The sequence below is a fragment of the Oryzobacter faecalis genome (assembly GCF_046764005.1).
GTDB classification, from domain to species: Bacteria; Actinomycetota; Actinomycetes; order Actinomycetales; family Dermatophilaceae; genus Oryzobacter; species Oryzobacter faecalis.
The window spans coordinates 280,943-338,613 of sequence record NZ_JBKOFW010000002.1 but is presented as its reverse complement, the minus strand read 5'-3'; the positions used below and the strand labels follow the sequence as shown (position 1 = coordinate 338,613).

Here is a 57,671-nt window from a genome sequence, read left to right as displayed (position 1 = left end):
GTCGGCGGTGTCGAGGGCGGCGTAGGCCGTACGCTCCTGCGCCCGTGTCGGCAGGCGCTCCTTCTCGTCGTCGGTGAGGGCCCAGCGGGCGAAGACGGACGCGGCGTCCTCCACCCCGGCCCGGGTCTCGAGCAGGTCCAGCCAGCGCGCCCACGTCGTGCGGCCACCGTCGGGGTCGCGCGTCCCGGCGGCGTCGTAGGCCCGTTCCCCGCGGATGGCAGCCCGCACGACCTCGGCGAACGCCGCGTCGTCCAGGCCCTTGGTCACGGCGGCGGTCGCCCGGTAGGCGGCCGGGTAGGCGTACGCGTCGACGTCGCCGGAGCGCTCGGCGCTGCCCCACTCGTTGAGGGGCAGGTTGTCCTTGCTCGTCGGGCTCACCGTCGGGTGGGTGCGCACCTCACCGCCGGTCACCCGGATCGCGCGTTCGGCGACGACCTGGGCCAGGCCCTCGGACACCCACCGCTCGTCGAACCGGTCGCCCTGGAGCCACGCGTGCGAGAGCTCGTGGAAGATGAGGTCGGCGTCGAGCTGCTCGCCGACGACGATCTCGTCGTCGCTCGGGTCGAACCAGCCGTCGTAGCCGTACACCGAGGGGGCGGCGTCCTCGCGGATCCGCTCGAGGCCGCCGGGCCACGGCGTCCCGACGAGCTTCTCCAGCACGGGGATCCCCGTCGTCACCTTGTCGGCGACGAAGTCGCCCCACTTCGTGTCGTCGGTGAAGCCGCTGAGGATGAGCGAGGTCCCGGCGACGTCGACGGTCCGCTCGTCGACCTGCTTCGGGTCGCGGAGGGAGACGACGGCGAAGAAGCCGCCGTCGGGGTCGTTCTCGGTCGCCGTCCACGTCGTCGACCCGCCGGACTCGGCCGAGGAGAACGCCTCGCTCGTCGCGTCGAACGACATCGCCGAGGGCGCGACGACCTCGACGCGGTTGCGTCCCTCGTCGCCGACGCCGTAGACGGCGAACGACGCGTAGCCGGGCCCGACCCGCGTCGAGTCCTTCGACCGGGGCTTCTCGCCGGGCACCTCGAAGGTGAGCTCGATGGTGCGGCTGCGGTCGTACAGCAGGTTCGGGAAGGTGATCCGGGCCAGCCTGGTCGAGGCGTCGTCGGTGGGGCGCAGGGACACCGACAGGGACCGACCGTTGCTGCGCGCGCGCACCTTCTCGGCACCGGCCGGCACCGGCACGGCGAACGCGTTGTAGAAGTAGTAGGTGTTGCCCCGGTCGGGGGTGACGTTGCGCAGCTCGAGCCGGATCGAGGCCTTGACGGTGGTCCGCTTCGCGTCGAGGACGTACCGGCTGACCGCCCCGGTGGCCAGGCCTTCGTCCGCGACCGCCGACGGGGCGGCCAGCAGCATCGCTGCGACGACCGCCGTCACCCAGGGCGCGCGGCGCCCTCTCGTGTCCCCCACGATGTCCGTTCCTCCAGCTCGGCCCGGCCTGCTCGCCGGTTCTGGCGTGCTGGAGGAAGCGTAAGCCGCCGGTGTCGGGGGCGACAGCCGGTTCTGCGTGGTGTCGCAGGGGGCCTCGGGTCAGCCGAGCCGCTCGAGCATCGCCCGCATCTGGGCGATCTGCTTGGTCTGCGTCACGGCGATGTCGTCGGCCGTCTCCTCGACCCGGGGGTCGGACCCCGAGGCGCCACGCTTCCCGACCATGTCGATCGCCCCCTCGTGGTGCCTGACCATGAGGGTGAGGAAGAGGCGGTCGGCCTCGGGCCCCGTCGCCGCGGCCAGCCTGGACATCTCCTCCCGGGTCGCCATCCCGGGCATGGCGTGGGTGCCGTGGTCGGTGAGCCGGGGGTTGGTGGCCTCCGGCGGGACGTCCTGCCCGCGGCCCTCGAGCCAGCTCGCCATCGCGTCGATCTCGGGGCGCTGCTCGTCGCGGATGCGGGAGGCGAGGGCGCCCACCTCGCTGTCGGTGAGGTCGGGCAGGACCGACTCGACCATGACGAGCGCCTGGGCGTGGTGGACGATCATCTCCTGGAAGAAGCGGGTGTCCGCGGGAGAGGCCGTGGGGCTGAAGGAGGGGGCCGCCGCCGACCCGCTGAGCGTGGCGTTCGGCTCCCCGGGCTGGCCGGGCTGGATGACGGGGGCGCTCGGCGTCACCGCGCTGACCGCCGGCAACGAGCCCTCGTCCGAGGTGCACCCGGTGAGGAGGGCGGCGAGGCAGAGGGCTCCGGCGGCCCAGGTGGGCGCGGTACGGCGGGGGCGGGTCGGGCTCGTCACGCGTGCACTCTAACTGCGGTGCGGCACGTCGAATTTCTTTACCTCCCCATGACCCTTTGGACTTCCTGTGTGGGCGAGGATGGCGAAACCCACACCCCTGACGGCGCGCCCTCGCCATCCCTCGACGGCGCCCCGTCCGACACACACGAGGTGGACATGAAGCGCACGCGAACCCTCGCGGTTGCAGCGGCAGGACTGCTGATGACCGCACTGGGAGGCATCGGAGCGGCCTCCGCCGGAGACGGACTCGGTGTCTCCGGTACGGCTCTCGCGCCGGACCAGATCGGCTACAGCAAGAACATCAAGCACCTGAGCAACACCCCGCACGTCGGCCCGTTCGTCGGCCAGTTCGGCACGGACCTCGCCTTCCAGGGCAACCGCGCCTACGTCGGCAACTACCAGGGCTTCATCATCTACGACATCTCCGACCCCGAGGCGCCGGTGACCCTGTCGCAGGTCAACTGCCCGGGTGCGCAGAACGACATCAGCGTCCGTGGCAACCTCGTGTTCCTGTCGACCGACTCCTCGCGCAGCGACGACAGCTGCTCCAGCGTCGCCCAGACCGCGGCGAACAAGGCGTCGTGGGAGGGCATCAAGATCTTCGACGTCTCCGACGTGCGGAACCCGAAGTACATCAAGTCGGTCGAGACCAACTGCGGGTCGCACACGCACACCGTCGTCCCGGGCGCGGACGCCGACTACCTCTACGTGTCCTCGTACGGGCCGCGCGCGGACTTCCCCGACTGCCAGCCGCCGCACGACCTGATCTCGATCATCAAGGTGCCGCACGGCGCCCCGACGACGGCCAGTGTCGTCGCGACCCCCGTCCTCTTCCCGGACGGCGGCAACACGAACACGGCCGGCTGCCACGACATCACGGCCTACCCGGCCAAGAAGATCGCGGCGGGCGCCTGCATGGGTGACGGCGTCATCATGGACATCTCGAACCCCGAGGCCCCGGTGGTCAAGGAGACGGTGCGCGACACCAACTTCGCCTTCTGGCACTCGGCCACGTTCAACGCCGACGCGTCCAAGGTCGTCTTCACCGACGAGCTCGGCGGTGGCGCCGGCGCCACCTGCAACGAGGCCATCGGGCCGAACCGCGGGGCCAACGCGATCTACGACCTCGGGTCGGACAACCAGCTGACCTTCAAGTCGTACTACAAGATCCCGCGCCACCAGAACAACACCGAGAACTGCGTCGCGCACAACGGCTCGATCATCCCGGTCGACGGTCGTGACGTCATGGTCCAGTCCTGGTACCAGGGTGGCGTCTCGCTGTGGGAGTTCACCGACTCCAGCGCCCCGAAGGAGCTCGACTACTTCGAGCGCGGTCCGCTCGTGCCCACCAACCTCGGCGGCTCGTGGTCGGCGTACTACTACAACGGGTTCGTCTACAGCTCGGACATCCAGAAGGGCTTCGACGTCCTCATGCTCAAGGACCCGACCCTGCGCACGGCGAACTCGGTTCGCCTGCGGGAGTTCAACGCCCAGACGCAGCCGGTCTACCCGATCCGCTGACGTCCCTCCTCACCGGACGGCCCGCCCCACACCGGGGGCGGGCCGTTCCGCGTGCGGGCCGTTCCCGGGAGGTGCCGCGCCGTCAGGGCCGGGTGACGCCGACCCGGTCACCCGGCCGGACGCGGCCGGGCACGACGACCCGGGCGTTGAGGCCGCGCAGGCGCATCGGCCGTCCCACCTGGCCGTTGACGAAGCGCATCGCCTCGGCACCGAAGCGGTCGACGAACTTCGCGCACCCCGTGTGCGGCGGTTCGGTGACCTCGATGACGGCACCGCGCACGTCGAGGTCCCCGATCGTGAGGAGCGACCCTGTCGGCAGGTTCTCGTGCGAGAGGTCGAGGTCGAGGTAGAGCTGGTCGCCGGCGAGGGCGCGCCGCGCTGGGTCGACCGCGAGGAAGCCCGCGAGCGAGGCGTTCACGACGTTGAGCTGCATGTCCGGGTGCGGCCCGCCGTCGCCGGTCCGGCTGCTCCCGCGCACCGCCCAGGTGTCGCCGACGAGCCCGACCGCGAGGTCGAGCTCGCCCTCCTCGAGGACCTCGCGCTCGCCGGCAGCCGGGCGGCGGACCACGAGCTCGAGCGTGCCGGCGTCCTTGGGGGCCGCCTGCAGCGTGGGGAGGAAGGCGTGCAGCTCCTCGGGCGTGCGGTGGACCGGAGCGGGGGCGTGGGTGCCGGCGGGTGCGGTCGTCGTCATGGGACCAGTGTGGCGCCGGGCCCGGGTGCTCACGCCACCCGGTTCCGGGTGGCGGTCGGACTCGTCGTCAGGCGGGGAGGCGGTACCGGTCGTCGGCGAGCGGCTCGAGCAGGCCGTCCTCGACGAGCGAGCCGATGCACCGGTCGACCTGTGCCGGGTCCTCGCCCGCGTCCTCGAGGTCGGTGCGCGCCACGGCGCCATGGGCGTCGCGCAGCCGCTGGAGGACGGCGCCGCGCACCTGCCGGTCGGTGCCGTGCCAGGCCTGGCCGCGTCGGGCAGGGCCGTCGTGGGGCGGGCGGCCGTCCCGCACCCAGGCGCACCGGTCGAGCAGCGGGCACCGGTCGCACTGGGGGGTCCGGGCGCGGCACACGAGCGCGCCGAGCTCCATCACGGCGACGTTCCACGTCGAGCTGTCGCGCTCGTCCTCGGGGAGCAGCGCGGTCGCGAGCCGGGTCTCGGCGGCCGTGAGCGCGGGTGCGGGGTACTCGCGGCCCTCGACCACGCGGACGAGGACGCGACGCACGTTGGTGTCGACGACGGTCGCCCGCCGCCCGAAGGCGAACGCCGCCACGGCGGCGGCCGTGTAGGCCCCGATGCCGGGGAGGGCGCGCAGGGCGTGCTCGTCGGCGGGGACGACCCCGCCGTGCCGCTCGGTGACGGCGACCGCGGCCTCGCGCAGGCGCAGCGCCCGCCGTGGGTAACCCAGCCGGCCCCAGGCGCGCACGACCTCGCCCGGCGCCTCCGCGGCGAGGTCCGCGGGTGTGGGCCAGCGCTCCATCCACGCGCTCCAGACCGGCGCCACGCGGGCGACCGGGGTCTGCTGGGCCATCACCTCGGAGACGAGGACACCCCACGGCGAGCAGTCGGGCGTGCGCCACGGGAGGGCGCGCGCGTGGGTCGCGTACCAGCGCAGGAGGCGCTCGTGGAGGACGGCCGCGTCCATCGCGGACAGCAGCGGGTCAGGGGTGGTGCGGGCGGTCACGACGACCCGGCGTCAGACGTAGCGCTCGAGGATGCTCGACTCGGCGAGCCGCGACAGGCCCTCGCGGACGAGGCGCGCGCGACCCTCACCGACGCCGTCGACGTCCATGAGGTCGTCGATGTTCGCGGCGAGCAGCTTCTGCAGACTGCCGAAGTGGCCGACGAGCCGGTCGACGATGGCACCCGGCAGGCGCGGGACCTTCGACAGCAGGCGGTGGCCCAGCGGGCTGACCGAGGAGTCGAGGGCGTCGCCGACGATGGTGAAGCCCATGGCGCGCGCCCCCGCCGAGGGGTCGAGCAGCTCGGTGGAGTCGATGGCCGTGAGGTTGGCGATCGCCTCGTCGAGGTCGTAGCCCGCCTTGGCCTCGGGGAGGTAGTCGCGGATGACGAGGCCGAGGTCGTCGGACAGGCCGCCGGTGAGCTCCTCGAGCTGGAGGCTGAGCAGTCGCCCGTCGGTGCCGAGCTGGACGACGTAGTCGGCGATCTCGTCCTTGATCCGGCGCACCATCTCCAGGCGCTGGAGGACGTTGGCGACGTCGCGGACGGTGACGAGGTCCTCGATCTCCAGCGCGGACAGGGTGCCGGTGACCTCGTCGAGGCGCGACTTGTAGCGCTCGAGGGTCTGCAGCGCCTGGTTCGCGCGGGACAGGATCGCGCTGGAGTCCTCGAGGACGAGGCGCCGGCCGGCGACGTAGAGCGCGATGATCCGCATCGACTGGCTCACCGACACGACGGGGTAGCCGGTCTGCTTCGCGACGCGTTCGGCGGTGCGGTGCCGGGTGCCCGACTCGCTCGTCTCGATGCGCGCGTCGGGCACGAGCTGGGTGGCGGCCCGCAGGATGCGGGTGACGTCGCGGTCGCAGACGATGGCACCGTCCATCTTCGCCAGCTCGCGCAGCCGGGTGGCGGAGAACTCGACGTCGAGCGGGAACCCACCGGTGGAGACCTGCTCGACGACGCGGTCGTTGCCGAGGACGATGAGCGCGCCGGTGCGACCGCGCAGGATCCGCTCGAGGCCGTCGCGCAGCTCGGTGCCCGGGGCGACGGCGGCCAGGGTGGCACGCTGGAGCTCGTCGTCGTTCGGCTGTACCGCCACGCTCGCTCCTCGTGCTCGTGCCCTTGGTGTGGACCCCCGGGGCCGCGGTGGGGCCACGACCGGTCAGCGCATCCTATCCGTCCCGGGGGCCGCGGCGCCGCCGGGAACGGCCCGCCCGGACGGCGGTCAGCGGGTGACGCCCTCGTGGAGCGCACGCCCGACGGCCTCGCCGACCGTCGCGACCTCGAGCAGGCGCAGCCCGTCGGGAACCGGGCCGGCCCCGAGGACCCCCTGCGGGACGACCGCGCGCGTGAACCCCAGGCGCGCGGCCTCGGCGAGGCGGCGGTGGGCGCCGGTGACCGGGCGGACCTCCCCCGCGAGGCCGACCTCGCCGAAGGCGACCGTGCCGGGCGGCAGCGGGAGGTCGGTGATGGCTCCGGCGAGCGCGAGGGTGACCGCGAGGTCGGCGGCCGGCTCGGTGAGGCGGACCCCGCCCACCGTGGACAGGTAGGCGTCGCTGCCGCCGATCGGGGCCTGGGCCCGCTTGTCGAGGACCGCGAGGATCATGTTGACCCGCGCGGTGTCGAGGCCGCTCGTCGCGCGCCGCGGCGTGGCGAGGCTCGACGACGTCACGAGCGCCTGGACCTCCGTGACGAGCGGGCGCCGGCCCTCGAGGGTGACGGTGACGCACGTGCCGGCCACCTCGGCGGTGCGCCCGGAGAGGAAGAGGCCGCTGGGGTCGGCGAGCCCGACGACCCCGACGTCGGAGAGGTCGAAGCAGCCGACCTCGTCCGTGGGCCCGTACCGGTTCTTGACCGCCCGGACCAGCCGCAGCCTGCTGTGCCGGTCGCCCTCGAACTGGACGACGACGTCGACGAGGTGCTCGAGGACGCGCGGCCCCGCGATGGAACCGTCCTTGGTGACGTGCCCGACGAGGAGGACGGCGATGCCCCTGGCCTTGGCGACCTGGATCAGCGCCGCCGCGACCTCACGGACCTGCGAGACGTTGCCCGCGGCGCCCTCGACCTCGGCGCTGCTGACGGTCTGGACGGAGTCGACGACGAGCAGCTCGGGCTGCACCTGCTCGACCTGGCCGAGGACGGTGGCGAGGTCGGTCTCGCTCGCGAGGAAGAGCGAGCGCGCCATCGCCTCGATGCGCTCGGCCCGGGCGCGGACCTGGGCGGCGGACTCCTCTCCGCTGACGTAGAGCACGCGCCGCTCACCGTGCTCGCCGGAGCGCGCGGCCCGCGCGGCGACGTCGAGCAGGAGGGTGGACTTGCCGATGCCGGGCTCCCCCGCGACGAGGACGACGGCCCCCGGCACGAGCCCGCCGCCGAGGACGCGGTCGAACTCGGCGACGCCGGTCGGCCGCGCCACGGCCCGCGACGCGTCGACCTCGCCGATGGGGAGGGCGGGGCGTTGCACGGACGCGACCGGCGCCGTGCGCACGCTGACGGCACCGACCTCGGCGACCGACCCCCACGCCTGGCACTCGCCGCAGCGGCCGACCCACTTGACCGCCTGCCACCCGCACTCGGAGCAGCGGAACGCGGAGGAACCACGGCTGGTGCGTCGGGTCGGGGTGGCCATGGCGCCCACCCTAGGTTCCGCCGCCGACAGGGACCCCCCGACCGGGCCATTGCCGTCGGGGTCCCGGCACCGCGAGGCTGCGGTCCATGAAGGTCCTTGTCACCGGCGCGACCGGCTACGTCGGCTCCCACGCCGCGGTGGGGTTGCTGCGCGCCGACCACACCGTCCGGGTGCTGGCCCGCCGGCCCGAGCAGGTCGAGCGGACCTACGCCCCGCACCCCGTCACGCCCGACGAGGTGGTGGCCGGTGATGTGCTCGACGTCGACGTGGTCCGGGCCGCGGTTGCCGGGTGCGACGCGGTCGTCCACGCCGCCGCCGTGTTCGACCTCGACCCGCGCCACGAGGCCAGGCTCGCGACGAACGCCGCGGCCACCGAGGTCGTCCTGGGGACCGCCGTCACGGCTGGCTGCGACCCCGTCGTCCACGTGTCGAGCACGGTGGCCCTGGTTCGCCACGGTGGGAGCGGGCCGGACCTGCCCCTCGGCGACATCGACGAGCCCTACGCCCGCTCCAAGATCGAGTCCGAGCGGGTGGCCCGGAGGCTGCAGGACTCGGGAGCGCCGGTCGTGACGGTGTACCCCGGAGGCGTCCACGGGCCGCACGACCCGTACGTCGGGGACCAGGCGTCCCGGGTGGCCGCCGTCGCGAGGGGACTGCTGCCGGCGTGGCCGACCGGGGGCGCGATGTACGTCGACGTCCGCGAGGTGGCTGCCGTTGTCGTGGCGGCCGTGGAGAGTGGCCGTGGGCCGAAGCGGTACGTCGTCCCGGGCCACCATCTCGACGGCCGGGCCTACTTCGCGGCGATCTCCTCGGCCATCGGCCGGCGTCGCCCCGTGGTCGTGCTCCCCGCCGCGGTGGCGAGGGCCTCGACCCGCCCCGTCCGGGCCCTGCACCGCGTGCTTCCGGAGTCGATCCGCTACCCGGCGGACCCCGAGGGAGTGGAGCTGCACCGTCGGGACTGCCGACTCGACGACACGGCGGCGCGCACCGAGCTGGGCGTCCTCCCGCGTCCGTGGCAGGAGACCATGGACGACACCATCGCCTGGCTGGTCGACATCGGCCGGCTCCCGGCGTCCTACCGTCCCGGCGCCCACTGACCGCGCACGCACGAGGGCCCCGGACCGCGAACGGTCCGGGGCCCTCGGTGACGAGGTGTCGGCGTCAGCCGGCGACGACGTCGAGCGAGACCTTGGCCTGCACCTCGGGGTGGAGGCGGACGAGCGCCGCGTGGGTGCCCGTGGTCTTGATCGGGGTCGGGACCTCGATCTTGCGCTTGTCGAGCGCCGGACCACCGGCGGCCTTGACGGCCGCGGCGATGTCGGCGGTCGAGACGGCGCCGAAGAGGCGACCGCCCTGGCCCGCGTGCGCGGTGACCGGGATCGGCGAGGCCTCGAGGTTGCCCTTGATCGACTTCGCCTCCTCGAGGGACTGCACGGCGCGGGACTCGCGGCCCTTGGCGATGGCCTCGACCTGCTTCTGGCCGCCCTTGGTCCACGCCGTCGCGAGACCGCGGCGGAAGAGGAAGTTGCGGGCGTAGCCGTCCTTGACGTCGACGACGTCACCGGCGGTTCCGAGGCCGGAGACCTCGTGGGTGAGGATGACCTTCATGTTCTGATCGCTCCTTGGCTCAGCGGGACGAGCTCGAGTACGGCAGGAGCGCCATCTCACGCGCGTTCTTCACGGCGTTGGCGATGAGGCGCTGCTCCTGGACGGTCACGCCGGTGACGCGGCGGGCACGGATCTTGCCGCGGTCGGAGATGAACTTCCGCAGGAGCGCGGCGTCCTTGTAGTCGATGTTCTCGACCTTCGCCGCCTTGAGCGGGTTGGCCTTCTTCTTGGGCTTGCGAATGGCGGGCTTGGCCATCGTGGTGCTCTCCTTCTGCCGGTGGTGTCCCGGCGGATGAGCCCTGGTCTCCCAGGGATGGTGTCGTTCGGTGGTGGGGGTGGCGCGTCACGGGTGTGCCGCGCGCCCCGGTGTCGGAAGGATCAGAAGGGGGGCTCGTCGTAGCTGGGAGCCTGGCCCCAGCCACCCTGCTGGCCACCCTGGCCGCCCTGCGGCTGCTGGGGGGCCTGCTGGCCGCCGAAGCCACCCTGCTGGCCGCCCTGCGGCGCGGAGCCGCCGGTCGCCCAGGGGTCGTTCTGCTGGCCGCCGTAGCCACCCTGCTGGCCGCCGAAGCCACCACCGGAACCGCCGCGCTCGGCCTTGGTGACCTTCGCGCTGGCGTAGCGCAGCGACGGGCCGACCTCGTCGACGTCGAGCTCGATGACGGTGCGCTTCTCCCCCTCCTTCGTCTCGTACGAGCGCGACTTCAGCCGGCCGGTGACGATGACGCGCGTGCCGCGGTGGAGGGACTCGGCGACGTTCTCGGCCGAGTCGCGCCAGATCGAGCAGCGCATGAAGAGGGTCTCCCCGTCCTTCCACTCGTTGGACTGCCGGTCGAACGTGCGCGGCGTGGAGGCCACGGTGAAGTTCGCGACGGCGGCCCCCGAGGGGGTGAACCGGAGCTCGGGATCGGCGGTGAGGTTGCCGACGATCGTGATGGTGGTCTCGCCTGCCATGGTCAGGGGCTCCTTCGAGTCGTTCCGACTGGTGCGGTGGAAGGGACCGGTCTCAGGCGCCGGGGCGCATGAGCTTGGTCCGCATGACCGACTCGTTGAGGCCGAGCTGGCGGTCGAGCTCCTTGGCCGTCGCCGGCTCGGAGGTGAAGTTGACGACGGCGTAGATGCCCTCGGACTTCTTCTTGATCTCGTAGGCCAGGCGGCGGCGACCCCAGATGTCGACGTTGTCGACGGAGCCACCATCGGTGGTCACGACCTTGAGAAAACGGTCCAGCGAGGGCTGGACGGTCCGGTCGTCGAGCTCCGGGTCGAGGATGACCATGAGTTCGTACTGACGCATGCGTTAACCCGCCTCCTTCGGTCTGTGGCGGTCACGGTCCTTCCGTGACAGGAGGGTATGCAGCGTTGCCGACAGGGCCACCGGGGTTTTCCACAGGGCTCCCAGAGGGCAACCTGTACAGGGTACCGGCCGACCCCGCGTGCTCCCAACTCGTCGCCTGCCACGCCCGCCAGGCGACCCATCCGAGTGCCCCGACCCGCAGCGTGAGCGCGATGGCGTACCAGCCGGGCGGCAGCGCCTTGTCCGGGTCGGAGGACGTCGTCAGGTGGGTGAAGAGGGCGAGGGAGTGCACGGCCTCCGCGCCGGCCCACAGCAGGTGGTCGCGCCAGCGCAGACCGGCCAGCGCCGCGAACGGGAGCACCCACAGGGCCGCGGCCGGCGCCAGCGCCGGGCCGGTGACGAGGAGGCCCACGAGCCCGACGACGGCCGCGGCGCCCACCGTCGGCCGGGGCCGGCGGGCGGCGAGGACGACGAGGACGGCGGCGAGCACCGCCCCGAGCGCGGCGACGACCGCCACGTGCCCGGCGCCCACGGGGTGGCCGGCCAGGGTGGCGAGGTACAGCAGGCCGCCCGGGCCGGCACCGTCCTCGAGCCATGCGGTCACCGGGCGGGTCAGCGTCCGGACGTCGAGCAGCGCGACGACGAGCCCGACGGCGCCGACCGCCGCTCCGGCCCACGTGAGGAGACGCACCACCGCCGCCCGCCCTCCCGGCGCCGGCACGAGGGCGAGCGCGAGCAGCACAGCCGCGGACGGCCAGCCGCCGAGGACGGCGAGCCCCCCGAGGAGGCCGGCCAGCGGGACCCGCGACCGCGACCACGCCCACGTCGCGGCGACGGCGAGCGCGACGGGGACGAGGGCCGGGGAGAGCAGCACCGTGAGCGCGAGCACGGGCGAGAGGGCGAGGGCCACCGGGTCGGCCCCGGGGTGACGGCGCACCGTGCCCACCGCCACGACGAGGGCCGCGAGGACGCCGGCCGCGAGGACGACCCAGGCCGCGAGGAACCACCGCTGGGCCGCGAGCCCCTCACCCGGGGCCAGTCCGGCGAGGAGGGCGTGCACGGAGCCGGCGACGACCGGCTCCTCGAGGCGCACCGACCCGCCGAGGTAGGCGAGCAGGCCCCGACCGAGGTCGGCGCCGAGGACGTCGGCGACGAGGGGCGAGGCACACTGCCGCCACACCGGCGTCCGCCCGCTCCAGCCGGAGGAGAGGCAGCCGGCCTGCCGCAGCGCCGCGGCCGCGAGCGGGAGGGCGAGGAGCGCGACGACCGGGGCGAGGGCCGCGAGGGGACCTGCCGCAGGTCGACGGAGCCGGCGCCCCCGCGGACCACCGAGCACCTGGCTCGAGGTCAGCGGGGACGCCGGCTCACGAAGGGCGTCCTCGCCGCTCACCGTCCTCCTGACGGGTCAGGGGATGATCGGCGAGACCGTCTCCGACGGTTGCGGCTGACCCGGGGGCGAGGGGTTGCCGTTCGTCTTCGACTGCGACGGCTTCGGCGACGGCGGGCCGCTCGAGGGCGGGGCGGTCGTCGACGGCGGGGCCGAGGTGGTGGTGGGCGGCGGCGGCGGGGGCGGCGGGTCGGCGTCGGGGTTGATGTTGGCCGGCTTCGGGAACGGCACGATCTTCGAGCCCTTGAGCGCGACCTCCATGTAGGCGGTCCAGATCCGGGCGGGGAAGGTGCCGCCGGTGATGTCGCCCACCCCGCCGGGCAGGTTCTCCATCTTCAGCTCCCCGCCCTTGTCGTCGCTGCGGTACAGGCCGACCGCGGCCGCGAGCTGCGGGACGTAGCCGTCGAACCACGCCGAGCGGAAGCTCTCCGAGGTGCCGGTCTTGCCGGCGGCGGGGCGACCGAGGTTGTTGCCCACGTAGCGGGCGGTGCCGCCCTCGACCGGCTCCTGCATCGCGGTGATGACGTCGCGCATGAGGTCCTGGTCGAAGACCTGCTGGGCCTTCGGCTCGGCCTTGATCGCCGGGACCGACGGGTCGCTGAAGCGGATCTCGCGCACGATGTAGGGGTCGGCCCGCTTGCCCTGCGCCGCGATCGTCGCGTAGGCGTTGGCCATGTCCAGGACCGTGACGTAGTCGGTGCCGAGGACGTTGGCCATGTTCGGCTCGAGCTTGCTGCGCACGCCGGCGTCCGCGGCGGCCTTCATCGAGTTCTCGGGTCCGGCCTCGATGTTGAGCTGGGCGTAGACGGTGTTGACCGAGCGGCCCGTGGCCCGCAGCATGTCGATCTGCCCGAAGGACTCGTCGCCGAAGTTCTTCACCCGGCCGCGCTTGCCGTTGCTCGTCGCGGCGTTGGGGTCGGCGAACTCCTCGAAGAACTGCGGGCTGCTGCCGTCCATCCGGGTCTTCAGGCTGACGTCACCGGACTGCAGGGCGGCGATGAGGGTGAAGATCTTGAAGGTCGAGCCGGCCTGCATCTTGTCCTGCGTCGCGGCGTTCTGCTGCCGCTTGGAGTAGTCCTCGCCGCCGTAGAGGGCGACGATGGCGCCGTCGCCGGGGCGGATCGAGGCCATGCCGACGTGGACGTCGTCGACGTCGGGGCGCTCGTCCTTGACGGCCTTGACCATGCCGTCCTGCTTGGTCTTCTCGATCGTGGAGACGATCCGCAGGCCGCCGCGGTCGAGGTCGGACTCGGGGATGTCGTACTTGTCGACGAGCTCGCCCTTGATCATCTGCGTGAGGTAGCCGACGGGGCCGCTCTGGGTGCGCGGCTTGTACTTGGGCACCTCGGGGAAGGCCCGCGCCTTCTCGCGCTCCGCGGCGGACAGCCACCCGTTCTCGACCATCGCGTCGAGGATGAAGCCCGAGCGCTCCTTGGCGTTGGCCAGCTGCTCGGCGCCCAGGCCCGGGTCGTAGAGGGAGGGCCCGCGGATGACGGAGGCGAGGAACGCGCTCTCGGCGGGGGTCAGCTTCGAGACGTCCTTGTTGAAGTACGCCTTCGAGGCCGTCTGGATCCCGTACGCGCCACGTCCGTAGTAGATGGTGTTGAGGTAGTTCTCGAGGATCTGGTCCTTGGACTGCTGCTTGTCGATCTTGATCGCGATGAGGATCTCGCGGGCCTTGCGCGACAGGGTGCGGTCCTGGGTGAGGAAGTAGTTCTTCACGTACTGCTGGGTGATCGTCGAGCCGCCCTGGGTGGCCGCGCCGCCCTTGACGGCGACCCAGATCGCCCGCCCGATGCCCGTCGGGGAGATGCCGTTGTTCTGGTAGAAGTCCTGGTCCTCGGCCGCGAGCATCGCCTTCTGCATGTGGTCGGGGACCTTGGACAGCGGCACCGACTCGCGGTTGCCGTCGGCGTCGGCGAGGCGGGCCATCTCGGTCTTGCCGTCGGCGTAGTAGACGATCGACGCCTGGGCCGTGGCGATCTCGTTCGGCTCGGGGACGTCGGTCATCGCGTACGCGACGCCGACCCCGATGACACCGAGGATGAACAGGACGAGCGCCGTCCACAGGGCGCGCAGCCCCCAGGTGCGGCGCGCCGACCGGCGGCCGGCGGGACCGCCGCGGCGGGGGCCGGCGCCCGGGCGGGCGGCGCTGCGGCCGGCGCCGGGTGCGGCGGCGGCGCCGGAGGCGGCGGCCGCCCGGCGGGCCTGCTGGGCCTTGGCCTCGGCGCGGGTACGGGGCTTGCGGGTGCTCATGGATCTCCGGGGAGGGATCGGGGGACGGCCCGGTGGCGGGCCCGGGACCGTCGGTACTCCGACGGCCAGTATGACCGGACACCCTGGGGATTCCCGAAATCGCGACGCCCTCGTCGCGGTCGGTCCGGTGGGACGGCGATGTATCGGAGCGATATATCTGTGTTAGCGTCCCCCTGACAAACGCCGAGAATGTCCGGTCCGTTCCGCGAGGACGACCGACCCGTGAGGAGAGCCGTGGTCAGCCGTCGTGCCCACCTGCTGGAGTTCGCCGTCCTCGGCCTGCTCCACGAGGGACCCACGCACGGCTACGAGCTGCGGCGCCGCCTCAACACCGCGCTCGGCCCCTTCCGCGCCCTCTCCTACGGCACGCTCTACCCCGCGCTCAAGGCGCTACTGGGGCGCGGCCTCATCGCCGAGGCGTCCGACGTGCCGGGCCCGGGCCCCACGAGCAAGCGGCCGCGCGTCGTCTACGAGCTGACCGCCGCGGGCAAGGAGCACTTCGCCGCGCTCGTCGCCCGTGCCGACGCCTCCTCCTACGACGACGACGGCTTCGACGTGCGGTTCGCCTTCTTCGCCCGCACCGAGCACGAGGTGCGCCTGCGGATCCTCGAGGGGCGCCGCTCGCGCCTGGAGGAGGACCTCGACCGGGTGCGCACCGCCTCCACCCGCTCCCGCGAGCGCCTCGACGCCTGGAGCTCGGCCCTGCAGCAGCACGGCGAGGAGCAGACCGAGCGCGAGGTCCGCTGGCTCACCGAGCTCATCGACGCCGAACGGCGCCACCCCACCGACCCCGGCCCCCAGCCGTAGCGCCGGGCCGCCGCACCGTCGCGGCTCCCGGCACCCGTCCCCATCCACCGACCACCAGGAGAAGACCATGGGCTCCATCCGCGTCGCCGTCGTCGGCGTCGGCAACTGCGCGTCCTCGCTCGTCCAGGGCGTGCACTACTACCGCGACGCCGACCCGGCGGGGACCGTCCCCGGTCTCATGCACGTCCGGTTCGGCGACTACCACGTGCGCGACGTCGAGTTCGTCGCCGCGTTCGACGTCGACGACAAGAAGGTCGGCAAGGACCTCGCCGAGGCGATCAACGCCTCCGAGAACAACACGATCACGATCGCCGACGTCCCCACCACCGGTGTCACCGTCCAGCGCGGCCACACCCTCGACGGCCTCGGCAAGTACTACCGCCAGACGATCGACGAGTCCGGCGCCGAGCCGGTCGACGTCGTCAAGGCGCTGCGTGACGCCGAGGCCGACGTCCTCGTGTCCTACCTCCCGGTGGGCTCCGAGGAGGCCGACAAGTTTTACGCGCAGTGCGCGATCGACGCCGGCGTCGCCTTCGTCAACGCCCTCCCGGTCTTCATCGCCTCCGACCCCGAGTGGGCCGCGAAGTTCGAGGCCGCCGGCGTCCCGGTCATCGGCGACGACATCAAGAGCCAGGTCGGCGCGACCATCACGCACCGCGTCATGGCGAAGCTGTTCGAGGACCGCGGTGTCACCCTCGACCGCACCTACCAGCTCAACGTCGGCGGCAACATGGACTTCAAGAACATGCTCGAGCGCGAGCGCCTGGAGTCCAAGAAGGTCTCCAAGACCCAGGCCGTGACCTCGAACCTCAACGGCCCGCTGGCCGGCAAGATCGACGACAAGAACGTCCACATCGGCCCGTCCGACTACGTCGCGTGGCTCGACGACCGCAAGTGGGCCTACGTCCGCCTCGAGGGTCGCGCGTTCGGCGACGTCCCCCTGAACCTCGAGTACAAGCTCGAGGTGTGGGACTCGCCCAACTCGGCGGGCATCATCATCGACGCCATCCGCGCGGCGAAGATCGCCAAGGACCGCGGCATCGGCGGCGCCCTGCTGTCCGCGTCGTCGTACCTGATGAAGTCCCCGCCGGAGCAGCGCCCCGACGACGTCGGTCGCGCCCGCCTCGAGGCCTTCATCGCCGGCACCGAGGAGCGCTGAGCCGCACCGGCTCTCGCTCCCCCGGCCCGAAGGGCGGCACCCGAGCAGGGGTGCCGCCCTTCGGCGTTCCGGTCGGCCCACCGCGACCCACCCCGGCCTCCGGCGCCCCCGTCGGCCGCACCCATCCCGGCTTTCGCCGCGACCTACCGCCTGGTCAGTGCTGTGATCACGACACTGACCAGGCGGTAGGTCGCGCCGTGGGCACGGTGTGTCTCGTCGTCCACAGGTCGGATGGTCCACGAGCTCCGTCCACAGGTGTGCGACGCACCCTTGGCTCGCCCGTCTCGCGGACCCCACAGTGGCGGGATGAAGGAGCTTCCGTCGGCGTTGCGGTCCCTGCTGGCTCGGCAGGACGGCGTCGCCAGCCGCGGGCAGCTCCTCGAGCACGGCGTCACCAAGGCCGCCATCCGATGGAACTCCGGGCGGGCCTGGCGCGTGCTCCTGCCGACGGTCTACCTGCTCGACCGGGCCGCGCCGTCGGAACGGCAGCGCCAAGTGGCGGCCCTGCTGTGGGCGGGGCCGCACGCCGTGCTCGGGGGCGCGACGGCCGCGCGCCTGCACGGCATCACCGCCGCCGACCCGGGCGGCACGGTCCAGGTCGACGTGCCGCCGCCGTTCGCCTCGCGCCGCCGGGGGTTCGCCGAGGCGCGGCGGTCGTTGCTCATCGACCATCGCAGCGTGCGGATCGGCCCGCTCCGTGCGTGCTCCGCGGCCCGAGCCGCGGTCGACGCCGCGTTCAGGGCGCCGACCGAGGACGACCGGGAGGCCATCCTCATCGAGGTGATCCAGAAGGGGCTGGCCGACCTGGATGACGTGGCGGAGTGGGTCTTCCGCCTGCGACCGCGCGACTCCGCTCGGCTCCACGACGCGCTGGCCGCGGCCGCGTCCGGGGCCTGGTCCGTTCCCGAAGCCGCGCTGCTCGACCTGGTCGGTACCTCGACCACGCTGCCACCACCCTGGGCGAACCCCGGCCTGACCACGGTCTCGGGGAAGAGCCTCGTGACACCGGACGCCTGGTTCGACGACGTCGCCCTCGCCGTCATGGTCCACTCCCACCGCCATCACGCCCGGGGCGAGCAGTGGGACGCCACCGTCGAGAAGGACGGCGACCTCGTCGCCGCCGGAGTCGTCGTCGTCGGCGTGACTCCGGGCCGGATCGCGCGCGATCCGGCGGGCGTGCTCGCGCGGATCGAGGCCGCACACGTCGTGGCTCGGGCCCGGCCGCGCCCTCCGGTCATCGCGACACGACGCCACCTCCGCTCGGCCTGACCTTGGAAACGCCTCCCACCGCGTTCCCGGGCCCCCTCGAGCGCGACCTACCGCCTGGTCAGTGCTGTGATCACGACACTGACCAGGCGGTAGGTCGCGGTTCACCGGGGGGGTTGGGCCGTGCGCGTCAGGCGGGCGCGGGTCAGGCCGCGCGGGTCAGGCGGGGGTGGCGGTCGCGCCTCGCCGACGGAGCGAGGGCAGGCGGCCGCGGCGCGAGGCCTGCTCGGCGCGCGTGCGCTCGCGACGCGACAGCAGGGGGCGCGGGTCGGCATCGGAGCGCATTCGCACCCACCGGCTGGTCCGCGCGCGCAGCGCCGCTCGCACCTCGGCCGACCCCGCGGCGGCCGCGACGACCGCCTCGTCGGCGCCGTCGCCCGGGCCGAAGACGACGCCGTCGGCGACCCCGGCGACGCGGGCCGCCGAGGGAGCTCCCCCCTCGCTCGGTCGGTAGGCGGCGGCGTGCGGGTCCGGCGTCGGCACGCGGGGGGCCTCGGCCGCCGTCCCGTTCCGGCCCCGGCGCCCCTTCGGGCGCGGCTCGGCCGGAGGTGCCGCCAGCGCCGCGTCGACGGCGAGCGCCTGCTCGCGGCGGGTCACCCGCCGCGGGACGGGCACGCCGAGCGAGCGGCACTCCGCGACGAGGTCGCGCCACACCCAGGCGGCACGGGCCGGCACGGGCCCGGTGCTCGCGTGCCGGCGGCGGCGGCGCTCCTTGAGCCGGCGGACCACCAGGAGGTACAGCGCGGCGAGCACCAGGGGCAGGACGACCCCGAGGACGAGGATCCTCAGCCAGAGCGGCCACGCGGCGATGTCGAACGGGTTCTTCTTGCGCTTGGCGAGGTCGGTGGCGTTCTGTGCCTGGTCGGGACCCTGGAGGAGGGAGGGCGGGTTGACGCCCGCCGGCGGCGGGACCTGGGCGCCGACCTTCTGCTCCTCGGACAGCAGCTGCTGCTCGCTGGGGGTCTTGTCGCGGCTGGGGACGAAGGTCGAGGACGAGATCGGGAACCAGCTGCCGTCCTCGAGCCGGACCTCGACCCAGGCGTGGACGTCGCGACCGCGGATCGTGCCGTCGGCCGGTGCCTCGGCACCCATGACGACCCGAGACGGGATGCCGAAGCGTTGGCCCACGAGGGCGAGGGTCGCCGCGTACTGCTCGTCGTTGCCGGCGAGCTTGGTGGAGTTGACGAACCGGCCGAGCCGCGCGACGGCGTGGCCGGGCAGGTAGACCTTCTCGTAGGAGTTGGGCGTGCCCCCGTCGGTGTAGGTGCCGTCGGTGCGCATCTGGTTCGCGACCGCCCGGAACTTGCCCCACGAGCCCTCGGCGCGGCCGGTCCACGCGTCGATGCGGGAGTCCAGGACGTCGGTGTCGCGCGGGGTCGACGCCCCCGAGGCCACCTCGAGCTCCTCCGGCAGCTCCTTGGCGGGGGCGGGCGGGAGGAGCGCGGACATCGTGTACCGCTCGCCGCCCACGAGCTGCCGGGGGACCACCGCGGTCTGGGTGTCGGTGTTGAGCCACACCTCGGACGCGAGCTCGTCGGCGCGGGGGCCGTCGAACTCGATGCGCGTCGGGGCGCCCACCGTCGGCAGCCACGGCCCGCTGTACCCGCCCTCGACCACCTCGACGGAGACGGTGACCGGGCGACCGTCGCCGCGGGCCCCGATGCGCGAGCCGACCTGCTGGAACGGCACGCCGTCGGTGCTGCGGTCGGCGGCTCCCCAGACGAGCCCGTCGTAGGCGTCGAGCGTCGCGAACCGCACCGCCGCTCCCGCCGGCACCCCGGTGACCCGCAGGACGGGCTCGTCGTACAGCTCGGCGGGGTTGGGCTCGGTGTACTGGCGGAACCCGGGGAGCGGGCTGGGGAACTGGGAGACGTCGAGCGGCGGCACGAGCGAGGTGCGGACGACCTCGCGGCGGGCGGCAGCGTCGGAGCCGGGGAGGAACGGCGAGACGAGCAGCCCCGCGACCACGGCGAGCGCGACCAGGCCGGTTCCGGTGGCGAGCCGCGCCGTGCGGCCGGCGCCGTTCTGCACCGGGGGGCGGGTGCGGTGCGCCCGCACGACCAGCCACCCGACGAGGACGAGGGCGAACCCGGTGCCCTGGACCAGGATCGCCGCCGGCTCGAGGGTGCCGAGGGCGATCGAGCCGGCGAGGAGGGCGACGGGTGCGACGGCGGTGGCGGGGACGCTGCTCCACCGGCGGGCCACGCCGAGGGTCAGCGCGCCACCGAGGAGGCCGGCGAGCCACGGGAGCGCGAGGACGGGGCCGCGGGCGTCGACCGGTGGCAGGAGGGTGAGCCAGCGCTTCCAGCCCAGCACGGACCACTCGGCGAGGTCCCGGACGGTCTGCAGCGTCGGCAGGACGCCACCGATGAGGTTGTCGCGCACCGCGACCGGGCCGCCGAGGAGGAGGTACACGGCCGCGAGGACGACGAGCGTGGTCACGGCGAGCCAGCGCCACGCGGCCGCGAGGTGGCCGATGACGAGGCCGAGGACGAGGCCGACGCCCGCCGCCACCATCCACTGGACCCCGAGGAACCCGGTGCGCAGCCCGACGAGCGCGATGACGACGAGCACGGTCGCGAAGGCCGCGTCGACGAGGGCGTCGCGCGTGGGGACGGCGGCGGCGAGGCGGCCCGGCTCGTCGGCCTCGCGGCGGCGACGGCGGCGCCGGGCCGCACCGCCGCGCAGGGCGGTGGCGAAGCCCGGGGCCCCGGACGGCTCGCGTGGGCTGCGCGGGTCGGGGGGCGACGGCTGCCGGCTCATGCGAGGGCTCCGGCGAACAGGACGCGGCGCAGGTCGGTGAGCTCGCGCACGTGGAGGAGGACGAGGTCGCCGACGCGGTGGACGCCGACCTGTTCACGGTCGTCGACGACGACGGCCACCTTGATGACCTCCGGCTCGAACTGCCCGAGGGTGCGCTGCACCTGGATGAAGGGGCGTGCGCCGCCGGTGACGAGGACGGCGACGCTCGCGTCGGGGGCGAGGGCCGCGGCCTCCCCGGCCGACCCGAACACGTCGACGGCGCCGACCTGGGCGCGGGCCAGGGAGTCGAGGGTGAGGGGTGCCGTCGTCCTCGACGCGGTCTGGCCGTTGCAGACGACGGTGGTGTCCTGCTCGTCGAGGATCGAGCGCACGGCGAGCGAGGCGGCCATCGAGATCGCGAGCTCGACGTCGTCCTCACCTCCCGCGTAGACGTCGGGGGTCGTGTCCACGACGACCGCGAGGTGCGAGCGCCGGGTGTCGAGGAACTGGCGCACGAGGAGGCGGCCGTGCTTGGCCGAGGAGCGCCAGTGGACGTAGCGGCGGTCGTCGCCGGGCTGGTACTCGCGCAGCGCGTGGAAGGCGAGGTCGGACATCGACAGGTCGGGGGTGACCTGCCCCTCGAGGTCGCGCAGCAGGCCGGCGCCGAGGTTCTCGAGCGAGATGGTGAGCGGGTGGACGAACAGCTCCGTGCGCTCGGTCCACGCGACGGTGCGGCGCACGAGGCCGAGCGGGTCGCCGTGGACGGTCGTGGCCGGACCCACCGCCACGACGCCGCGGTGGCGTGTCGGGACGACGAAGAGCTCCTCGTGGGTGCGTCCGGCCCCCAGCGCGGGGAGGGTGAAGCGGGCCGCGGTCTCGCCCACGGGTAGCTCGACGAGCAGCGGCAGCATCCCGCGCTTCGAGGCGTTGGCGACCTCGATGCGCCCCGTGGCGGGGTCGCCGACCGTGACGCGCGTCGGCTCGACGTCGACCCGGATGCGCACGCGGGCCCGGCCGACCGCGAGGACGAGGCAGGCGAGCACGAGGACGAGGCAGGTGACGGCGACGACCGCGAGCTCGACCCACTGGTACCGCGCGGTCAGCCACCACGCGAGGAGGCCGACGACGAGGACGGTCCACCCGAGGGGGGAGACCCACCGCAGCACCTCGAGGACGGGGTGCCACACCCGGCGGGTGGAGTCGGCGAGCGGCTTGATCCGCTCACCGGTGAGGACGACGATCCGCGCGCCGGTGCCGGTGAGCGCCGAGGGGATGGTGACGCGGGGCAGGGTGATCGTGCGGGTCCGGGTGTCACCGGCGGCGCGGCGGCGCCCGACGGGGGCGTCCCGGACCTCGGCCGCGGAGCGGAGGCGGATCCTCGGCAGCGCGAACCGGCGCGACGTCCGTCCCCCGCGGTCGGCGCCCTCACCGGATCCCTTGCGCTGCTTGGCCCTTCGTGGTTTCTGCGTCCGCTCAGCCTCCAGCCGCCGACCCGCCCGCGTGTCGGGGTCGACGTCGACGGCACCCCTCCCGGCCCCACCCGAGGGCCCCCGGGCGAGGTCGGAGCGCCGGGTCGTCGCGCCGGCGTCGTCGAGCGGGTCGGTCATGACGCGAGCCGCTCCGTGGGGGGCGCGACCTCGGCGAGGATCTGCGTGATGACCTGCTCGACGGTGATGCCGGCGAACGCGGCCTCGGCGGTGACGAGGAGGCGGTGGTTGAGGACCGGCTCTGCGAGGAGCTTGACGTCGTCGGGCGTCACGTGGTCACGGCCCTGGCTGATCGCCCACGTCTTGGCGCATCGGACGAAGGCGAGGCAGCCGCGCACCGACAGGCCGAGACGGACCGAGATATGCCGCCGGGTCTCCTCGGCGATGCGCGACACGTAGTCGAGGATCGCGTCGTCGACGTGCACCTCGTCGGCGAGCTCGGCCATGTCCATGACGACGCTGGCGGTGACGACGGGCTCCAGGCCCTTCGTGCGGTCGCGCGTCTTCGCGTCGCGCAGGACCCGGACCGTGGCGTCGTGGTCGGGGTAGCCCAGGGTCGTCTTCATGAGGAAGCGGTCCAGCTGGGCCTCGGGGAGCCGGTAGGTGCCGGCCTGCTCGATCGGGTTCTGGGTGGCGATGACCATGAACGGCTCGCCGACCTCGTGACGGACGCCGTCGACGGTGACCTTGCCCTCCTCCATCACCTCGAGCAGGGCCGACTGGGTCTTCGGCGAGGCCCGGTTGATCTCGTCGGCGAGGACGATCGTCGCGAAGATCGGGCCCCTGTGGAACTCGAACTCCTTGGTGCCGGGGTCGTAGATCGTCACGCCGGTGACGTCGCTCGGCAGCAGGTCGGGGGTGAACTGGATGCGCGAGTTCGACCCCTTGACGGTCCCCGAGATGGCGCGGGCGAGCTGGGTCTTGCCGGTGCCCGGGAAGTCCTCGAGGAGCAGGTGTCCCTCGGAGAGCATGCAGGTGAGCGCGAGGCGGATGACGTGCTCCTTGCCGAGGACCGCCTTGTCGCAGTTGGCGACCATGGCGGAGAAGGTCTGCGAGAACCAGGCGGCCTGGTCGGTCGTGACGGTCATGCGTTCGGTGTCCTTCCGAGGGAACGGTGTGGTCGAGGGCGTGGGTGGTGGGCTACCAGTTGTCGTCGGTCCCCTGGGCGACGACGGTCGAGCCCTGCCGGAGCCGGACCGTGACCGGGCCGGTGCCGCGGGCGAAGAGGCAGCGCCCCACCCACGAGTAGGAGGTCGGGCTCGTCGTGCGCAGCGTGCTGCCCGACGTGCGCGAGCCCGCGGTCCGGCTGATGCAGTCGACGGTGTAGTTCTGCCCGGCGGGGAAGTCGCGGATGTCGAAGTCGATCTCCGGGCACCCCGGTGCGTACGTGCACGAACCCACGCCGTTCGGGTCGATGCGGTAGGTACCCGGGCGCACGTTGTAGACCTGCGGGTCCGGCGGCGGGACGGTCACCGACTGGTACCCGGTCCACGCGGACCACCCGGCGGCGGAGTGCGCCCGCACCCGCAGCTGGTAGGTCCCGGGTCCGCGGTCGATGGACTCGGAGGTCTTGTTCCCGCCGAAGGTGCCGTTGACGGCGCCGTCGAGCTGGACCTGGTCGATGGGCCGGCCGTTGGTCGGCAGGTTCCACGTCCACACCGCGCCCGTGGCGCCCTGGCGCTGGCCGCTGAAGCCGGACGGGGTCAGGGTGTCGCGGTAGGGCGTCGCGGTGTCGGACACCCGGTTCGACTCGTTGCCGCCGTTGTTGACCGTCCACACCGTGATGGTGCGGGCGGTCGTCGGGCTCGTGTCGAACGCGGCGGTCCGCACGACGACCTGCGACCCCGGCGCGCAGCCGCAGGGGTACGAGCCGCTCTTGCCGCCGCCGGACCACCGGATGGCGCTGAAGGACCCGTCGCGGGGCTGGCCCACCGACACCGTGAGGTCGATCGTCCCGTCGGGGCGCGGTGTGGAGGCGCGCACGGTCGGCGTGGACGGCTGGCCGATCGAGGTGAAGGAGGACGAGTTCGCCGGCTGCCCCTCGATGCCGGCGCCGTTGGTCAGCGTCGCCGAGTACCGGTAGGTGCGGCCGTCGTAGGGGATGACGTCGCGCGCCGTGCGCACGTCGGGCGAGGTGTTCGCGACGACCGTCCACGGGCCGCCGTCGACCGAGCGGTAGAGGGTGTACCCGGTCGTGGGTGGGCCGTTGGGCCGGCCCTGCTCCCACGAGACCGTGAGGGTCGCCGAGTCCTCGGCGGGGCCGGGGCCGCTCGCCGCGATGGAGGGGGCGGGCAGGGCGGGCGGTGTGCCGGCCGACTGCATCGTCACGGCGGGCCCGAACGGACCGGCGCCGAGCTCGTTCCAGGCCTGCACCTGCACCGACTGCTCGGCCTCGTTGTCGAGCCCGCCGACGACCGTCTGGCGCGAGGTCGCGGGCACGTCCTGCGTCCGCGCGTCGCCCGTCGAGGACACGACCCGGACGACGTACTTGCGCAGCGCCGAGCCCTCGTTCTCCGGGGCGTCCCACGCGATCGTCAGGGTGCCGTCCCCGCGGTCGACCATCCGCACGCCGGTGACCTGGCGCGGGAGGGTGTCGGGGCGGACGGTGGGGCTCGTCGCGCTCGGGGTCCCCTCGCCGAGGCCGTTGCGCGCGGTGACGGTGAAGGCGTAGTCCTCGCCGTTGGTCAGGCCCGTGATCGTGCACGGGGACGCACGGCACTCGGTGGGCGGCGCCGACCCGACCGTCGCCCGCACGACGTAGCCGGTGATGGCCGAGCCGCCGTCGTAGGTGGGCGGCAGCCACGAGACGCGGGCCTGGCCGCCGGCGTCGCGGTCGGCGACGGCGCTCACCTGCCGCGGCTCGGAGGGGGTGCCGAGCATCGTCACCTCGATGCGGCCGTCGGTGCGACGCCTCGGGCCGTCGGAGACGACGACGGCGACGCTCGCCTCGGGACTGGGCCGCTCCCCCGCGGTGAGGGTGACCCGGCATCCCGCGGTCGAGACGCTGAGCCCCGACCCGCTCTCGACGCGCGCCGAGAGGATCGAGCACTGCGGCCGGACCAAGGGGCTGTCGAGGTACCCCGCGAGGTCGACGGTGCGGCTCTGGCCCTCCTCGAGCCCGGTGACCGAGACCGGCCGCAGGCGTGGCGGGGCGAGGTCGGCGGAGTCGAGGCCGACGACCTCGACCGCGAGCGCGACGGGCTCCTCGAGCCCGGGGGTGCTCACCTCCAGCACGCCGTTGCCGGACTGCGCGTCGAGGTCGGCGGCCAGGGTGAGGCGGCGACCTCCCTCGCCGTCGACGGTGAGCGAGGCGTCGGGCTCGGTGCGCCAGCGGGTGTCGAACTCCACGTCCGCGAACGACATCCCGACCGGGAGCCAGGCGTGGCAGTACGTGGGGATGTCGAGGACGCGCGGCAGGCCACCGGCGACCACGCGCAGGGCCGTGTCGGGGCACCGGAACAGCGGGACCTTCGGGCCGACCTGGACGGGGATCGAGACGTAGGCGGTCCCGAAGTCCTTCTGGTCGATGGCGTCCTGGTCGGTGACCTCGAGCATCACCGCTGCCGGGCCGACGTACCCGCCGGACGCCTGCAGGGTGAGGGTCCGGTTGTCGTCGACGGTCACGGCGAGGTTCTGCGCCGGGGACGCGCTGACCGTCCCGGCGGTCGTCACCGACACGAGCCGCCCGCGCGGGGACCGCACGTGGTCGTTGAGGTCGACGGTGACCGAGGCGTCCTCGTCCATCGTGATGAGGGACCCGCTCGGGACGAAGGGCTGGCCGTTCGCCCCGGTCGGCACCTGGACCAGCGCCATCGCCCGCGCGCCGTCCTCGTCCTCGATGACGTAGGGGACGGCGTGCGGGTGGTCGAGCACCTGGACCCGCACCCGCCCGTTCTCGATCGTCGCGTCGGGGCTGAGGACCTCGACGATCCTCAGCGTGGAGGGGTCGGAGTCGATGTCGGTGTCGTTGGCGAGGGCGTCGACGAGGGTGCTCGTCTCGCCCGGCCTGGGCTGCGCCACGTCGTCGCGGGCGACCGGCGCGTTGACGTAGCCCTGGACCGGTCGGACGAGCACCGACGCGCGCGACGGGTCGAAGATGCCGTCGCTGATCCCGTAGACGAGCTCGTGGAGGCGGCTGGTGTCGGCGGGGACCTTCGTCGTCACGGTCTGGTCGTCCTCGACGCGCCACAGCCGGTTCGTCGCGTCGTCGTTGAGGGACTCGGTCTCGACCTCCACGACGTCACCGCGCGCGATGAGGTCGTTCTGGAGCGGCTTGACGGTGACGGTCTTGCCGGGGGCGGCGAAGACCTCGTCGCCCACCGCGACGGGTGGCTGGGGGTCGCCCGGCTGGACGACGCCGACCCGGACGAACGCCCGGCTCGTCGCACCGAACCGGTCGCGGACCTCGTAGCTGACGACCTCGGTGCCGGCCGCGAGCGGGTACGCCTCGTACCGGATCGTCGACGGTCCGATGGCGACGACGCGGCCGTGCGTGAGGTCGGCCGCGCCGCCCTCGGACCCGACGATGCCGGTGACCGACACGCTGTCGCCGTCGGGGTCGACGCCGAACGTCGGCACCGTCATCGTGATGGGGTCGCCTGCGGTCACCGTGGCCGTGAAGCTGCGGGCCACCGGGGCTTGGTTCGGGCGCTGCGCCGTGGGGAGCGGGGTGACCTGCACCCGCACCCGCGCGGTCTGGGCGCGCTCCTTCATCCCGTCGGCGAAGGCGGCGTACTCGATCGTCACGAACTTCTCCGCCCGCAGCCCCGTGGCCTCCGGGACGTACCGGATGACGTTGCCGCTGGCGAAGGCGCGCTGGGCGTCGCCCTTGCTGACGACCCTGACGCTGGCGGGGTCGACCTGGAGCGGGATGCCGTCGGCCATCGTGTCGTTGTCGAGGACCGGGACCGAGACGGTGTCGCCCTCGCGGACGGTGGCGGTGTCGTCCTGGACGAGCGGCAGGGAGTCCTCCAGCGGGCCCTGCTGGAGGACGTTGACCTCGCCGGTCGTGCGCTGCGTGCCGTCGCTGACGGTGTAGCGGACGACGCCTCGGCGGCCCTGGTCGCCGCCCTCGAGCGGGGCGGGCTCGCGGGCCTCCACCCGGATCCAGCGACCCTGGTAGATCGAGGGCTGGAGCCACGAGTCCTCGCCCGTCGCCTCGACGGCGGCGGTGACGAGGACGTCGCCGCTCGGGCTGTAGTCGTTGGCGAGGGCGTCGACCATGACCGGCGCCTGGTCGTGCAGCGTGGCGGTGTCGGGGACGGCCACGGGCGGGGCGCCGTCGGGGGCCGGGACGAGGTCGACCCGGACCCGGCCGGGGGCGGCACCGGCGCCGGTCTGGGCGGAGTAGGTCAGCTCGAAGGTGCCCGGCGCCGAGCCGGTGACGGTGACCTGCCCGGTGGCGAGGTCGGTGTCGACGTCGAGCGGGCCGACGGGACGCACCTCCGAGCGCAGCCGGAGGACGGCGTCGGGCTCGCCGGGGTCGGCGCCGGGGACGTCGTTGCCGAGGGGCTCGATCTGGAGGGGCTTGCCGACGACGCCGCGCACGGCATCGGGCTGGGTCCGCGGCGCGACGAAGCGGTCGTCCCGGGTGCCGAGGACCCGCGCGGTGACCGAGCCCTTCGTCGTGCCGCCGCGGCCGTCCGTGACGAGGTAGGGGATCTGCGCCCTTCCGACCTTGGTCGGTGCCGTGAGGGTGATCCGGCCCTGGCCGTCGACGACGCCGCCCTCGGTGTCGGCGCGCGCGGCGAGGATGTCGCTCTCGGGGTCGCGCCAGTCGGCGAGCACCGGCACCGAGAGGCGCTTGCCGGCGATGACGGGGTACTCGGTGGCGGCGAGCGCCTTCGCGCCCTGGCGCAGCCTCGGGGCGCCGTTCACCTCGTCGGGCACCACCTGCACGGTGACCTTCGCGGTGCCCTTGCCCTTGACCTTGCCGTTGTTCACCGCGTAGTCGAAGGTGAACGACCGGCCCTGCGTGCGCGGCGGCACGGACACGTCGATGGCCTGCCCGTCGGCCGAGACGGTGGCCTTGACGCCCTCCATCGACGGGCGCGAGACGTCGGCCGGGTCGATCGAGAGCACCGAGGCGGCCACGTCGGTGTCGTTGTCGAGCACGTGCAGCTTGCTCGTGCGCCCGGGGCGGACCTTGAGGGAGTCGGGCTCGGCCTTCGGCGGGGTGTTGAGCGCCGCCTCGTCGACGAGGTTCTCGTCCTTCTTGTCGTTGTCGTCGTCCTGCCGGGTCGGCGGGACGAGGGCGTCCCAGTTGTCGATCTTCGTCGGCTTGTCCTCGAGGTCCCAGACACCGCCGTTGTCGAGGTCGTTGAGGACGACGAGCCCGCGGTTGACCCGGAAGGCCACACCGTCGCGGGTGTCCTCGTCGCCCTTGGCGGGGAGCGTCGCAGTCGGCTGGTCGCCGCGGCGCCCGCAGTTGGCGCCGTAGAAGACCTGCCCGGCCTCGGCCCACGCCGCGTGGAGGCAGCCGTCGAGGACCACCGGGCGCGTGACGACGGTCGCGCCGGCGACCCGGTCGACCCGCTCCTCCACCGCGACCCCGCCCGGGGACGCCCCGCCGTCGAGGGGGACCAGGGCCGCGCGGGCGGGGCCGGCGACGGCGACGGTGTCGGAGTCGGCGCCGGGCTGCTGGAGCGCGGCGTAGCGCACGCCCTGGGTCGTCACCTGGGCGTCGATGCCGTCGGGCTCGGCCGCCGTGTGGACCCGGTCGGTGGCCGGGTCGTAGGCGACCCAGGTCGCCCCGACCGCCGTGATGTCCGGCGCCTGCGAGCGCAGGGCGGTGTCGACGGTGGCCGCCGGGCCGAAGCGCTCGCCACCGACCACGGGGACGGTCGTGACCTTGCCGGTGGCGCCGGAGACGGCGTGGATCGCCCCGTCGACCCCGACGGCCACGGCGCCCTGCTTGCCGATCGTCATCACGGGCTTCTCGGTGGGTGCGAGGCCGGGCAGCGACGTGATCCCCTGCCGGGTGTCGACCCGCTGCGCCCACACCTTGCCGCTCTCCCGGTCGAGGAGGGCGACGGTGCCGCCGCGCAGGTCGACCGGGACCGGGGTGAACGCCCCGGCGCGCGGCGGCGCGGTGACGAGGGATGCGACGGGGTCGCCCGCGGTCGAGGTGCGCGGGTCGATGGCGAAGAGCTGACCGGCGCCGGTGCCCACCCCGAGCACCGCGGAGCCGTCCTGGAGGACGTCGAGGCCGCTGCCGGCCGCGACGCTCGTCGCGACCCCGGTGTCGAGCTGGCCGATGGGCACGTTGGCGCGCGCGAACTTGGCCTGCGCGTCGGAGCTGACCCACACGCCCGCGTCGTTGAGCCGCGCCTCGTGGACCGTGGAACCCTGGCTGGCGACCGCGGCGTACGTGAGCCCGGACGCGACGAGCCCGACGGCGACCGTGCTCGCCGTGCGTCGGCGGGCACGGCCGACCGCGCGGCGTCCGGGCCCCCTCGCAGTCATGGTGTCCTTCCTCGAGCGCGCGCGTGCCCCGCGGCCCGGCGATGGTGGTTGGCCCGGCCTTCACCCCGGCCGGGGCCCCCAGCCTAGCCAAGGGCCCGCCCTCCCCGTCCCGATCGGCCCGGGGAGCACTCCCCCGACCAGACCCTGACGTCAGTCGAGGAGGGCGAGGTCGGCCTCGGTGACCATCCGGGTCGACAGGGCGTGCTCGACGAGGCGCGCCTTGCGGTTGCTCGCCAGCTTGCCGGGGCCGCCGTGGAGGCCGCGGGTCCCTGCGTCGGCGAGCTTCTGGCAGACGTTGTCGAGCTTGCGGTTGAACTTCGTGACCGTCCAGCCGAGCCGCTGGGCGGCATCGGCCGAGGAGGGGATCTGCCCGTGCCCGGCGTAGCTGCTCGTGAGGAACCCCTCGCACAGCGCCACGACGAGCAGCTTCTGGTCCGGCGTCATCGAGACCCGGCCGACCGTCGTCTCGGCGGTGGAGTCCTCCCACGCGGAGCGTGGGACCGGGGGCTCGGGCTCGGCGGCGGTCTCGACCGACACGAACGGGGTGTCGGTGAGGAGGATGTCGAAGTCGTAGGTCGTCGGGCCGGCGGTGAACCACACGGTGAACGCCTCCAACGCCAGCGGGATGCGCGCCCCGGGCGAGAGCCACGCCTGGAACAGCCCCTTCTTGTCGGCCACGGTGGCCGTCAGCGTGGACCCGACGTTCGACAGCCACCACAGGTCGTGCTCGCGGTGCAGCTGGAGGAAGACCCGGTGCAGGTAGGGGTTGTCGTCGATCTCGACGTCCGCCACCCGGCCGATGGTCAGCGGTGCGTCGTCGGAGGCGGCGAACTCCTCACCGCAGAAGTCGACGATGGCGCCCATCGGTACATCCCTCCCTGTCGTGCCGGTCGTTGCCGCGGTTCTCCCCGGTGGGCGGGGCGGGCGTGGCGGACCCCGACGCTAGCGTCATCCGGCGCTCTGGCAGCGGATCGCGGACCGAGGGGAGGTCAGGCCGCTCTTGCGCGAGACGGTGACCTGGGCGCAGACGAGCGCCCCGTCGGCCGCCGCCACGGTGTGCCGGGCGGCGTCCTTGACCGTCGTCACCTCCGCGTCGACGACCTCGGACTCGCTGTCGGCGACCCGCACCTGGAAGAAGTCGCCCTCCTCGACGCCGACGTAGTTCCACGTGAAGGTGACCGACCCCGACCCCGACCGGGCGTCGAGCGCCGGCTGCTCCGGGTAGTCGATGGCGCGGGTCGGCGCCCCGCCCTGGGTGCGCACGCTCGCGGTCGGCTGCGCCTCGGGGGTGCCCTCGTCGCGGCCGAGGGCCCAGACGAGCGCTCCCACCAGCCCGACGAGCAGCACCCCGACGACCGCGAGGAGGACGCCGCCGCTGATCGTCGTCGGCGCGTCCTCCTCGTCCTCGGCCTCGACCGGCCGGGCGGGGCGGGGCGGCTCGGGCACCGCGACGGACGTGGGGGTGCGCACCATCGTGCGGTCGTGGTCGAGCTCGGGTCGGCCGGCGGCCGGCAGCGCGGCGACGGCGGTGTTGCCCTCCTCGTCGAGGACGACGACGGGCGTGCGCGGCAGTCGCTGCTCCTGCTCGACCGCCTGGAGCCCGCGGGCGAGCTCGAGCGCGGTCTGCGGGCGGCTGTCGGGCTTCTTCGCCATCGCGTGCGAGAGCAGGCGTTCCAGCGAGACGGGCACGTCGGCGCGACCGGTCGGCGGCACCGGGACGGCCCGGATGCGCGGCATGAGGGCGTACGCGGAGTTGTCGCCGCCGGGCTGCTCGAACGGCGAGCGCCCGACGAGCAGGTGCCACAGCGTGGCCGCGAGCGAGTACACGTCGGAACGGGAGTCGCCGTTGGACTGCCCGTAGAGGACCTCGGGCGGGCTCCACGGCACGGAGACGCCGACGTCCTCGTCGACGTCCTCGGCGTGACCGCCTCGCCCGGCGATGCCGAAGTCGGTGAGCCCGGGCTGGCCGTACTGGCTCACGAGGACGTTGGCCGGCTTGATGTCGCGGTGGATGATGCCGGCCCGGTGCGCGGTCTCGACGGCGCTCGCGAGCTGGATCCCCGTGCGCAGGACCTCCTCGACCGTCATCCGGTCGGTGCGCGAGCGGACCGCGAGGTTCGGCGGCGGGTAGTACTTCATGACGAGGTACGCGCCGCCGTCGGCCGTCTGCTCGCTGCGGAAGACCTGGACGATGTACGGGTGGTCGGCGAGCTGGGCCATCGTGTTCGCCTCGTCGACGAACTGCCGGCGGATGGCGGCCGTGAGCCCCTCGCGCTTGAGGACCTTCACCGCGACGTTCATCCGCGGGGACTGCTGCTCGTAGAGGTAGACGTCGGCGTACCCGCCCGAGCCCAGCGGACGCACGAGCTCCAGCCCCGGGATGTGCGGGGCGTGCTCAGCGCTCACCCCTCGACCTCGTAGGTGAGGGAGACCTCGTCGGCGAGGGTGATGACGGCGCCGGGCTCGATGCCGTGGTCCTCGGTGGGGCGCAGGCGCACCGGTTCCTGGCCGGGCAGGGTCACGGTGGTCCCGTTCGTCGACCCGAGGTCACGGACGAGGACGTGCCAGCCCTCGAGGACGACCTCGGCGTGGTTGCGGCTGATGTCGCGGTCGACACCGCCGACGCGGAGCAGGTGCGGGCGCAGGCTCGGCGGGAGCTCCTCGTTGACGCGCGGGGCCCTCCCGAGGAGGACGCCGCGGTCGAGCGGGACGACCCCGCCGGTGGAGATGCGCAGCACCCCGAGCGAGGGCCGCGCGGTCTGGAACGGCTGCTGCGGCGGGATCTCGCGCCCGCACGTTCGGCACGCGCCGGCGTGCGGGGGCGACGGATGGCCCGCGGGGCACAGCACGGCCAGCACGACCGGGCGGTCGAGGTCGTCGTCGGTGCGGTGCAGGGCGCCGCGGTCGGTGGTGACGTCTGGCGCGGCGTGCTCGTCCGGGACGTCGTGGGCCTCGGGGGCCGGTTCGAGGTCCTGGACGGTCGCCTCCGGGCCGGGCTGCGCGGCCTCGGCCCGGTCGGCGGCCTCATCGGTGGGCCCATCGGAGGACGCGGTGGTGGGCGGCGGTGGCGGGACGACGTCGGCCGGGGGCGGCGGAGGTGTGTGCACCGGCAGCTCGGCGGTCGGCGGGTTGGCCGCCGCCGGCGCTCCCGCGCCGCGACGCCAGGGCACCGACTCGATGAGGCCGCCCTTCGGCGGCGCGCTCGCCGGGACCCGGGCGGCAGGCGGCAGGCCCGCCGAGGCCTCGTCCGGCGGGGGCAGCGTGAGGTCGGGCTGCACCGGCGCCGCGTCCCCCGGAACGTCGTCGTCGTCCTCGTCCTCGTCCTCCGGGACGACATCGTCCGAAAGGGCGATCTGGTCCCGCTCCGGGGCGCCGTCCTCCGGAACGTGATCGGCGGCGTCGACCGGCTCGGACCTGCCCGGCTCGTCCTCCGGGACACGATCGCCCGATTGGTCGATCTCGTCCCGCTCGACGGGCTCGGCCTCCTCTGAAGGCTCGGCCTCCACCGGCGGCTCGGGCGCCGCGGTGGCTGCGACGGCTGGTGCCGGGCGACCGAGGCGGGCCGGGCGGCGCCAGCCACGGGGCACCTCGGGTTCCGGCGCCTCGACCGACACCTCGTCGCCCGCGACCTCGGCCGAGACATCGAGGTCGCGCCACGGCAACCGTCCCTCGGACCCGATCCGCGTGCCGTCGCCGAGGACGACCGACCCGGAGCCGCGCACGACGACCCGCACCGACCCCTCGCCCGGTCCGTCCGACAGCTCGACGGCCGCGAGGTCGGGCGCGCCGGACAGCCCGTGGGCGGTCAGTGCCTCGAGCAGTCCGACGAGGCCGCCGTCCGCGACGGCGGCGGTCAGCACCTCGGCGTGGCGCTCGGCCGCCGCGACGACGGCGTGCACACCCGCCGCGGTGACCTCGATCCACCCGGGGTGCACGACACTGCGCACGCTGGTCACGGGCGGCTCCTGTCGGTCAGGTCCTGAGCAGGCCGGCGCGAGGTGCGGTGTCCGCGTCGTCGTCGCCGTCGCCCTCACCCGAGTCGACGGCCACGACGACCACGGAGACGTTGTCACGCCCCCCGGCCCGCACGGCCGCGCCGACGAGCTGGTCGGCGGCGATCTGGGGATCAGCGTACTTGCGCGCGATGAGCATGATCTCCCGGTCGTCCAGCTCGCCCGAGAGCCCGTCGCTGCAGATGATGAACCGCTCCCCCCGCACCGGGGGCAGCACCCACGTGTCCGGGGACGGCGCCGGGTCGGACCCCAGCGAGCGGGTGATGACGTTGCGCAGCGGGTGCCGGGCCGCCTCGGCGGCGTCGATGACGCCGGCGTCCATGAGCTCGCGGACCTCGGAGTGGTCGCGGGTGACCAGGCTCATCCGGTTGTCGGCGAGCCGGTAGACGCGCGAGTCGCCGATGTTGAACACGACCCAGTGCTCGCGCCCCCCGGCCGTGACGACGGTGAGGCCGGCGACGGTCGTCCCCATCCCCCGCTGCTCCGGGGTACGGGTCTGCGACTCGAGGATGCGCCGGTTCGCCTCGCGCAGGACCTCGGCGACGTCCTCGGGCTGCTGGGCCGGTCGCTCGTGCAGGTGCCGCAGCGCCTCGACGGCGAGCCGGCTCGCGACCTCCCCGGCCGCGTGCCCACCCATCCCGTCGGCGACGGCGAAGACCATGCCCTCGGCGAGGACGCTGTCCTCGTTGTGGTCGCGGACCCTCCCCACGTGCGTCGCCACCCCCGACCGCACCCGGAGCGCGGTGCCCCCCAGGTGGCGGTGGTCCTGGGGCGGGGTCACGCGCCGGCCCCGACGACGATGGTCTCGAGGACGCCCTGGAGGACGTCGTAGTCGTCGTCGACCCCGGAACCCCGCACGCGACCCGTGGCCACGACGAACGGCGCGGCGTCGTCCGACCCGTCCGGCGAGGTCGCGAGGACGACCTCGACGACCGGGCCGCCGGGCTCGTCCCACGACACGTTGCGGGCGGCCCACTCGCGGCCGCCGATCTCGACGACGAACACGGGCTCGACCTCGCTCCCCTCCGGCGCGGACGCCGTGCTGACCTCCTCGACGACCTGCTCAGCGAGCGCGCCGACGGCCGCGCGGTGGGTGCCCACACCGACCTCGATGGGGTCGCCGACGGTCCCGGCGCCGCGGGCGCGCAGCAGGTCCGGGCCGGCGGGCACCGGCTCCCAGCCGTCCGGCACCTCGACGGTGACGGCCGGCGGCGGGGGAGCCTGCGGCCCGGGGAAGGCGAGGACGGGCATAGCGGCTCCTCGGGGACGACGGACGTGACCCCCGAGCCTAACTGCGCCCGCCGCCGCCGTCCGATGGGGAGCACTCCCCCGCCCGGACCCACCACACACCCTTGATCGTTCAACGACCTGATCCACCGGCCGCGGCGTGCCAGACTGCGGGAGGCAGGGACCGATCAGGACCGACGGAAGGCAGGGGCACCATGAGCGAGCCCGGACCGGCGCTCAACGGCGACTGGGAGTTCGACCCGGCGCACACGCGGATCGGGTTCTCGGCACGGCACGCGATGGTGACGACGGTCCGTGGGTCGTTCAACGACGTCGAGGGCCACATCCACGCCGACCTCGACGACATGTCGAACTCGTCGGTCGTCGTCACCCTCAGGTCGGCCAGCGTCGACACGCGCAGCAAGGACCGTGACACCCACCTGCGCAGCGCGGACTTCTTCGACGTCGAGAACTACCCCGAGATCACCTTCGTCAGCACCAGGGTCGAGGAGGTCGACGAGAACGCCTTCGCCGTGACCGGTGAGCTGACGATCCGCGACATCACCCAGGAGCTGATGATCCCCATCGCCCTGACCGGCGTCGAGACCGACGCGTTCGGCGTGCTGCGCGCAGGGTTCGAGGGCACCCGCCGGGTCAACCGGCGCGACTTCGGCCTCGAGTGGAACATGCCGCTCGACTCCGGCGGTGTGCTCGTCTCGGAGAAGATCACCCTCGAGTTCGAGATCTCCGCGACGAAGAAGGACGCGGGCGCGCCGTAGCCGGTTCCGGTGCGATGACCGTCATGAGCGCGACTCGGGCTGGTCCGCCCACCAGGTGAGGAGGCGCTCGGTCGCGGCCTCCCGCCCGATCGGGCCCTCGCTCGTGCGGACCTCCAGCAGGTGCTTGTAGGCGCGGCCGAGGACCGGGCCCGGCGCGATGCCGAGGACGGCGGCGATCTCGTTGCCGTCGAGCTCGGGGCGCAGCGCCTTGACCTGCTCCTGGGCGACGAGCCGCTCGATGCGGGCCTCGAGGTCGTCGTAGGTGGCGGCGAGGCGACGCGCCTTGCGGACGTTGCGGGTCGTGCAGTCGGCGCGGGTCAGCCGGTGCAGGCGGGGCAGGAGGTCGCCGGCGTCGACGACGTAGCGCCGCACCGCCGAGTCGGTCCACTGCCCCTCGCCGTAGCCGTGGAAGCGCAGGTGGAGCTCGACGAGCCGCGCCACGGCCTTGGTCGTCTCCTTGTCGAAGCGCAGCGCCCTGAGCCGGCGGCCCGCCAGCTTGGCCCCGACGACCTCGTGGTGGTGGAAGGAGACCCCGCCACCGTCCTCGAAGCGCCGGGTCGCGGGCTTGCCGATGTCGTGGAGCAGGGCGGCGAGCCGGAGGACGAGGTCGGGGCCGGGCACCGTGTCGGGCGACCCGCCGGGCGGGCCCTCGAGGTCGATCGCCTGCTCGAGCACCGTCATCGAGTGCTCGTACACGTCCTTGTGGCGGTGGTGCTCGTCGACCTCGAGCTGGAGGGCGGGCAGCTCGGGGAGGACGTGGGCCGCGAGCCCGCTCGCGCAGAGCAGCTCGAGCCCGGCGCGAGGGTGCGGCGCGAGGACCAGCTTGACGAGCTCGTCGCGCACCCGCTCGGCCGACACGATGTCGATGGAGGCGGCCATCTCCCGCATCGCGGTCAGCACCTCGGGAGCGGGAACGAGCCCGAGCTGGGCGACGAACCGGGCCGCGCGCATCATCCGCAGCGGGTCGTCGCCGAACGAGACCTCGGGAGCCGTCGGCGTGCGCAGCCGGCCCTCCTCGAGGTCGGTGAGCCCGTCGTGCGGGTCGACGAACGCCAGGTCGGGCAGGCGCAGGGCCATCGCGTTGACGGTGAAGTCGCGCCGGACGAGGTCCTCGTCGAGGGAGTCACCGAAGGCCACGACGGGCTTGCGCGTCCGGCCGTCGTAGGCGTCGGCCCGGTGGGTCGTCACCTCGACGACGGTGTGGCCGCGCCGGGCCCCGATCGTGCCGAAGGCCCGCCCCATGTCCCAGGTCGCCGTGCCCCACGCCTCGAGGACGGCCTCCGTCTCGTCGGGACGGGCGCTCGTCGTGAAGTCGAGGTCGGTGGCGGCCCGCCCGAGGAAGGCGTCGCGGACCGGTCCGCCGACGAGCGCGAGCGAGTGACCCGCCGCCGCGAACCGCTCGCCGAGGTCGGTGAGGACCGGCAGGACCGGCGCGAGCTCGGCGACGGCCTGGCGCAGGCGCGCGGGTGAGGGCTGACGGGTGGGCACGGGGACCAAGCCTAGGCGGCGCGCGCCGGTGCCCCGAAGCCACCGGGTGCCGCAGGGGTCCACTCGTTAGAGTGACCGGATGAGCCACGCCGCGACCGATCCGACGGGGGTCCCGCCGCGGCGGCTGCCCTCGGTGGAGGAGCGCAGCGCCGGCGGGGTGGTCGTCGACGTCCACGAGGGCGAGGCGCGGATCGCGGTCATCGCGCGCCGCAACCGGGCCGGTCGGGTCGAGTGGTGCCTGCCCAAGGGGCACATCGAGGGCGAGGAGACCCTGCCCGAGACCGCCGCCCGCGAGGTGGCCGAGGAGACCGGCATCGAGGGCGTCGTCCTCATCGAGCTCGGCACGATCGACTACTGGTTCGCGGCCGGGGAGCGCCGCATCCACAAGTACGTGCACCACTACCTCCTCGAGGCCGTGGGCGGGCACCTGACGATCGAGAACGACCCGGACCACGAGGCGATCGACGTCGCGTGGCTACCCTTGCGCGAGGCCCACCGCCACCTGACGTTCCCCAACGAGCGCCGCATCGCGCGCCTGGCCTGGCAGCGCCTCGCCGGCGACGCCTGAGCCCCGCTCCCTCCCCCGGAAGACACCGCACCCGATGTCCGAACCCGAGTCGAGCCCGCCCGCGGACGACGGCGCCGACGCCCCGCGCCAGAGCGTGGGCCGTGCCGGGGCGGTCATGGCCGCGGGCACGTTCGTGAGCCGGATCGTCGGCCTCGTCCGCACCGCGATGCTCACCGGCGTCATCGGCACCACGGGGTACGCCGCCGACGGCTTCACCGCGGCGAACACGCTGCCGAACTCCTTCTACATCCTCATCGCGGGCGGCGCGCTCAACGCGATCCTCGTGCCGCAGATCGTCCGGGCGAAGATGCGGCCCGACGGCGACGAGTTCGTCAACCGGATCATCACCCTCGCCCTCGCCGCACTGTTCGGCGCGACCGTCCTCGCGACGCTCCTCGCACCCGTCATCGTGCCGCTGTACTACCGGACGAGCTCGGAGGAGGCGCTCGGCCTCGCGGTCGTCTTCGCCTACATCTGCCTGCCGCAGGTCTTCTTCTACGGGCTGTACACGATCCTCGGCCAGGTCCTCAACGCCAACGGCCGCTTCGCCGGGTACATGTGGGCGCCCGCGCTGGCCAACGTCGTCGCGGTCGCCGGCCTCGTCGCCTTCCTCCAGATGGGCTTCCCCCGCAACGCCGCCCCCGGCGACTGGACCCCGGCGATGATCGCCGTGCTCGGCGGTTCGGCCACCGTCTCGATCGTCGCGCAGGCCGTGTGCCTCGTCATCCCGCTGCGGCGGATGGGGTTCCGGTACCGCCCGGTCTGGGGGGTGCGCGGCGTCGGGCTCGGCGAGGTCAGCAACGTCGCGAAGTGGACCTTCGGCTCGATCGTCGTCAGCCAGCTCGGCTTCCTCGTGACGTCCAACGTCCTCACCCGCGCCACGAGCCTCGGCGAGCAGGCCGGGAACCCGACCGCCGGGCTCGCGGCGTTCAGCCCGGCCCTCCTCCTCGTCATGCTCCCCCACGGCCTCGTCACCGTCTCCCTCGTGACCGCGTTGTACACACGGCTGTCCGAGGCCGCGAGCCGCGACGACCACGAGGCCGTCATGGGGTACCACTCCCAGGGCCTGCGGCTGCCGTCGGTCGTGCTGGTCCCGGGCGTCGTCCTCATCGGCGTCCTCGCGCCGCAGGTCGCGGCGACCTTCTTCTTCACCAACTCCCTCGAGCAGACCCGGGCCATCGCCCTCGTCCTCCAGGGCCTGGTGTGGATGGTGCTGCCGATGGCGTGGACCTACCTCAACGACCGGGTCTTCTACGCCCACCAGATGACGTGGATGTCGTTCCGCATCCAGTGCGTGACGACCGGCCTGTCCTCGCTCGGGGCGCTCGTCGCGTCGCGCCTCGACCCCTCGGTCACGGCGTTCGCGCTGAGCCTGGGCCAGTCGTGCGCGGTCGTCGTGTCGGCGGCGGTCGGCTTCTGGGTGCTGCGCCGGATGCACGGCCGGCTCGGGCTGCGCTCGGTCGCCGCGACCTACCTCAAGCTCCTCGTCCCGGCCGTCGTCACCGCCCTCGCGCTGGCCTGGGCCATCGGCACGCTGCTGCCCTCCTTCGGGCAGCTGCGCGGGGTCGGCGGCCTCCTCACGGGCGGGCTGGTCCTCGGGGTCGCCGCCGTGGTGCAGCTGGCCGTCACGTGGGGTGTCGCGCGGGCCCTCGGAGTCCGCGAGGTCGGAGAGGCCCTGGCCCCCCTGACCCGTCGGCTCCGGCGGTCCTGACCGGTCCCTGTCTACGATGGAGCCCACACCCGCCGGCCGCGGGTGCTGCGCGCGCGTGCGCGCCGACGACGTCGACCGGAAGGAGCAGCGGTGAGGGGTGTGGGACCCGGCACCGTCCTCGGGGGGCGCTACGCCGTCCACCGCAGGCTCGAGCAGCTGCGTGACACCGAACGCTGGTCGGCCGACGACCAGACCCTCGGGCGTCGCGTCTCCGTGCTCGTCATCGCCTCCGACGACCACCGCACGCCGGCCCTGCTCGACGCCGCCCGCCGTGCGGCCTCGGTCTCGCACGTCGTCTTCGCCCGCATCCTCGACGTCGGCACCGACGACGGCGTCGCCTACGTCGTCGAGGAGGACCTCTCCGACGCACGCACCCTCACCGACCTCGTCACCGGTGGCGGCGTCCCGGGCGACGAGGTCCGGCGGATCACCGGGGAGGTCGCAGCCGCCCTCGAGACGGCCCGCCAGCGCGGGATGCACCACCTCGCCCTCGAACCCGACGACGTCCTGCGCACCCCGGAGGGCGACGTCCGCCTCCGTGGCCTCGAGACGGCCGCGGTCCGCGCCGGTGACGACGGCGCCGAGGCCGAGGAGGCCGCCCGGCGCGACGCCGTGGGCGTCGTCGCCCTCGCCTACGCCGGCCTGACCGGCCTGTGGCCGCTCGGGAGCGGTGGGTCCGGCCTCGCCGCCGCCCCGCGCGTGCCCGGCGGGGTGGCTGCCCCGTCCGAGATCGCGGCCGGCGTCCCGCGCGACCTCGACGCCATCTGCCGCCTGACGATCAACGACGACCAGGGGCCGACGAGCCCGGGCGACTACGCGCGCCAGGTCGCCCCATGGCCCTCGCGACAGGTCATCGGGCGCCCGGTGGCGCGGGTCGCCAGCGAGGAGCGGCCCGGGCCGCTCGACGCCGCGGAGGACGACGGCGCGGGTGAGACCGACGGCGTCGACGACGCTGCCCCGGTCGAGGACGTCGTCCCGTTCGCCGGGTCCGCGGGCCCCGCCCTCGACGACCTCCCGGCGTCCAGCGACGGTCCGGGTGCCGGGCCGGTCCCCCCGGCGCCCCTCGACCCGGCCGACGACCCCGAGGCCACGGTCGTGCGCTCGAACCTGCGCGTGCTCGGCGCGGCCGGTGCCGCCGGTGCCGCCGGTGCGGCCGCTGCCGCTGCCGGCGCGGACACCTCCTCCCGCGGACCCGCCGCGTCCGGCGGCCCCACGCACGAGCTGCCCCGCCTCACCCCGGCGTCCGACGTCCCCGGGTCCGGGGCGGAGGACGACGACCGGCCCGAACGGACGCGGGTCATCGACCTCCCGACGGTGGCGCCCGTCCGCCGCCTCCCCGACCGCCGGGACCCCGTCGAGGACGCCGAGGCGGCCGAGCGCGAGGACCGCGACGACGACGAGCGACCCGGAGCCGTCGCGACCGCCGCCTCGGGAGCCGCGGCCGGTGCGGCAGCCGCCGGCGCAGCCGTCGCCGGAGCCCTCGGCACCGTCGGTGAGCGCGTCGGCACGCTGGCCCGTCGCGCCGTCGACAAGGTCTCCGAGCTCTCGCCCGACACCGCCCGCGAGCCGGGTGCCGTCGACGGGCTCGAGGCGCCCGCCCCGCTCGTCCCCGCCGAGCCGCTGACCAAGGACGAGTCCAAGCTGGCCCTCGGCATCGTCGCGGGCTTCCTCGTCCTCGCCCTCGTCATCGGCATCTGGGGGATCTCGCGGATCGGGGCCAACACGGGCAACCTCGGGTTCGGGACCCCCGACTCCTCGAGCACCCCCGCCGCGTCGGGCCCGCCCTCCCCGAGCGCGAGCGCGAGCGGCAGCGCCAGCCCCGCGCCGACCGGCAGCCCGGAGCCCCTCGCCATCCTCAAGGTCGAGCCCTACGACCCCGAGGGCGACGGCGAGGAGAACAACAGCCTCGCGCCCAAGGCCTACGACGGCGACCCGGACGACGCCTGGTACTCCGAGAACTACCGCTCCGACGAGTTCGGCGGCCTGAAGAAGGGGCTCGGCGTCGTCGTCGACCTCGGGCCGAACAAGAAGCCGCAGGGTGTCGAGCTCGTCATCCCGGTGCGCTCCGACCTCGAGGTCTACGTCGGCCCGGAGAACCGGCTCGAGGGCGCCACGAAGATCGGCACGAAGAAGGACGCCCGGGGCAAGGTCACCTTCGCCGTCCCGCCCGAGGTCAGCGGCCAGTACATCGTCATCTGGTACACGAAGGTGTCCGAGGACGACCGGGGCAAGCGCCGGGCGTGGCTGGGCGAGGTCGTCGTCACCGGCTGAGGCCGGCCCCCCGATGACCGACGACCTGCTCGAGCTCAGCGACCGCGACCTCATCGCGCGCCACGTGGCCGGTGACGGCGGCGCCGCGTTCGGTGAGCTGTTCCGCAGGCACCGCGACCGGATGTACGCGGTCGCGCTGCGGACGACCTCCAACCGCGAGCTCGCCGCCGACGCCGTGCAGGAGGCGTTCATCTCCGCCTTCCGCCGCGCCGACGCCTACCGCGGTGAGGCCGCGGTGACGACCTGGCTGCACCGCATCGTCGTCAACGCCTGCCTGGACCGGATCCGCCGCGAGCGGGTCACGGTGCGCCGCGCCGGCGACGTCGCCGAGCTCGACCTCCCGGACCGCCACGACCACCACGCGTCGGTCGAGGCACGTCTCGACGTCCGTGAGGCCCTGGCCCGCCTCCCGGAGGGCCAGCGGATGGCGCTCGTCCTCGTCGACATGCACGGGCTCTCCGTGGCCGAGGCGGCTGCCGTCCTCGGCGTGGCCGAGGGAACCGTGAAGTCCCGGTGCTTCCGCGGGCGCGAGGCCCTCTCCGCCCTGCTCGGGGCGCGCGATGCGCCGGTCTCCGACGGCGCGGAACCCCAGGGGGCCCCGTGACGTCGTACCCGAGGCTCCTCCGCTGCGCGGGGGCGGCCGACACCCGCACCGATCCCCAGCCCGAGGGCACGTCCCGGAGGACCTCGTGAGCCACCCCCACGACGACGACGCCCCCGTCGAGCACGACCCGACGGGCATGCGCGCGCTGCTCGCGGGCCTGCCCGACCCCGGACCCATGCCGGAGGACCTCGTCGAGCGGATCACCGCGGCCCTGGCGGCCGAGGCCGGCGCGGCCGGGATCGCTGCGACCGGGACCGGTGCGACCGGGGCCGGCGCGGCTCCGGCCGGCCCGGGCTCGCCCTCGATGTCGTCGCCGGTCTCCTCCCCCGCCTCCGGACCCCCGGCCGAGGACGAGGGCGCCCGGGTCCTCCCGCTGCGGCGGCGCCCACGGGCCCGTCACCTCGCCGTGGCGGCCGCGGTCGTCGGGGCGATGGGGCTCGGGGGGGTCGCGCTCCAGGTGACCCAGGGCGGCCTCACGGCGGCGTTCGACGCGAACGGCGGGGCCGACTCGGGCGCCGGGCGGGCCGAGTCGCAGGCGGGCGGCGACGCAGGGACCGACACCTCCGGTGGCTCGGCCGCCCTCGCGCCCGCCGCGGGGTCGGGCGAGGTGCTCGTCGTCACCTCGGGACAGTCCTACGAGAGCGCCGACCTCGCCCCGGCGGCCCGTCGCCTCGTGGACGGCTCCGCGGCGCCGCTGCGCGAGCTCGCCGCCGAGGCCCCGGGCATCGGGCCCCTCGGGACCCCGCTCGGGGCCCGGTCGTGCGCCGACGCCCTCGGCATCCCCGCGACGGCCGGTCTCCTCGTCGACCTCGCGGAGGTCGACGGCGCGCCGGCCGCCGTGGTCGTCGCGACGGCCGAGACCGGGCGGACGGTGTGGGCCGTCGACCGCGCCTGCACCACGGGCACCACCGGTCCCATCAGTGGTCCGGTCTCCCTCGACTGAGGTGTCACACCCCGGAACCAGCCGTCCGGACCGGCGGGGCGACAAGGCGTCGGGAACACCGCGGCCCTAGGATCGGTTCATCTTCGAGCACCGCATGTTGCGGTCGCCACCCGACTCCACCACAAGGGGCTGTGTCCACGTGACCTCCGACGTCCGCAACGTCATCATCATCGGTTCGGGTCCGGCGGGCTGGACCGCGGCGGTCTACGCCGCGCGCGCCAACCTGCGCCCGCTGCTGTTCGAGGGCGCCGTCACCGCTGGTGGGGCGTTGATGAACACGACCGAGGTCGAGAACTTCCCGGGCTTCCGCGACGGCATCATGGGCCCGGACCTCATGGAGAACATGCGCGCCCAGGCCGAGCGGTTCGGCACCGAGATCATCACCGACGACGTCGAGTCGGTCTCGCTCGACGGCGACGTCAAGGTCGTCGTCGACGCCGAGGGCACCGAGTACCGGGCGCACGCCGTCATCCTCGCGATGGGGTCGGCGTACCGGGAGCTGGGGCTCGCCGACGAGAAGCGCCTCTCCGGCCACGGCGTCTCGTGGTGCGCCACGTGCGACGGGTTCTTCTTCCGCGACCAGGACATCGTCGTCGTCGGGGGTGGTGACTCCGCCGTGGAGGAGGCCACGTTCCTCACGAAGTTCGCCCGCTCGGTGACGATCGTCCACCGGCGCGACGAGCTGCGGGCCTCGAAGATCATGGCCGACCGCGCGTTCGCCAACGACAAGATCCGTTTCACGTGGAACAGCGAGGTCGCGGCGATCCACGGCGAGGACAAGCTGACCGGGGTCACCCTGCGCGACACCGTCACCGGCGAGACCCGCGAGCTCGCCGCCACCGGCCTGTTCATCGCCATCGGCCACGACCCGCGCAACGAGCTCATCCGGGGAGTCGTCGACCTCGACGACGAGGGCTATGTCCTCGTCCAGGGGCGCTCGACCGCCACGAACGTGCCCGGCGTCTTCGCCTGTGGCGACCTCGTCGACCACACCTACCGCCAGGCCATCACCGCCGCGGGGTCGGGCTGCGCCGCGGCCCTGGACGCCGAGCGGTTCCTCGCCCACGTCCACGACCAGGCCCCCGCCCTGGCCCACTGACCCGGCCACCGGTGTCGGACCCCTCCGGCACCATCGACCACCACACCCCGCCCACCCCTCCTGAAAGGATCCCGCCCATGGGAGCCGTCTCCAAGACCACCGACGAGACCTTCGAGCTCGACGTCCTCAACAGCGACAAGCCCGTGCTCGTCGACTTCTGGGCCGAGTGGTGCGGCCCGTGCCGCGCCGTCGCGCCCATCCTCGACGAGATCGCCCGCGACCACGGCGACAAGGTCACCATCGTCAAGCTCAACACCGACGAGAACCCGGCCATCACCGGCAAGCTCGGCATCACGAGCATCCCGACGATGCACGTCTACCAGAACGGCGAGATCGTCAAGACGATCATCGGCGCGATGCCCAAGCCCAAGCTGCTCCGCGAGCTGGAGCCCTTCCTCGGCTGAGGTCGCCCCGCACGGCCGAAGGCGCGGATCCCGTTGTGATGCAACGGGATCCGCGCCTTCGTCGTGTGTGACCGGGTCGCCTGCCGTCAGTCGCGGGCGGCCCGCAGGTGCATCGTGTCGAGGATGCGGTTGAGGTCCTCCACGGAGGCGAACTCGACGGTGATGCGGCCCTTCTTGGCGCCGAGGGCGATCCGCACCCGCGTGTCGAGCCGGTCGGAGAGGTCGGCGGCGAGGTCGTCGAGCTGGGGCCGCCGGGCCCCCGGGCGCGGTGCGCGGCGGGCGGCCGGGGTGTCGGCGTCCCCGAGGGAGACGAGCTCCTCGACGGTGCGCACCGACAGCCCCTCGGCGACGATCCGCTGGGCGAGGCGTTCCATGGCGGCGGCGTCGGCCATGCCGAGCAGGGCCCGCGCGTGCCCGGCGGACAGCACCCCCGCGGCCACGCGCCGCGCGACGACCGGCGGGAGCTTGAGCAGGCGCAGGGTGTTGGAGATCTGCGGGCGCGACCGGCCGATCCGCTGGGCGAGGACCTCCTGGGTGCAGCCGAAGTCGTCGAGGAGCTGCTGGTAGGCGGCGGCCTCCTCGAGCGCGTTGAGCTGGCTGCGGTGGAGGTTCTCCAGGAGCGCGTCGCGCAGGAGGTCGTCCTCCTCGGTGATGCGGACGATCGCCGGGACGGTCTCCTTGCCGGCCTCGCGCGACGCGCGCCAGCGCCGCTCGCCCATGATGAGCTCGTAGCGGATCTCGTCGTCGGCGCCGGCTCCGGGGACCGGCCGGACGACGACCGGCTGGAGCACGCCGATCTCGCGGATCGAGTGGACGAGCTCGGCGAGGTCGTCCTCGTCGAACACCGTGCGCGGCTGGCGCGGGTTGGGACGGATGGCGTCGAGCGGGACCTCGGCGAACTCGGCACCGGGCACCGGCTGCAGGGCCGAACCGTCGACCGGAGCGGGGTGGGTCGGGGCTGAGGGGGCCGCGACCGCGCCGTCACCGTCGACCGGGCGCGTGGGCAGGGCCGCCGGGTCGGTGCCGGCGGGACCGTCGGACGTCGGCTCCGCGTCGACCCGGTCCTTGAAGAACACGTCGACGGGGCGCTCGCTCACGGCGGTGCCACTGGGGATGAGGGCGCCCAGGCCTCGGCCCAGGGCGCGACGCTTCTCGCTCATGCGGTCTCCTCGATGCTCTGCTCGTCCTGCCCGGCGCCGATCCCGCGCTCGGCGAGCTCGACGGCCGCCTCGAGATAGGACAGGGCCCCGCTGCTGTTGGGGTCGTAGGTCATGACGGTCTGACCGTGGCTGGGGGCCTCGGAGATGCGCACCGACCGCGGCACGGTCGCGCGCAGCGTCTGGCCCGGGAAGTGCTCACGGACCTCGTCCGCGACCTGGGCCGAGAGCCGGGTCCGGCCGTCGTACATCGTCAGCAGGATCGTCGACACGTGCAACCGGCGGTTGAGGTGGTTGCGGATGAGCTCGATGTTCTTCAGCAGCTGGGACAGGCCCTCGAGCGCGTAGTACTCGCACTGGATCGGGATGAAGACCTCGGTCGCCGCCACGAAGGCGTTGACCGTGAGCAGCCCCAGGCTGGGCGGGCAGTCCACGAGGACGTAGTCGATGCGGTCCCCCGACTCGGTCCGCGCCCGGACGAAGGCCTCGACCGCCTTCTGAAGCCGGGTCTCGCGGGCGACCAGCGACACGAGCTCGATCTCCGCGCCGGCGAGGTCGATCGTCGCCGGGACGCACAGCAGGTTGGGGACGTCGGGGCACCTCTGGACGACGTCCTCGATGGCGGTCCCCTCGACGAGGACGTCGTACACGCTCGGCACCTCGGCGTGGTGCTCGATGCCGAGAGCCGTGCTGGCATTGCCCTGGGGGTCGAGGTCGATGACGAGGACGCTGCTCCCCGCCTGCGCGAGCGCGGCGGCGATGTTGACGGTCGTCGTCGTCTTGCCCACGCCGCCCTTCTGGTTGGCGACGGTGAGGACCCGGGTGCGGTCGGGGCGTGGCACGCTGCGGCCGCTCAGGGTGATCCGCTTGCGGGCGTCCTCGGCGACGGCCCGGGCCAGTGGGGTCCGGTCGTCGTGGCTGGGCATGGCATCGGCGATCTGTGCGCGCTCGGCGTCGTCCACGGGGCGGTACTGCTCCTCGGTCTTCGGGGGTGCGGCCGGTACGGGGGCGGACTCCCCCGTCGGCGACGGTGCGACGGGTGCCGCCAGCCCGGGCTCGGGGGTCGCGTCGGTCAGGGGTGTTTCACGTGAAACGGGGGGCGCGCCGGGGCTCGTGGGGGGTGCGGTCGGTTGGGACGTTCCACGTGAAACATCGTGCGCCGGCCGTCGGTCGACCTCGTCCGCGGCGGGCCAGCCGAGGTCGGTCGTCTCCGGTCCCGAGAGCCGGGGGAATCCGAGCCCGGGTGCAGCGGTGCGCACCTCGGTGACGTCGCTCGTGGCGCTCACGAATCCACCTTCTCGTCAGGGAACAGCAGGGCCCGCTCATCCAACCCCACGAGAGGGTGACACGCCAAAGCGTCATCCACAGCCAGCCCGGGGCGTGTCGCGCCGGCCGTTCGCAGTCCGGACAGGGCGCGCCACGAGGCCGGCGTTGCCTCATCGAGCAGCGGGGTCTGCCCTGTCTCTCCCCTGACGGTGTTCCACGTGAAACATCCCGGGGTGGCGGTGCGGGGGTTCCGGCCGGACGGCACGTTTCACGTGAAACGTCGTTCCCTCGAGCCGAGGCGTGTCGCTCAGCTGGGGCGGCGGGCCGGTCGGCCGGTCGCCCTCCGGCCCCGCGGACCCGACCTTCCCCGGGGCGGGGCGGGGGCGAACCCGAGGTCGACCGTGAGGACGGGCTCGTCGAGCAGGTCTCCCCCGTGCTCGACGACCGCGGCCCGGGTCAGCCCGAGGCGGTCGAGGGCCCGGCGGTCCTCGTCCAGCTCCTGGCGCGCGGACCGCCCCTTCATCGCGACGAGCGTGCCGTCCTCCTCGAGGAGAGGGACGCACCATCGGGCGAGCTTGTCGAGGCGGGCCACCGCCCGGGCCGTGACGAACGGCGCCGACAGGGTGCCGGCCAGGTCCTCGGCCCGGCCCCGGTGCACCGTCACCGTCGTGAGGTCCAGCTCGGCGACGACACCCTCGAGCCAGGTCGTCCGCCGGAGCATCGGTTCGACGAGGTGCACCTCGAGGTCCGGCCGCGCGATGGCGAGGACCACCCCGGGCAGCCCCGCCCCGGAGCCCACGTCGACGAGGCGCACGCCCGAGGGGAAGGCGTCGGCGACGACCGCACAGTTGAGCAGGTGCCGCTCCCATAGGCGGGGGACCTCGCGCGGGCCGATCAGCCCGTGGGTCACCCCCGTGTCGGCGAGGATCGCCGCGAACCGCACCGCGAGCTCGAGCCGGTCACCAAACAGACCAGCCGCACCCTCGGGTGCGGCTGGTGCTGCGACCGGACGCTCGTCCGGCTCGTGATGTTTCACGTGGAACGCGATCCTCAGGCCGGGAGGATGACGACGAACCGGCGCGGCTCGGCGCCCTCCGACTCGGAGACGAGCCCGGCAGCGAGGACCTCGTCGTGGACGACCTTGCGCTCGAAGGCCGACATGGGCGACAGCGGCTTGCGCTCGCCCGACTGCTTGACCTCGGCGATGGCCTCCTTCGCGAGGGAGACGAGCGTGGCGCGACGGTCGGCCCGGTGGCCGGCGACGTCGAGCATGAGGCGGCTGCGCTCACCGGTGGAGGACTGCACGGCGAGGCGGGTCAGCTCCTGGAGCGCCTCGAGCACCTGGCCGTTCGGACCCACGAGGCGACGCGGCACCCTGCCGTCCTCGGAGTCGACGACCGACACCGCGGCGCGGTCGCCGTCGATGTCGACGTCGATGTCCCCGTCGAGGTCGCAGATGTCGAGGAGGGTCTCCAGGAAGTCGGCCGCGACCTCGCCCTCGCGCTCGAGCACCGCGCGGCGCGTGGTCCCGCCGGTCGGCGCCGCGGTGGGGGCGTCGTCCTCGACGTCGCGATCGTCGTCGGCACCACCGTCGGCGGTGTCGGTGACGGGTGCCTCGATGTCGGTGACGTCGGTCCCGGTCTCGACCGTGTCGGTCGCCTCGTCGGCGGTGGTCGGCGTCTGCTCGTCGGCACGCGCCTCGGTGGCCGGCGCGGGTGCCAGCTCGGTGGTGTTCTCGGTCATGGGTCTCTCCTGCGTCAGGGGGATCAGGTCGTGGGGGGCTTCGCGGCGGCGCCGGGCTTCTTCCGGCCCTGCGGGGGGCCGGTCTTCTGGCCGTTCTGCCCGGAGGGCCTGGGTGCGCCCTGGCCGTCCTGGCCCGGCGCTCCCGGCTGGCGCGGCTGCTGCCCGGGCTTCGCAGCGCCGCCCGCGCCCTGCTTCTTCTTGCGCTTCTTCGAGGCCGGCTGCGCCCGCTGCCCGGTGGGCTTGTCGGCCTCCGCCGCCTCCGCAGCGGCGGCGGCAGCAGCGGCCTCGGCGGCGCCGGGGATGGGCTTGCCCTTCTTCGCCAGGCGCGCGTGGTACGCCTTCTCGGCCGCGGAGCCGGGGGCCGGCAGGCGGCGGATGACGTAGAACTGCTGGCACATCGACCACACGTTCGTCGTGAACCAGTAGATGAGGACACCGAGGGGGAAGTTGACGCCGGAGACGGCGAAGACGACCGGCAGCACGTAGAGCAGGAGCTTCTGCTGCTTCGCGAAGGGGTTGTCGAGCGCGGAGGCCGGCATGTTCTTCGTGATCAGCTGGCGCTGGGTGAGGAAGGTCGTCGCCGACATCAGGACGATGAGGATGACCGTGACGATCTTGGTGTTCATCGCGTCCGACCCGAGGAAGGTGTCGGACAGCTGCGCGCCGAAGACCGACGCCGACTCGGCCTGGGCCGCGACCTCCCGGTTGATCGGACCGACGAAGTCCTTGTCACCCCGGGCGATGTCGTCGAGGCCGTTGAGCACCTGGAACAGGCCGAAGAAGAACGGGGACTGCGCGAGGATCGGCAGGCACGAGGAGAAGGGGTTGGTCCCCTCCTTCTTGTACAGCGCCATCGTCTCCTGGGTCATCGCCTGGCGGGACTCCGGGTCGGACTTGCCCTTGTACTTCTTCTGGATCTTCTGCAGCTCGGGCTGGATCATCTGCATCTTGCGCGAGGCCATGATCTGCTTGAAGAACAGCGGGATCATCGCGGCCCGCATGACGATGACGAGACCCACGATCGACAGGGCCCACGTCCACCCGGACGCCTCCGGCATCCCCAGCGAGGTCAGCCCCGCGTGGAAGCCGAACATGATCCAGGCCACGAGCCATTCGATGGGGGCCATGATCGTGTTGAAGAAGTCGCCCATGGTGTCCTTACGGCTGTGCCGGCTGGTGCCGGCGGGATGGTGTCACGGTGGTGACGGGGGTCAGTGGGAGTGGGCGTGGCCCGCGGTCGCTGCCGGGTCGCCCTCCGGGTCGAGGTCGTCCGGGATGCCGCGCGGTCCGGTGGTCCCCGGGACCGGCCGACCCGTCCGCGGGTCGCGGAGCGGGACGTGGTCGACGCCGCCGGGGGTCCACGGGTGGCACCGCCCGAGCCGGCGCAGCGCCATCCACGAGCCGCGCAGCGGGCCGTACGTCTCGAGTGCGGTGACGGCGTAGGCCGAGCACGACGGGTAGTACCGGCAGGTCGGCGGGCGCATCGGCGAGATGAGCAGCTGGTAGGCGCGGATGGCCCACACGAGGGGCGCAGCCACGATCCTCCCGACGCTCACGCCAACCCTCCGATTCGACCGATCACCTTGTGCACCAACGGATCCAGTGCCGCCGCGAGTTCCCCCGAGGTCGCCTGGCCGGCGGCCGGGTTGGCCCGGACGACGAGGTCGGTGCCGGCGGGGATGGCATCGAGGCGGGCTGCGACGAGGGCCCGCAGCCGACGCTTGGTGCGGGTGCGCACGACCGCGTTGCCCACGGCCCTCGACACGACGAAACCGACCCGCGGCGGGAGACCCGCACGCGCGTCGGTCTGGTGGGCGTGGACCACGAGGAGCCGGGAGCCGGCCCGAGAACCTCCGGAGGACCGGACCGCCGACGTGAAGTCCGCCCGCTGGCGCAGACGGTTCGGCGCCGGCAGCACCGGGGGCGCCTCAGGCGGAGAGCTCGGAGCGGCCCTTGCGGCGGCGGGCGGCGAGGATGGCGCGACCGGCGCGCGTGCGCATCCGGAGGCGGAAGCCGTGCGTCTTGGCGCGGCGACGGTTGTTCGGCTGGAAGGTCCGCTTGCTCACGTCGGTTCTCTCATCTGGAGGCGGGCCGGATCGGCCCGGTGGTCGGGGGGCACCGCAGGTCGGCTGCCATCGGAAACCCATGACGGTGCGAGGGTGACCTCGGCACCGGCTCCGGTGCGTCACGGGCATGCGAAAACAGCCGACCAACAGGCCCGTCAACGGTACGTGACGGGGGCATCGGGGGTCAAACCGGCGCAGCGGCCCACGGGGCTGGGGAAAACCCTCTAGGATCCCACGGAGCACGGACCGCCCCCTGCAGCGACACACCGGTTCGCACGCGCGCGGAGATGCCCACAGACTGTGGACAACGATGTGGATTGCACCGGCCGCCCGGCCGGGAACACACGAGGGCCCGAGGGGCAAGTGGAAGGACGGGGACGACAGCGTGGCGGACGCGACGATGGCCCAGCTGTGGCGGACCACCCTGGACGTGCTCGACTCGGACGGGATCCCGGTGCAGCAGAGGGCCTTCCTCTCGCTCGCACGGCTCGTGGGCCTGCTCGACGACACCGCGCTCATCGCGGTGCCGAACGACTTCACCAAGGACATCGTCGAGACCCGGCTGCGTGACCGGGTCACCGCCGTCCTCGGCTCGCAGCTCGGACGTGACGTGCGCCTGGCCGTCACGGTCGACCCCAGCCTCGCCGAGGCCGCGGCGGTCGAGGCCGCGGAGTCGGCCGGCAACGACGACGGGCACGATCAGCGGGCCGCCGACCGGCGCCGCCAGATCGACGACCTCGAGCTCGGCGAGGACGAGCTCGACGGGTTCGCCGCCGAGCACGGCGCGGCCGACAGCCTCCCCCGTGGCACCGACGGTGCGCCGGTCCTGGTCGAGGTCCCCGGGGCCCGGCGTCCGCGGCCGGGGCAGCAGGTCCCCGAGCAGGTCGAGCTGACCCGCCTCAACCCCAAGTACACCTTCGACACCTTCGTCATCGGCGCGAGCAACCGGTTCGCCCACGCGGCGGCGGTCGCGGTCGCCGAGGCGCCGGCCAAGGCGTACAACCCGCTCTTCATCTACGGGGAGTCCGGGCTGGGCAAGACCCACCTGCTCCACGCCATCGGTCACTACGCCCGCAACCTCTTCCCCCACGTCAAGGTGCGCTACGTGAACTCCGAGGAGTTCACCAACGACTTCATCAACAGCATCCGCGACGACAAGGCGTCCAACTTCCAGCGGCGCTACCGCGACGTCGACGTGCTCCTCATCGACGACATCCAGTTCCTCCAGGGCAAGGTCCAGACCCAGGAGGAGTTCTTCCACACGTTCAACACCCTCCACAACTCCAACAAGCAGGTCGTCATCACCAGCGACGTCCCCCCGAAGCTGCTCAGCGGCTTCGAGGCGCGGATGCGCAGCCGGTTCGAGATGGGCCTGCTCACCGACGTCCAGCCGCCCGACCTCGAGACCCGGATCGCGATCCTGCGCAAGAAGGCGATCCAGGAGCGGCTCTCGGTGCCCGACGACGTCCTCGAGTTCATCGCCAGCCGCATCTCGACCAACATCCGCGAGCTCGAGGGCGCCCTCATCCGGGTCACCGCGTTCGCGAGCCTGAACCGCCAGCCCGTCGACATGAGCCTTGCCGAGATCGTCCTGCGCGACCTCATCCCCGATGACGCGTCGAGCCAGGTGACGCCGGCGACGATCATGGCCCAGACGGCCGCCTACTTCGGGCTGACCCTCGACGACCTGCAGGGCCAGTCGCGCTCGCGCGTGCTCGTCACGGCCCGCCAGATCGCGATGTACCTGTGCCGCGAGCTCACCGACCTCTCACTGCCGAAGATCGGCCAGCAGTTCGGCGGCCGGGACCACACCACGGTCATGCACGCGGACAAGAAGATCCGCCAGCTCATGGCCGAGCGACGCGCGATCTACAACCAGGTGACCGAGCTGACGAACCGGATCAAGCAGCAGTCGCACTGACCGGCCCGCCCTCGGGACACCCCGCGCCACCGTGTCGTCCACAGGTTGTCCCCACCCTGTGTAGAGCCGTTGTCGAACCTTCACACGTGTCACGCACGGCGGGAGGACGCGGCGGACGACATCCCGGCGCTCCCGGCGGCGCATCCACGGCGTGTGAACAAGTCTGTGGACAACCCCTCCCCTCAGGCCGGTGGCACCGCTCTCGCACGACCGGTTGTCCACACAACCTGTGGACAACTGTGGACAACCGCCTCGCGGACGTGGACGACGGCGCACGGCGACGTGGACGTCGTGTGAACGCCCACCGGCCGTCAACACCCCCGACCGGTTCCTCCACGGCGTCGTCCACGGGCGGTCCACACCCACCGGGGGCGGGCCACCTGCGAGGACGGCCCGTCGTCCACAGCGTCCACAGCTCCTACCACGACGATGAGATCCAGAAATGTCATCTCGTGCCCCGACCACGACCTGCAAGGACCCGGCCCCGACCGGTCCCCGGCGGTCCTCCCGGACGAGGTACCGGAGGTCGACCCCGTGCACTAGTGTCAGCATCCCGCCTGCCTCGGGAAACGTCCTCGCGACCTCTCCCGACCGCACGGACGGGGGTGTTCTCCAGTACTGGTGTGCCGAGCAAAGGCGCGACGACGTCGCGCCGCACGAAGGTGGTAGTCGTGAAGTTCCGCGTCGAGCGCGACGTCCTGGCCGAGGCGGTCACCTGGGTGGCCCGCGGGCTCCCCGCCCGCCCGCCGGTCCCGGTGCTGGCCGGCATCCTGCTCCAGGCCGACGAGGAGGGCACGCTCACCCTCTCCGCGTTCGACTACGAGGTCTCGGCCCGCATCACCGTCGCGGCCGACGTCGCCGAGGGCGGCACCGTCCTCGTCCTCGGACGCCTCCTCGCCGACATCTCGCGCAACCTCCCGGCCCGCCCCATCGACGTCGCGACCGAGGGCTCGAAGGTGCAGGTGACGTGCGGCTCCTCGCGCTTCAGCCTGCTGATGATGCCCGCCGACGACTACCCGACCCTGCCGACCTCCCCCGAGGCGAGCGGCTCGGTCGACGGCCACCTGTTCACCCAGGCCGTCGCCCAGGTCTCGGTCGCGGCCGACCGCGGCGACACCCTGCCGATCCTCACCGGTGTCCGGGTCGAGATCGAGGGCGACACGATGACCCTCCTCGCCACCGACCGCTACCGCCTCGCGATGCGCGAGCTGCACTGGAACCCCTCCTCCACCGACGCCAGCCACGTCGTCCTCATCCCGGCGCGCACGCTCTCGGACACCGCTCGCTCCCTCGGGGCCAGCGGGTCGATCGACGTCGCCCTCGGGACCGCCGCCGGCGGGGACGGTCTCGTCGGGTTCGAGGCCGGCCAGCGCCGCTCGACGACCCGCCTCCTCGACGGCGAGTACCCCAAGGTCTCCTCGATCTTCCCCACCAGCTCCGACACCGAGGCCGTCATCTCGACCGCCGAGCTCGTCGAGGCCGTCAAGCGCGTCGCGCTCGTCGCCGAGCGCAACACCCCGGTCCGGCTGCGGTTCAGCGAGGGCCAGGTCACCATCGAGGCCGGTGCCGGCGACGACGCCCAGGCCTCCGAGGCGGTCGAGGCGCGCCTGACGGGCCCCGACATCGAGATCGCGTTCAACCCCGTCTACCTCCTCGACGGACTCGGGGCCGTCGGGACCCCGTGGTCGCGCATCTCCTTCACCCAGGCATCTCGCCCCGCGGTGCTCTCGGGGCAGGCCGAGGAGGACGGCGAGGCCGACACGTCGTACCGCTACGTCCTCATGCCCGTCCGCTTCGCGTCCTGAGGCAGCGCCCGCGAGGCGCCCCGGCGTAGCCTTCGCTGAGCACCCCCCGCGTCGTCCGCACCACCTACCTTCGAGGAGACACGACATGCAGCTGGGTCTGGTCGGGCTGGGCAAGATGGGCGGCAACATGCGTGAGCGGCTGCGCCGCGCCGGTCACGAGGTCGTCGGCTACGACCGCGACCAGAAGATCAGCGACGCGAAGTCCCTCGCCGACATGGTGAGGAAGCTCGACGCGCCGCGGGTCGTGTGGGTCATGGTCCCGCACGGGGCGCCGACGCGGGACACCGTGACGAAGCTGGCCGGGCTGCTCGACAAGGGCGACCTCGTCATCGACGGCGGAAACAGCAAGTTCACCGACGACGCCGAGCACGAGAAGCTGCTCAGGGCCGAGGGCGTGGGCTACCTCGACTGCGGTGTCTCGGGCGGGATCTGGGGCCTCGACAACGGCTACGGCCTCATGGTCGGCGGCACGGCCGCCAACGTGAAGAAGGCGATGCCGATCTTCGACGCCCTGCGCCCCGAGGGTCCGCGCGACGAGGGGTTCGTCCACGCCGGCAAGGTCGGTGCGGGCCACTACACGAAGATGGTGCACAACGGCATCGAGTACGGCCTCATGCACGCCTACGCCGAGGGCTACGAGCTGCTCCAGAAGAAGGACATCGTCGAGAACGTGCCGGGCGCGTTCAAGGCCTGGAGCCGCGGCACGGTCGTGCGGTCCTGGCTGCTCGACCTCATGGTCAAGGCGCTCGAGGAGAACCCCTCGCTCGATGACGTCTCGGACTACACCTCCGACTCCGGCGAGGGCCGCTGGACCGTGGAGGAGGCCATCAACCTCTCGGTGCCGATGCCGGTGATCTCGGCATCGCTGTTCGCGCGGTTCGCCTCGCGCCAGGACCACTCCCCGACGATGCAGGCCGTCGCCGCGCTGCGCGGCCAGTTCGGTGGCCACCAGGTGATGACGACCGCCGAGGGCGAGGAGCTGCGCCGCGGCGCCGAGGCCGGGCCGGCGTCGGCGAGGACCGTCACCAAGAAGGCGGAGTCCAAGGAGAAGCCGCCCCGCAGTGCCAAGGCCGCGGCCGCGAAGGGCCGCAAGGCTGCGGCTGCCGGACCGTCGTCCGGTGCCGGGTCGACCCGGAAGCGCTCGGGGGCCGCAGGAGCGGGACCCACCTCGGGAACCGGGTCGACGCGGAAGCGCGCCGCCACGAAGAGCTGATCGGCGGGGGCGTGCACGTCAGGCACCTCTCCGTCGCCGACTTCCGCAGCTACGAGACCGCCGACCTGGCGCTCGAGCCCGGGACCACGACGCTCGTGGGGCTCAACGGCCAGGGCAAGACCAACCTCGTCGAGGCGATCGGCTACCTCGCGACGCTGTCGAGCCACCGCGTCGCCACCGACGCCCCGCTCGTGCGCTTCGGTGCCGCTCAGGCGGTGGTGCGCGGGGCGGTCGTCCGGGACGGGCGAGAGAGCATGGTCGAGCTGGAGATCAACCCGGGCCGGGCCAACCGGGCGCGGCTCAACCGGTCGCCCCTGTCGCGGCCGCGTGACGTCCTCGGCACGCTGCGCACGGTCGTCTTCGCCCCCGAGGACCTCGCCCTCGTCAAGGGTGACCCCGGCGAGCGGCGACGCTTCCTCGACGAGCTGCTCGTCGCGCGCCAGCCGCGCTGGGCCGGGGTCCGCTCCGACTACGACAAGATCGTCAAGCAGCGCGGGGCCCTCCTGAAGTCGGCTGCGCCGCACCTGGGCCGGGCAGCCCGTCGGCGTCAGCGGTCCTACACCGAGGGCATCGACACTGCGGCAGAACGGGATTCGGCCCTCCACACCCTCGAGGTGTGGGACACCCACCTGGCGCAGGTGGGCTCGCAGCTGCTCTACGCACGGCTCCGGCTGCTCCGCGACCTCGGGCCCTACCTCGGCAAGGCGTACGACGAGGTGAGCGCCGGCCAGTCCGACGCCCGGGTCACGTACAAGGCGTCGCTCCGCGAGGCGACCGCGGCCCGCCTCGCCGCCGGGGAGGTCCCCGAGCCGGCCGAGCTGCACGAGGAGATCCTCGCCTCCCTCGCGGAGGTCCGCACCCAGGAGGTCGAGCGCGGTGTGTGCCTCGTGGGGCCCCACCGCGACGACGTCGTCCTCACCCTCGGCGAGCTCCCCGCGAAGGGCTACGCCAGCCATGGGGAGTCGTGGTCGTTCGCCCTCGGCCTGCGGCTGGCGGCCTACCAGCTGCTGCGCACCGACCTCGGCGACGACCCGGTGCTCGTCCTCGACGACGTCTTCGCCGAGCTCGACTCGGGGCGCCGCGAGCGCCTCGCGGCGATGGTCGCCGACTGCGAGCAGGTGCTCATCACCGCCGCCGTACCGGAGGACGTCCCGGCCGGGCTCGCAGGGAGGACGTTCGCGGTGTCGCTCGGGTCGGTGAGCGAGCGTGCCTGACGAACCGCTCGACGTGCCCACCGACGCAGGTTCTCCCGAAAACCGTGCGGACACAGGCGGTTCCGGCGAGGACGTGGTGGGAGACACGGCGGAGGCCGCCCGGTCGGCGCTGTCCCGCGCCCGCGCCGCGGCACGCGCCAAGGGTCTGCGTCCGGGACTGAAGCCGCGCCGCCGCGCCAAGGACGTCCCCGCCGACCGCCGCAGCGACGGCGGCCGCGACCCCCGGCTCCTCGGTGACCAGCTCGACCAGTTCGTCGCCGAGCGCGGATGGGGCGCGGACGTCGCGGTGGGCGCCGTCATCGGACGCTGGCCACAGATCGTCGGCCCCGACATCTCCCAGCACTGCGAGCCGGTCGACTACACCGCGGGGGTGCTCACCGTCCGGGCCGACTCCACCGCCTGGGCCACCCAGCTGCGGCTGCTCTCCTCGAGCCTGCTCGGGCGCCTGGCCGACGACGTCGGGGAGGGCACCGTCACCGAGATCCGGGTGGTCGGGCCGGCCGCTCCATCGTGGACCCGGGGCGGCCGCCGTGCCCAGGACGGCCGCGGACCCCGCGACACCTACGGCTGATCCCCACCCCAGCTCACCCCATCCGCGACCTACCGCCTGGTCAGTGTCGTGATCACAGCATCTACCAGGCGGTAGGTCACGACTCAGGCCAGGACCACG

Annotated in this window: 48 protein-coding genes (1 of these 48 cut by a window edge); 18 read left to right on the top strand and 30 right to left on the bottom strand. The window is 73.5% G+C overall.

Features of this window, described 5'->3' with window-relative positions; translation table 11 throughout:
- On the bottom strand, positions 1-1,410 hold the 5' portion of the coding sequence (locus ACK8HX_RS05445) for a gluzincin family metallopeptidase (protein WP_411939644.1). The gene continues 582 nt to the left of window position 1, outside the view; only the first 1,410 of its 1,992 coding nucleotides appear in the window; its start codon is at positions 1,408-1,410; its stop codon lies off the left edge, out of view.
- 120 nt (positions 1,411-1,530) lie between these two features.
- On the bottom strand, positions 1,531-2,223 hold the full coding sequence (locus tag ACK8HX_RS05440) for a DUF305 domain-containing protein (protein ID WP_411939643.1): 693 nt from the start codon (positions 2,221-2,223) through the stop codon (positions 1,531-1,533).
- Positions 2,224-2,424: 201 nt separating this feature from the next.
- On the opposite strand from ACK8HX_RS05440, the gene ACK8HX_RS05435 reads away from it, so the two are divergent.
- Positions 2,425-3,744: an LVIVD repeat-containing protein gene (locus ACK8HX_RS05435; RefSeq protein ID WP_411939642.1), complete on the top strand. Its 1,320-nt coding sequence runs from the start codon at positions 2,425-2,427 to the stop codon at positions 3,742-3,744.
- 82 nt (positions 3,745-3,826) lie between these two features.
- Here the strand turns inward: ACK8HX_RS05435 and ACK8HX_RS05430 are convergent, their stop codons facing one another.
- The 4 genes from ACK8HX_RS05430 to radA all read right to left on the bottom strand — a co-directional run bounded on the left by ACK8HX_RS05430 (position 3,827) and on the right by radA (position 8,042).
- Positions 3,827-4,435 (bottom strand): hypothetical protein, encoded by a 609-nt coding sequence (locus ACK8HX_RS05430; protein WP_411939641.1) that lies wholly within the window; start codon positions 4,433-4,435, stop codon positions 3,827-3,829.
- Between the two features lie 67 nt (positions 4,436-4,502).
- Positions 4,503-5,378, bottom strand: coding sequence for an HhH-GPD family protein (locus tag ACK8HX_RS05425; RefSeq protein ID WP_411939891.1), 876 nt, complete (start codon positions 5,376-5,378; stop codon positions 4,503-4,505).
- A gap of 51 nt (positions 5,379-5,429) precedes the next feature.
- Positions 5,430-6,512: a DNA integrity scanning diadenylate cyclase DisA gene (gene disA / locus ACK8HX_RS05420; RefSeq protein ID WP_411939640.1), complete on the bottom strand. Its 1,083-nt coding sequence runs from the start codon at positions 6,510-6,512 to the stop codon at positions 5,430-5,432.
- A gap of 126 nt (positions 6,513-6,638) precedes the next feature.
- Positions 6,639-8,042 (bottom strand): DNA repair protein RadA, encoded by a 1,404-nt coding sequence (gene radA, locus ACK8HX_RS05415; RefSeq protein WP_411939639.1) that lies wholly within the window; start codon positions 8,040-8,042, stop codon positions 6,639-6,641.
- Positions 8,043-8,128: 86 nt separating this feature from the next.
- On the opposite strand from radA, the gene ACK8HX_RS05410 reads away from it, so the two are divergent.
- Positions 8,129-9,139, top strand: coding sequence for an NAD-dependent epimerase/dehydratase family protein (locus tag ACK8HX_RS05410; protein WP_411939638.1), 1,011 nt, complete (start codon positions 8,129-8,131; stop codon positions 9,137-9,139).
- A 64-nt stretch (positions 9,140-9,203) separates the two neighbouring features.
- Here the strand turns inward: ACK8HX_RS05410 and rplI are convergent, their stop codons facing one another.
- The 6 genes from rplI to ACK8HX_RS05380 form a co-directional block, all read right to left on the bottom strand.
- On the bottom strand, positions 9,204-9,650 hold the full coding sequence (rplI, locus tag ACK8HX_RS05405; RefSeq protein WP_411939637.1) for a 50S ribosomal protein L9: 447 nt from the start codon (positions 9,648-9,650) through the stop codon (positions 9,204-9,206).
- A gap of 19 nt (positions 9,651-9,669) precedes the next feature.
- On the bottom strand, positions 9,670-9,906 hold the full coding sequence (gene rpsR / locus ACK8HX_RS05400; protein ID WP_345206939.1) for a 30S ribosomal protein S18: 237 nt from the start codon (positions 9,904-9,906) through the stop codon (positions 9,670-9,672).
- A gap of 122 nt (positions 9,907-10,028) precedes the next feature.
- Positions 10,029-10,601, bottom strand: coding sequence for a single-stranded DNA-binding protein (locus ACK8HX_RS05395; protein WP_411939636.1), 573 nt, complete (start codon positions 10,599-10,601; stop codon positions 10,029-10,031).
- Positions 10,602-10,653: 52 nt separating this feature from the next.
- Positions 10,654-10,941 carry a 30S ribosomal protein S6 gene (gene rpsF / locus ACK8HX_RS05390; protein ID WP_377639432.1) on the bottom strand — a complete coding sequence of 96 codons (288 nt, stop codon included), beginning with the start codon at positions 10,939-10,941 and terminating at the stop codon, positions 10,654-10,656.
- A 31-nt stretch (positions 10,942-10,972) separates the two neighbouring features.
- The gene (locus tag ACK8HX_RS05385) at positions 10,973-12,331 is read right to left on the bottom strand and encodes a hypothetical protein (RefSeq protein ID WP_411939635.1); all 1,359 of its coding nucleotides are present in this window, start codon (positions 12,329-12,331) and stop codon (positions 10,973-10,975) included.
- 15 nt (positions 12,332-12,346) lie between these two features.
- Positions 12,347-14,584 (bottom strand): transglycosylase domain-containing protein, encoded by a 2,238-nt coding sequence (locus ACK8HX_RS05380; protein WP_411939634.1) that lies wholly within the window; start codon positions 14,582-14,584, stop codon positions 12,347-12,349.
- Positions 14,585-14,818: 234 nt separating this feature from the next.
- Here ACK8HX_RS05380 and ACK8HX_RS05375 point away from each other — a divergent pair, with 234 nt between their 5' ends.
- The 3 genes from ACK8HX_RS05375 to ACK8HX_RS05365 all read left to right on the top strand — a co-directional run bounded on the left by ACK8HX_RS05375 (position 14,819) and on the right by ACK8HX_RS05365 (position 17,819).
- Positions 14,819-15,391 carry a PadR family transcriptional regulator gene (locus tag ACK8HX_RS05375; protein ID WP_411939633.1) on the top strand — a complete coding sequence of 191 codons (573 nt, stop codon included), beginning with the start codon at positions 14,819-14,821 and terminating at the stop codon, positions 15,389-15,391.
- A gap of 67 nt (positions 15,392-15,458) precedes the next feature.
- Positions 15,459-16,550, top strand: a complete 1,092-nt coding sequence (locus tag ACK8HX_RS05370; protein ID WP_411939632.1) for an inositol-3-phosphate synthase — start codon at positions 15,459-15,461, stop codon at positions 16,548-16,550.
- Between the two features lie 306 nt (positions 16,551-16,856).
- Positions 16,857-17,819: a hypothetical protein gene (locus ACK8HX_RS05365; protein WP_411939631.1), complete on the top strand. Its 963-nt coding sequence runs from the start codon at positions 16,857-16,859 to the stop codon at positions 17,817-17,819.
- Between the two features lie 156 nt (positions 17,820-17,975).
- Here ACK8HX_RS05365 and ACK8HX_RS05360 read toward each other — a convergent pair whose 3' ends face one another.
- From ACK8HX_RS05360 to ACK8HX_RS05320, 9 genes are all read right to left on the bottom strand, one after another.
- Positions 17,976-20,579, bottom strand: coding sequence for a DUF3488 and transglutaminase-like domain-containing protein (locus ACK8HX_RS05360; protein ID WP_411939630.1), 2,604 nt, complete (start codon positions 20,577-20,579; stop codon positions 17,976-17,978).
- A complete protein-coding gene (locus tag ACK8HX_RS05355; protein ID WP_411939629.1) occupies positions 20,576-22,165 on the bottom strand; it encodes a DUF58 domain-containing protein in 1,590 nt (529 codons plus the stop codon). The genes ACK8HX_RS05360 and ACK8HX_RS05355 overlap by 4 nt, the downstream gene beginning before the upstream one ends.
- On the bottom strand, positions 22,162-23,133 hold the full coding sequence (locus ACK8HX_RS05350) for an AAA family ATPase (RefSeq protein WP_411939628.1): 972 nt from the start codon (positions 23,131-23,133) through the stop codon (positions 22,162-22,164). The genes ACK8HX_RS05355 and ACK8HX_RS05350 overlap by 4 nt, the downstream gene beginning before the upstream one ends.
- A gap of 52 nt (positions 23,134-23,185) precedes the next feature.
- Positions 23,186-29,509 carry an Ig-like domain-containing protein gene (locus ACK8HX_RS05345; RefSeq protein ID WP_411939627.1) on the bottom strand — a complete coding sequence of 2,108 codons (6,324 nt, stop codon included), beginning with the start codon at positions 29,507-29,509 and terminating at the stop codon, positions 23,186-23,188.
- A gap of 150 nt (positions 29,510-29,659) precedes the next feature.
- Positions 29,660-30,373 carry an FHA domain-containing protein gene (locus ACK8HX_RS05340; RefSeq protein ID WP_411939626.1) on the bottom strand — a complete coding sequence of 238 codons (714 nt, stop codon included), beginning with the start codon at positions 30,371-30,373 and terminating at the stop codon, positions 29,660-29,662.
- Between the two features lie 84 nt (positions 30,374-30,457).
- Positions 30,458-31,915 carry a serine/threonine-protein kinase gene (locus tag ACK8HX_RS05335; protein ID WP_411939625.1) on the bottom strand — a complete coding sequence of 486 codons (1,458 nt, stop codon included), beginning with the start codon at positions 31,913-31,915 and terminating at the stop codon, positions 30,458-30,460.
- Positions 31,912-33,465, bottom strand: a complete 1,554-nt coding sequence (locus ACK8HX_RS05330; protein WP_411939624.1) for an FHA domain-containing protein — start codon at positions 33,463-33,465, stop codon at positions 31,912-31,914. The genes ACK8HX_RS05335 and ACK8HX_RS05330 overlap by 4 nt, the downstream gene beginning before the upstream one ends.
- Positions 33,466-33,481: 16 nt before the next feature.
- Positions 33,482-34,303, bottom strand: coding sequence for a PP2C family protein-serine/threonine phosphatase (locus ACK8HX_RS05325; protein WP_411939623.1), 822 nt, complete (start codon positions 34,301-34,303; stop codon positions 33,482-33,484).
- Entirely contained in the window at positions 34,300-34,773 is a 474-nt protein-coding gene (locus tag ACK8HX_RS05320) for a hypothetical protein (protein WP_411939622.1), read from the bottom strand. Before ACK8HX_RS05320 ends, ACK8HX_RS05325 begins: the two co-directional genes overlap by 4 nt.
- A gap of 191 nt (positions 34,774-34,964) precedes the next feature.
- On the opposite strand from ACK8HX_RS05320, the gene ACK8HX_RS05315 reads away from it, so the two are divergent.
- A complete protein-coding gene (locus ACK8HX_RS05315) occupies positions 34,965-35,528 on the top strand; it encodes a YceI family protein (RefSeq protein WP_411939621.1) in 564 nt (187 codons plus the stop codon).
- Between the two features lie 21 nt (positions 35,529-35,549).
- Here ACK8HX_RS05315 and ACK8HX_RS05310 read toward each other — a convergent pair whose 3' ends face one another.
- Positions 35,550-37,016: a CCA tRNA nucleotidyltransferase gene (locus tag ACK8HX_RS05310; RefSeq protein ID WP_411939620.1), complete on the bottom strand. Its 1,467-nt coding sequence runs from the start codon at positions 37,014-37,016 to the stop codon at positions 35,550-35,552.
- A 79-nt stretch (positions 37,017-37,095) separates the two neighbouring features.
- On the opposite strand from ACK8HX_RS05310, the gene ACK8HX_RS05305 reads away from it, so the two are divergent.
- From ACK8HX_RS05305 to trxA, 7 genes are all read left to right on the top strand, one after another.
- A complete protein-coding gene (locus tag ACK8HX_RS05305; RefSeq protein ID WP_411939619.1) occupies positions 37,096-37,584 on the top strand; it encodes an NUDIX hydrolase in 489 nt (162 codons plus the stop codon).
- Between the two features lie 34 nt (positions 37,585-37,618).
- Positions 37,619-39,295 (top strand): murein biosynthesis integral membrane protein MurJ, encoded by a 1,677-nt coding sequence (gene murJ, locus ACK8HX_RS05300; protein ID WP_411939618.1) that lies wholly within the window; start codon positions 37,619-37,621, stop codon positions 39,293-39,295.
- A gap of 90 nt (positions 39,296-39,385) precedes the next feature.
- The gene (locus ACK8HX_RS05295) at positions 39,386-41,566 is read left to right on the top strand and encodes a hypothetical protein (RefSeq protein WP_411939617.1); all 2,181 of its coding nucleotides are present in this window, start codon (positions 39,386-39,388) and stop codon (positions 41,564-41,566) included.
- Positions 41,567-41,579: 13 nt separating this feature from the next.
- Positions 41,580-42,170 carry an RNA polymerase sigma factor SigM gene (sigM, locus tag ACK8HX_RS05290; protein ID WP_411939616.1) on the top strand — a complete coding sequence of 197 codons (591 nt, stop codon included), beginning with the start codon at positions 41,580-41,582 and terminating at the stop codon, positions 42,168-42,170.
- A gap of 85 nt (positions 42,171-42,255) precedes the next feature.
- Complete coding sequence (locus ACK8HX_RS05285; protein WP_411939615.1) at positions 42,256-43,113, top strand: hypothetical protein; 858 nt, start codon at positions 42,256-42,258, stop codon at positions 43,111-43,113.
- A gap of 94 nt (positions 43,114-43,207) precedes the next feature.
- A complete protein-coding gene (gene trxB, locus ACK8HX_RS05280; protein WP_411939614.1) occupies positions 43,208-44,212 on the top strand; it encodes a thioredoxin-disulfide reductase in 1,005 nt (334 codons plus the stop codon).
- A gap of 77 nt (positions 44,213-44,289) precedes the next feature.
- On the top strand, positions 44,290-44,616 hold the full coding sequence (trxA, locus tag ACK8HX_RS05275; RefSeq protein ID WP_411939613.1) for a thioredoxin: 327 nt from the start codon (positions 44,290-44,292) through the stop codon (positions 44,614-44,616).
- Positions 44,617-44,702: 86 nt separating this feature from the next.
- On the opposite strand, the gene ACK8HX_RS05270 is transcribed toward trxA, so the two are convergent.
- The 8 genes from ACK8HX_RS05270 to rpmH form a co-directional block, all read right to left on the bottom strand.
- Complete coding sequence (locus ACK8HX_RS05270; protein WP_411939612.1) at positions 44,703-45,776, bottom strand: ParB/RepB/Spo0J family partition protein; 1,074 nt, start codon at positions 45,774-45,776, stop codon at positions 44,703-44,705.
- Positions 45,773-46,849, bottom strand: coding sequence for a ParA family protein (locus tag ACK8HX_RS05265; RefSeq protein ID WP_411939890.1), 1,077 nt, complete (start codon positions 46,847-46,849; stop codon positions 45,773-45,775). The genes ACK8HX_RS05270 and ACK8HX_RS05265 overlap by 4 nt, the downstream gene beginning before the upstream one ends.
- 497 nt (positions 46,850-47,346) lie before the next feature.
- Positions 47,347-48,075, bottom strand: a complete 729-nt coding sequence (rsmG, locus tag ACK8HX_RS05260; protein WP_411939611.1) for a 16S rRNA (guanine(527)-N(7))-methyltransferase RsmG — start codon at positions 48,073-48,075, stop codon at positions 47,347-47,349.
- 14 nt (positions 48,076-48,089) lie between these two features.
- Positions 48,090-48,782 (bottom strand): Jag family protein, encoded by a 693-nt coding sequence (locus ACK8HX_RS05255; RefSeq protein WP_411939610.1) that lies wholly within the window; start codon positions 48,780-48,782, stop codon positions 48,090-48,092.
- A 23-nt stretch (positions 48,783-48,805) separates the two neighbouring features.
- A complete protein-coding gene (gene yidC, locus ACK8HX_RS05250) occupies positions 48,806-49,933 on the bottom strand; it encodes a membrane protein insertase YidC (RefSeq protein WP_411939609.1) in 1,128 nt (375 codons plus the stop codon).
- Between the two features lie 60 nt (positions 49,934-49,993).
- Positions 49,994-50,338 carry a membrane protein insertion efficiency factor YidD gene (gene yidD / locus ACK8HX_RS05245; RefSeq protein ID WP_411939608.1) on the bottom strand — a complete coding sequence of 115 codons (345 nt, stop codon included), beginning with the start codon at positions 50,336-50,338 and terminating at the stop codon, positions 49,994-49,996.
- On the bottom strand, positions 50,335-50,700 hold the full coding sequence (gene rnpA / locus ACK8HX_RS05240) for a ribonuclease P protein component (protein ID WP_411939607.1): 366 nt from the start codon (positions 50,698-50,700) through the stop codon (positions 50,335-50,337). The genes yidD and rnpA overlap by 4 nt, the downstream gene beginning before the upstream one ends.
- A gap of 10 nt (positions 50,701-50,710) precedes the next feature.
- On the bottom strand, positions 50,711-50,848 hold the full coding sequence (gene rpmH, locus ACK8HX_RS05235; protein WP_013885212.1) for a 50S ribosomal protein L34: 138 nt from the start codon (positions 50,846-50,848) through the stop codon (positions 50,711-50,713).
- A gap of 400 nt (positions 50,849-51,248) precedes the next feature.
- Here rpmH and dnaA point away from each other — a divergent pair, with 400 nt between their 5' ends.
- The 5 genes from dnaA (at position 51,249) to ACK8HX_RS05210 (ending at position 57,572) form a co-directional block, all read left to right on the top strand.
- Complete coding sequence (dnaA, locus tag ACK8HX_RS05230; protein WP_411939889.1) at positions 51,249-52,769, top strand: chromosomal replication initiator protein DnaA; 1,521 nt, start codon at positions 51,249-51,251, stop codon at positions 52,767-52,769.
- Positions 52,770-53,440: 671 nt separating this feature from the next.
- A complete protein-coding gene (dnaN, locus tag ACK8HX_RS05225) occupies positions 53,441-54,574 on the top strand; it encodes a DNA polymerase III subunit beta (protein ID WP_411939606.1) in 1,134 nt (377 codons plus the stop codon).
- An 85-nt stretch (positions 54,575-54,659) separates the two neighbouring features.
- Entirely contained in the window at positions 54,660-55,787 is a 1,128-nt protein-coding gene (gnd, locus tag ACK8HX_RS05220; protein ID WP_411939605.1) for a phosphogluconate dehydrogenase (NAD(+)-dependent, decarboxylating), read from the top strand.
- A gap of 11 nt (positions 55,788-55,798) precedes the next feature.
- On the top strand, positions 55,799-57,001 hold the full coding sequence (recF, locus tag ACK8HX_RS05215) for a DNA replication/repair protein RecF (protein WP_411939604.1): 1,203 nt from the start codon (positions 55,799-55,801) through the stop codon (positions 56,999-57,001).
- Positions 57,002-57,077: 76 nt separating this feature from the next.
- Positions 57,078-57,572 carry a DciA family protein gene (locus ACK8HX_RS05210; protein ID WP_411939603.1) on the top strand — a complete coding sequence of 165 codons (495 nt, stop codon included), beginning with the start codon at positions 57,078-57,080 and terminating at the stop codon, positions 57,570-57,572.
- Positions 57,573-57,671 lie beyond the last annotated feature (99 nt).

Excerpts from the sequence above, each read along its gene's own strand:
- ACK8HX_RS05435 (WP_411939642.1), top strand. The coding sequence starts at position 2,425 with ATGACCGCACTGGGAGGCATCGGAGCGGCCTCCGCCGGAGACGGACTC.
- ACK8HX_RS05430 (WP_411939641.1), bottom strand. The coding sequence starts at position 4,435 with ATGACGACGACCGCACCCGCCGGCACCCACGCCCCCGCTCCGGTCCAC.
- ACK8HX_RS05425 (WP_411939891.1), bottom strand. The coding sequence starts at position 5,378 with ATGGACGCGGCCGTCCTCCACGAGCGCCTCCTGCGCTGGTACGCGACC.
- radA (WP_411939639.1), bottom strand. The coding sequence starts at position 8,042 with ATGGCCACCCCGACCCGACGCACCAGCCGTGGTTCCTCCGCGTTCCGC.
- ACK8HX_RS05410 (WP_411939638.1), top strand. The coding sequence starts at position 8,129 with ATGAAGGTCCTTGTCACCGGCGCGACCGGCTACGTCGGCTCCCACGCC.
- rplI (WP_411939637.1), bottom strand. The coding sequence starts at position 9,650 with ATGAAGGTCATCCTCACCCACGAGGTCTCCGGCCTCGGAACCGCCGGT.
- rpsR (WP_345206939.1), bottom strand. The coding sequence starts at position 9,906 with ATGGCCAAGCCCGCCATTCGCAAGCCCAAGAAGAAGGCCAACCCGCTC.
- ACK8HX_RS05395 (WP_411939636.1), bottom strand. The coding sequence starts at position 10,601 with ATGGCAGGCGAGACCACCATCACGATCGTCGGCAACCTCACCGCCGAT.
- rpsF (WP_377639432.1), bottom strand. The coding sequence starts at position 10,941 with ATGCGTCAGTACGAACTCATGGTCATCCTCGACCCGGAGCTCGACGAC.
- ACK8HX_RS05380 (WP_411939634.1), bottom strand. The coding sequence starts at position 14,584 with ATGAGCACCCGCAAGCCCCGTACCCGCGCCGAGGCCAAGGCCCAGCAG.
- ACK8HX_RS05370 (WP_411939632.1), top strand. The coding sequence starts at position 15,459 with ATGGGCTCCATCCGCGTCGCCGTCGTCGGCGTCGGCAACTGCGCGTCC.
- ACK8HX_RS05365 (WP_411939631.1), top strand. The coding sequence starts at position 16,857 with ATGAAGGAGCTTCCGTCGGCGTTGCGGTCCCTGCTGGCTCGGCAGGAC.
- ACK8HX_RS05360 (WP_411939630.1), bottom strand. The coding sequence starts at position 20,579 with ATGAGCCGGCAGCCGTCGCCCCCCGACCCGCGCAGCCCACGCGAGCCG.
- ACK8HX_RS05355 (WP_411939629.1), bottom strand. The coding sequence starts at position 22,165 with ATGACCGACCCGCTCGACGACGCCGGCGCGACGACCCGGCGCTCCGAC.
- ACK8HX_RS05350 (WP_411939628.1), bottom strand. The coding sequence starts at position 23,133 with ATGACCGTCACGACCGACCAGGCCGCCTGGTTCTCGCAGACCTTCTCC.
- ACK8HX_RS05345 (WP_411939627.1), bottom strand. The coding sequence starts at position 29,509 with ATGACTGCGAGGGGGCCCGGACGCCGCGCGGTCGGCCGTGCCCGCCGA.
- ACK8HX_RS05340 (WP_411939626.1), bottom strand. The coding sequence starts at position 30,373 with ATGGGCGCCATCGTCGACTTCTGCGGTGAGGAGTTCGCCGCCTCCGAC.
- ACK8HX_RS05320 (WP_411939622.1), bottom strand. The coding sequence starts at position 34,773 with ATGCCCGTCCTCGCCTTCCCCGGGCCGCAGGCTCCCCCGCCGCCGGCC.
- ACK8HX_RS05315 (WP_411939621.1), top strand. The coding sequence starts at position 34,965 with ATGAGCGAGCCCGGACCGGCGCTCAACGGCGACTGGGAGTTCGACCCG.
- ACK8HX_RS05305 (WP_411939619.1), top strand. The coding sequence starts at position 37,096 with ATGAGCCACGCCGCGACCGATCCGACGGGGGTCCCGCCGCGGCGGCTG.
- murJ (WP_411939618.1), top strand. The coding sequence starts at position 37,619 with ATGTCCGAACCCGAGTCGAGCCCGCCCGCGGACGACGGCGCCGACGCC.
- sigM (WP_411939616.1), top strand. The coding sequence starts at position 41,580 with ATGACCGACGACCTGCTCGAGCTCAGCGACCGCGACCTCATCGCGCGC.
- trxB (WP_411939614.1), top strand. The coding sequence starts at position 43,208 with ATGTTGCGGTCGCCACCCGACTCCACCACAAGGGGCTGTGTCCACGTG.
- trxA (WP_411939613.1), top strand. The coding sequence starts at position 44,290 with ATGGGAGCCGTCTCCAAGACCACCGACGAGACCTTCGAGCTCGACGTC.
- ACK8HX_RS05270 (WP_411939612.1), bottom strand. The coding sequence starts at position 45,776 with ATGAGCGAGAAGCGTCGCGCCCTGGGCCGAGGCCTGGGCGCCCTCATC.
- ACK8HX_RS05255 (WP_411939610.1), bottom strand. The coding sequence starts at position 48,782 with ATGACCGAGAACACCACCGAGCTGGCACCCGCGCCGGCCACCGAGGCG.
- yidC (WP_411939609.1), bottom strand. The coding sequence starts at position 49,933 with ATGGGCGACTTCTTCAACACGATCATGGCCCCCATCGAATGGCTCGTG.
- dnaA (WP_411939889.1), top strand. The coding sequence starts at position 51,249 with ATGGCCCAGCTGTGGCGGACCACCCTGGACGTGCTCGACTCGGACGGG.
- gnd (WP_411939605.1), top strand. The coding sequence starts at position 54,660 with ATGCAGCTGGGTCTGGTCGGGCTGGGCAAGATGGGCGGCAACATGCGT.